Here is a 57671-nt window from a genome sequence, read left to right on the forward strand (position 1 = left end):
TTTCGGTGCCTTGCCGCTGTGGCTTCCGGCCGTACAGAAAACGGGGTCTGGAGAAAAACCGGGAAAGTCCAGCGGTAGCGATCATCGCTGCTGGCCACGCTGTTGGAAAAAGAATTCGGAGGGGTTCCAAGCTGAGCTGGAACGGCGTCGTGGCCTGCGTTGACGTGCACTCTGTCCCGGTTCTTGCGCCGATCTCGGAACTGGGCCGTGCGGGCGCGGGTGTCGAGGGTGACCTATTCGGAGCGCGGCGTTCACCCTGCCCCCGTTGGCGGGCGGTCCACCGTAGACGACCTCACCCGAGTTGCGGGCCGGGCTCTCCGGCACTGCGGGACGTGTTGCCGTCGTGCCGGGTCGCACCGCATGGGGCTGGACCCGGCACGGCGGCGATGCGGTCAGTGACCCCGGCGGATCCACTCCTGCACGTGGGGCTTCTCGTCCCCGACGGTGGTGGTGCCGCCGTGACCGGGGTGGACCGTGGTGTCCTCCGGCAGGGTCAGTAGTCGGGTGCGGATCGACTCGACGATGACGTTGAAGTCGGAGTAGGACCGTCCGGTGGCTCCGGGCCCGCCGGCGAAGAGGGTGTCGCCGGTGAGCACCGCGCCCAGCTCGGGTGTGTGGAAGCACACCGCTCCGGGGGCGTGGCCGGGGGTGTGCAGCACCCGCAGCGTGATCCCTGCGATCTCGATCTGCTGGCCGTCGGCCAGTTCGCCGTCCGGCTGGCGCTCGGGGTGGGTCATGCGCCAGAGCACCAGATCGTCCGGGTGCAGCCGGATCGGCGCGTCGAGCAGCTCGGCCAGCTTCGGCGCCATGCGCACGTGGTCGTCGTGGGCGTGGCTGGCCAAAATCGCCCGCACCCGACGGCCACCGACCAGGTCCGCGATCGCCTCGGCGTCGTGCGGGGCGTCGATGATCACGCACTCGTGCTCGTCGCCGACGACCCAGACGTTGTTGTCCACCTCGTGGGTCTGCCCGTCCAGGGAGAACGTGCCCGAGGTGGTGATGTGGTCGATGCGTGCCGTGCTCACACCACCACCACCGAACGCAGCACCTCGCCCTTGTCCATCCTGGAGAAGGCATGCTCGACCCCGTCGAGGGAGATCTCCTCGCTGACGAACTTCTCCAGCGGCAACCGCCCCTGCAGATAGAGGTCGACCAGCATCGGAAAGTCCCGGCTGGGCAGGCAGTCGCCGTACCAGCTCGACTTCAGCGCACCGCCCCGGGCGAAGACGTCCAGCAGAGGCAGTTCGAGCTGCATCTCCGGTGTGGGTACGCCCACCAGCACCACGGTGCCGGCCAGGTCCCGGGCGTAGAAGGCCTGGGTGTAGGTCTCCGGGCGCCCGACGGCCTCGACGACCACGTCCGCGCCGTTACCGCCGGTCAACTCCCGCACGGCCTCCACCGTGTCGGCCCGCGAGGCATCCACCGTGCGCGTGGCACCCAGCTCGGTGGCCCAGTCCAGCTTCGTCGCATCGGTGTCCACCGCAATGATCTCGGCCGCCCCGGCGAGGTTGGCACCGGCCACCGCGCCGGCTCCGACACCGCCGCAGCCGATCACCGCCACCGCATCGCCCCGGCCGACCTGGCCGGTGTTGATCGCCGAGCCGATTCCGGCCATCACCCCACAGCCGAGCAGGCCCGCCACCGCCGGGCGCGCCGCCGGATCGACCTTGGTGCACTGCCCGGAGTGCACCAGCGTGCGCTCGGCGAAGGCGCCGATGCCCAGCGCCGGCGACAACGGGGTGCCATCGGCCAGCGTCATGGGTTGGGCGGCGTTGTGCGTGTCGAAGCAGTACTGCGGCCTGCCACGGCGGCACGCCCGGCAACTCCCGCACACCGCACGCCAGTTCAGTACGACGAAGTCCCCCTCGGCCACATCCGTGACTCCGGCACCGACTGCCTCCACAACACCGGCGGCCTCGTGCCCGAGCAGGAACGGGAACTCGTCGTTGATCCCGCCCTCGCGGTAGTGCAGATCCGTGTGGCAGACCCCGCAGGCCTGCACCCGCACCACGGCCTCACCCGGCCCGGGATCCGGCACCACAATCGTTTCGACAGTGACTGGCTCGCCCTTGCCCCGAGCCACCACCGCACGCGAATTGGTCATCGTTCTCCTCTCGAGACCGGCGTCTCGATCGACACCCTAGCCGTTGATCACCACTCGGATCGATCGTTCAAGTCAAATCGGTCTCCTTGATGGACACGTCCCGGTGACCGGGGCGTCAGCGAAGGCCGAGGGTAACGGTGCTGGTCGTCGAGCTTGCCTCGGAGGGGCCGGTGGCACCCACCACCCGGGAGACGCAGGTGCACAGCTTGGTGGCGGTGGCCTTCTGCTGCTCGCTGTAGAACACGTCGCGGTGGTCGACCGTGCCGTCGACCGAGACGATGTCGACCTGGCACAGTCCGCACTCACCCTTGCGGCAGCTGAACATCATGTCCACATCGGCGCGATCGAGGGCATCGAGCGGTGATTCACCGGTGCCGACAGTGGTTTCGACACCGAGCCCGGGAACCCTGACGATGAACTCCTCGGCCTCGAACCAACCGCTGTTGCCGAAGGTTTCGTACCGCAGGTTCGACAGCGGCAGGTCCCGGCCGAGCCAGGTGCGACGGATTGCGTCCATCAGCCGGATCGGCCCGCACATGTACAGCTCGGTGTGCGCGTCGACACCGGCGACCAGTGCGGACACGTCGAGCCCGGTGCCCTCGTCATCGACGTGCGCCTCGAGTCGATCACCGTGCACTTCAGCGAGTTCGGGCATGAACGCCATCGCCGAGCGGCTGCGACCGACGTAGACGAACCGGTAGTCCGCGCCGAGTCGCCGCAGGACCGCGCCCATCGCGGCGACCGCGGTGATTCCGATGCCACCGGCGAGCAGGACATAGCGGGCGGCGCCGACACGCAGCGGAAAATCCTGCAGGGGGCGGTGATGTCGAGCTCGTCACCGTCACGCAGCGAGTGCATGAATGTCGAGCCCCCACGCGAGGTCGGGAACAGGTGTACGCCGAGGGTGACGGTGCGGCCGTCGGCACCGACAGAGACCACGGAGTAGGACCGCACGTCGCCGGTGTCGATACGCACGTCGATGTGGGCGCCGGGGTCGGGGCGTACGGGCGATTCAGGAGCAAGGACGATCTTCGCGATCGAGTCGACGGCCGGTTCCACGGCCACGACGCGGCCGCGCTGCCAGTGCCTCTGGTTCGTTGCGCTCATCTCAGCGCACCGCCTCGGAAACTGCGGTGCCTGCGGCGGCGCGTTCGGCCTCGACCATGCGTTGGATGAGGCGGCGCACCTCCATCCGCCGCGATACATCCATATTGGACATACCATCAGCGCAGACGAGCACGATCCGCGCCCGCAACGCGATCTCCTGCGCCGTCTTCCGACGACGCGCCCACCCCTCCAGCGTCCGCCGCTCGGTATCGGTAAGATCCAGATCAGGCAGGCGCGATCCTCGACGCCCCATCACACAAACATGCAACAAACTACTGACTCAGCACACTAGTCGGGCGGACGCCCGCGCAGTCCTTGCGAATCGGTCGGTGGAACGCGAATTCATCGCGGCGGCGGTTTTCGATCGCCGAACCGGGTAACCGCTCGTCCCGACAAACGCGCCTCTGGTCGGAGATCGGGTTCCGCTGGTTGCCGATGGGTTGTCACCGGAACCACCGATCGCGGAGGCTCGATGCCATCCCTTTGATCTAGGAGGATGACATGACCTGGGAAAAGCCCGAGTACACCGTGACCGAGATCTGCGCCGAGGTGACCGGCTACTTCCACCGTCGATAAGCCGTGCTGCTGCGTTGTCTCGGAGTCGCCGCGGGCGGCGGTTACCCGCAGTGGAACTGCGCCTGCGGCGGCTGCCGCGCGGCCCGCGAACGGCCCGAACGAGCCACAATGCACGCTGGCCTCGCGGTCTCCGGGAGGGGGGAGCGGTGGTTCCTGCTCAACGCCACCCCGGACGTGCACCACCAGCTCGCCACCGACCCGAACCTGCACCCCGGTCCCGGGCCGCGGGACACTCCGGTGGCCGGAGTGCTGCTCACCGACGCCGAGTTCGATCACACTATCGGGCTGCTGATACTGCGCGAGGGCTCCAGCCTCGTCGTGCACGGCACGCCCGAGGTGCTCGAGGCGCTCGAGACGCAGTTCCCCGTGCGGAACCTGCTCAGCGACTACGCCAAGATCGACTGGCAGCCGGTGGAACCGGGCGAGCCGATCGAGCTGGACGAGCGCCTGCGTGCCACCGCGTTCCGGACCGGTGGCAAGCCGCCGCGCTACGTGGGCTCCTCGGAGCGACCGAACTGGGAGCTGGGCTACCGCCTGGAGGACACCGCCACCGGCGGCACGGCGGTGTACGCGCCGACGGTGCCCCGCTGGGACGAGTCCTTCGCCGCTCAGGTCGCCGACGCGGACTGCGTGTTCTGCGACGGCACCTTCTACACCGACGAAGAGATGTCGCGCCAGGGCACCGGTTCCCAACCTGGGCTGTCCATGGGGCACATGCCGATCGACGGTCCCGACGGGTCCGCGCGGAGGCTGGCCGAGCTGCGCGGCCGCAAGATCTACGTCCACGTCAACAACACCAACCCGATCCTCGACGAGAACTCCGCGGAACGCCGCGGGCTGGAGCGGCAGGGCATCGAGATCGGGCACGCCGGCTTGGAGGTCGAGCTATGACGCCGTTGTCTGCTGCGGATTTCGAGGAGGAGCTGCGGGCGGTCGGTGCGCAGCGCTACCACCACCTGCACCCGTTCAACGAGCGGATGCACGCCGGCGACCTGACCGAAGAGGAGTTCCGCGGCTGGGTGCGCAACCGCTTCTACTACCAGCTCAACCTCCCTATCAAGGATGCCTACATCCTCACCAAGCTGCCGAGCTCGGAGCACCGCAAGCGGTGGATCAAGCGGATCACCGACCACGACGGCACGCCGGGTACCGAGGGCGGCATCGAGCGCTGGGTGCGGCTGGGCGAGGCGGTCGGGCTCACCCGCGAGGAGCTGCACGACACCCGCACGGTGCTGCCCGGGGTGCGCTTCGCGGTGGACGCCTACGTGGAGTTCTGCCGCGACCGGCCGTGGCTGGAGGCGGTGGCCTCGGCGCTGACCGAGCTGTTCGCCCCGGACCTGCTCAGCCGCCGCATCACCGACGTGCGCGAGCACTACCCGTGGATCGCCTCCGAGGGCCTGGAGTACTTCCGCACTCGGCTGACCCAGCAGCCTGCCGACATCGAGCACCTGCTGGAGCTGGTGCTCAACAACGCGACGACCCGCGAGCAGCAGGAGGCCTGCGTGCGGGCCCTGGAGTTCAAGTGCGACGTTCTGTGGACCCTGCTGGACACGGTGCAGCTGACGTTCGGCAAGGACTCGTGATGGACCCCGACGGCAACAAGCCGCGCCTGGTGCCCAAGGGCAGGCTGCGCTTCGACAAGGTCCGCGGCGGCGACATGCTGCTGCTGCCCGAGAGGGTGGTGCAGCTCAACACCTCCAGCGCGGCGATCCTGCGGCTGTGCGACGGCACCCGCACCGCCGCCGAGATCATCGCGAAGCTGGAAGCCGATTTCGAGGCCAACGGACTGTCCGATGACGTGCTGGGATTCCTGCGCGAAGCGCGCGAAAAGGGCTGGGTGATGACATGATCAACGCGCCTTACGGTCTGCTGGCCGAGCTCACCCACAAGTGCCCGCTGCACTGCCTGTACTGCTCCAACCCGCTGGCGCTGCGGCCGCGCGAGGAGGAACTGGGTACCGAGGACTGGCTGCGGGTGATCCGGGAGGCCGCCGAGCTCGGCGTGCTGCAGGTGCACTTCTCCGGCGGCGAGCCGCTGCTGCGCAACGACCTGGAGGAGCTGATCGCCGAGGCGGACCGCTGTGAGCTCTACACCAACCTGATCACCAGCGGGCTCGGGCTCACCGAGCGCCGGGCGAAGGGCCTGGTCGCCGCCGGGCTCAACAGCGCGCAGCTGAGCATCCAGGGCGACAATCCGGAGTCCACCGCGCTGATCGCGGACAGCAAGCGGTTCGACAAGAAGGCGGAGGCGGCGGGCATCATCCGCGAGAGCGGGCTGCCGCTGAACATGAACGTCGTGCTGCACCGGCTCAACCTCGACCGACTGGATGCGATCATCGACGTCTGCGACTCCTGGGGTGCCGAGCGCCTCGAACTGGCCAACACCCAGTACTACGGCTGGGGGCTGCGCAACCGCGAGGTGCTGATGCCCAGCCGGGAGCAGCTGGCCCGCGGCGAGGAGGTCTACCGGCGCCGCAAGGAGGAGCTGGCCGACCGCATGGAGCTGCTGTGGATCCTGCCGGACTACTACGAGCGGTACCCGAAGCCGTGCATGGGCGGGTGGGCGCACTCCAGCTTCACCGTGGCCCCGGACGGGATGGCCTACCCATGCCCGGTGGCCGCCGACATCGACAGCCTCAAGTTCCCCTCGGTGCGCACCGCCGCGCTGGAGTGGATCTGGATGGAATCGCCCGCGTTCCAGGCGTTCCGGGGCACCGACTGGATGCCCGATCCGTGCCGCAGCTGCTCGCGTAAGGAGATCGACTTCGGCGGTTGCCGCTGCCAGGCGTTCGCGCTGACCGGGGACGCCGCGCGCACCGATCCGGTGTGCGTGCACTCGCCGGACCACCACCTGATCTCCGATGCCGTGGAGCGCGCCAACAGCGACACCCCGGCACCGGAACCGGTCTTCCGGCGATAGGCCTTTTTGCGCGAAATGTCCCTGCACACTCTCTGAAGTGGACCTCGGGGGGTGTCTCTATCTGGTTGGTCAAGCGGGTCGGGGTGTGGGTGGCTGGTAGTGGGTTTTGTCTCCGAGCATGGCGAAGAGGACGTCGCAACGTCGTCGGGCGAGACAGACGAGGGCGGCGTTGTGGCGTTTGCCTTCGGCGCGTTTGAGGTGTTTGTTGCCGCCTTTGGGAGGTCGTTCGCCGCGGATGGAGCTGCCGGACCGTCGGGTGACCGGGGCCAGGCCGGCGTGGGCGGCCAGATGTCCTGGGGTGGCGAAGGCCGAACCATCACCGACTTCCAGCAGGATGCGGGCGGCGGTCGGAGACTCCGATGCCGGGCATCGAGGTCAGGACCCCGGAAAGAGGGTGGGCCTCCAGCAGTGTGTCGACCTCGTCGGCGGTGGTTTTGCGTTGGGACAGCACGGTTTTCAGGCTCTCGGCCAGTTTCGGGAGCACTGTTTCCGCAGTGCGGGTGCCGGCCACGGACACGGTCTGCTCGCCCAAGGCAGTCCAGATCTTGTCGGTGAGCTCGCCGCCGATGCGGGGTGCGTGTCGGGTGGTGATGCTGCGTAGCTTGCGCCGTCCGGCGGTGCGGATGCCCTCGGGTCCGCCCAGCCGTGTCAGGATCTCCAACACGGCGGTGTGCTGGGTTTTCGGCCCGAGCACGCGCTCCAAGCTTGGGTGGATCTGGATGAGCAGCCCGCGGATGCGGTTGGCCAGTCGGGTGGCCTCACCGGCCAGATCATCGTCGAAGCCGATCAAGACTTCCAGCTCGGCCAGCGTGTCGTCACCGACATCAACCCGGCGCAGGGTGTGCGGCATGCTACAGGCCGCTTCAGCGATCACGTGGGCATCCCGAGCGTCGGTCTTGGCCTGGCCCGGGTGCAGGTCGGCGATGCGGCGCATCGCCAGCCCCGACAGATAGGCCACCTCGTGACCACCAGCCCGTGCCACGGCCACCGGCAGCGCCCCGATCGAGGCAGGCTGACCCACCACGACCAGCACCCGACCATGCTGCACTAATCGATCGAAGACCTCCCGCAGGCCGGCTCACTCCCGCACCACCGCCCCAATCTGCCTGGCCAGGCGCGAAGTACGGCGCTGGTAGCGCTCCAGGACACCGGGCAACTGTTCCCGAAAGGTCTGGCGACAACCCGGGGTTGGGCACACCAGACGCCGCGCACGTATCCGCAGTACCACCCGGCGAACGTCCAAGGACACGTCCACGACCATCCGTTCGTGGTACCCGTGCACCCGCTCTGAACGGGCTGAAGCAATCAGGACACGCAGCCGCCTGGGATGGCGTCCGCGCCCACACCAGGGTCCGCTCGCCCTCGTCGCCCACGTCCTCGATGACCAATGGAGACAGACCCGCAAACACCGTGCTCACAAGCTCGTTGACATCACACACGCGATGTCAACGACATCAATCACTCTCCGTCACCAACGAATCTGCGACAGAGCCCCCGCCGACACGGTGCTTCCCCTGTTCAGCGCTCCCAGGACGCAGGGCTATCTCGACGCGTGCGGAGGCGACCCGACTGCCGCGCTGGAGTTGTACCGGTGGAACGCTGCAGTCAGCGGCGCGTTCTGGGAGATGTTGAGCCACCTGGAGATCGTACTGCGCAACGTGCTGGCGAACCGCCTCGCTGCCCAGCATGCTGCCGCAGGCCGAGCGGGGCCCTGGCTCGATGACACCGCAGGCGAGCTGGACATCCGCGCCAGGAAGGATATCGCCCAAGGCCCGCCGACGGGTCCGGGCGAAGGGCAAGACGGCAAGTGAGGGGCAGGCGCTGACCGAGCTGCCGTTCGGGTTCTGGCGTTTCCTGTTGGCCAAGTGCTACACGGTCCTGTGGCCCGGCCTGGCCGCTGGGTTTCCCGGCGCGCCCGATCGCGCCAGGGGCACCATCGAGCGGCCGGTCACCCGCCTGCACGAGTTCCGGAACAGGCTGGCGCATCACGAACGGATCTGGAATCAGCCCTTGAAGGACCGCTACAGCGACATCGTGTCCCTGCTGGGCTACATCGACGACGACCTCGTCGACTGGGTCACCGCGGGGTGCCGGGTTCCCGCGGTGCTGGCCGCGTGCCCGATCGAACGGCCTTACCCGTAGTCGACACGCAGGAGGGCACGCCCGCTCTTACTCACGGTCGGATCGAGCTCGACCGCGTAGTGGAGGTCGGATAACGCTACCGCGCGCGCCGCCGCCTCGTCCTGCGTCAGGTTGTCCGCGTCCGCGCGGTCTTCTCAGGACACCTCGTTGCTCACCATCATGGCCGAGGCCGCGCGCGATTCGCTCGCGCGGCGCCGACCCGAGGTGGAACAACCGATCTCCAACCACCGGAGAGCGATCGCGGACGAACGGGAGCACCGCCGCGACGAGTGGGTCAGAGGCCGAACAGCCGCCGGATCTCCGGTGCGTGCCGCCGCGAGACGGGCACCAGCTCATGCGAGCGGGGATCGGTGATCAGCACGAGTTCGCCCTTCACGCCGCGCTCCAGCTCGGCGACCCGGCGCAGGTTGGCCACGAAGCGCCGGTGCACCCGCCGGAAGCCGTGCGGGGTCAGCAGCTTCTCGACGTTGTCCAGACCGCGGGTGGCCGCCTGGATGCGGCCCCGGTCGGTGCCCAGCCACACGATGTTGCGATCGGCCTCGGCGTAGCGGATCTCCGAGGGAGCCAGCAGCACCAGCCGCTCGCTGCGGATGCCGATCACCCGCCGCGGCAGCGAAATTGCCGCCGACTGGGCGGTGTTCTCGTAATGCTCGCCCTCCTGCAGCCCGAACGCGCAGAACATGCCCACCACATGGTTGGCGTCCACGATCGGGCGCAGCGTGACCGGGATCGGGTTCTCGTCCGGGCACACCGCCAACCGGGCGTAGCCGCTCCAGTGCGGCCGCTCCACCGCCCGGCTGATCGCCCAGCGCACGACCTCGACGAACTCCGGGATATCCGGCTGCCAGCGGTTGGCCGGCTCAATCACGCCGGCGACCACCGGGCTGTCGTTGGTCAGTCGCAGCAGCGAGGCCGCCGCGTGGTTGGCCGCGACGACGTTGCCGCCGCGGTCGATGGCCATGACCGCGGCGCTGTCCTGGGCGGCCTCGGCGTTGAACTCGGTGAGCACGCTCCTCGACTCGGACAGCGCGCGCCGGTAGATCTCCTGCTCCACGCTCGCGGCCGCCTGCGTCAGCCACTCCGGGACGCGCTCGGACATCGGCGTGTTCCACCGGGAGATGTTGATCGCGGCGACCGGCAAACCGGTGACCACGTCGCGGATCGAGATGCCCGCGCAGGCCCACTGGTGGAAGCCCTCGCACCAGTGCTCCGGTCCGGTGACGGTCACCGGGCCCGAGATCTCGAAGGAGGTGCCCATCCCGTTGGTGCCGGTGCACTGCTCCGACCAGGACGACCAGGGGGCCATGTTGGCCGACTCGGCCCGCTTGCGGGCGCTCGGGTCGCCCCAGGAACCCAGGACCCGGCCGGCTCCGTCGGTCACCGCCACGACGCCGCCGTCGAACTCGATCTCGCGGCCAGCCAGCGCGCCCAGGCCGCCGAGCTTCGCGAAGATCACGTCGTTGTCCAACCGGTGGTCGTTGTAACCGGGAGCGTCGGGCGCGACGTGCAGGGTGGGATCGACTTCGTACTGGTCCCGACAGCGGTACCAGGAGGCGAGGATCTCCGGGCGCACGCCCTGCTCGATGTCCTCGCCCGTCGCGAAGCTCTCCCACGCGCGCGCGACCTGGCTGGAGGTGGCCGCCAGGGAATCGCCCCCGCTGCTGGGACGGCTCGAGACGATATCCAGAGATGGCACTCTCCCGGTCATCGCGACCTCCTCGTCGCCCTCGAAGGGCGGTACCCGTGCAGAAGCTTACAGTGACGACCGTCGCAAGATAGCCTTCGGAATGCGCCGCTTCAAGGCATAGAAGCTTCGCCCGGCCGATCCGCTGCACCGGCCGGGACGTGAACGATCTCCTTCTTATTGCGAAAAGCATGTTCTCGATCCCGATGTTGAACAGCAGGATGCCGCGCGTTTTTTACCACGCCAACGGATCGCCAACGAGCGGGAGCCGATCACGGACGAACGGTCGCTTTTGGCCGATGAGCGGGAAAAACGGCTTCGCGCAGAGCTTCGCAGGAGCGACGAACGGAGTCGTCGCCAAAACCGGCCGAAATTCCGAATATCAACCGATTACCGCCCGGCTCGCCGCGGATTTTCAAGGGTTTTCCACTCGGGGCGGGGAAACCTGAGCGGACCCGCTGTCCAGCCGTCTCCAGGAGCTTCCGTGCGTTGTGCTTGCCCTCCCGGCCCTCTTCCACAGGCCGTGGTCTTCGATGTCGACGGGACCCTCGTCGACAGCAAGCGGCACGGCCAACTGACGCTGGCTCGAACACCGCCATCCTGGAGTCGGTGGCCGCCGGGCTCGGCGTCACGCTGGTCTCCCGGGACGCGGTGGCACGCCAGCCGGCCGACGGCAGGATGGTCGAGGTGCCGGGGGCGGGCGCTCCGCTGCACCGGGACTGGCATCTTGTCACCAATCCTGGGCATCTTCCCGCCACGGCCTCGATGCTGGCCGCGCACGTCGTCGAGACCGGATGGTTCCGCCCAGCCGTCCGTTGATACGGCTACACGGACCGCTCGTTACATCATCACTACCGCTCGTTCGATATTGGAGCACGATCGTCCCGGCGAACTGGCACTCGCCTCGTCCGGCGGCTTAGCTTGTAATTTCGCGGTGGATGAAGCTCCAGCGCGGAATCCGGACGGTTACCGGTCGGCTTGGTGACAGACCAAAGGTGGTCTTGTATGGCAGATAGGCACCGGCTCGATTCGGTTCCTCGCAGTCCGGGGAAGGTGACGGTGTACGGGGCGTGGGAGCGCTTCGTGCGGGGTGAGGACGACGTCCGGGGTGTGCGGCCCGAGGTGGCGCTGTCTTGGCAGCGGTGCCGTGACCGGTACCGCGTCGACCCGTACCTGGCCGAGGCCCCGGTGGCCATTGCGGATGTGGACCACACGCTCGAGCATGACGTGGTCTTCGCCGAGCTCGGTTTCCGCGCGGCCTCGGTGGTCCAGGAGGTGACCGATCTCGGTGGCGTCGTGACCGTCACCGACGCCACCGGGCGGGTGCTGGCCGAGTGGGGCAACAAGGCCACGCGCAACTACGCGGCCAAGGCCAATCTGGCGCCGTGGTTCTCCTGGGCTGAGGGTTCCACCGGGACCAACGGCATGGGCACTGCGCTGGAGTCGCAATCGCCGGTGGTGATCCGGGGTGCGCTGGGACCCAAGGCTGCCGGAGCTGATCCGGACAGCCAAGTACGCGGCCACATTGATTGCTGGGATCTGGAGACCGGTGAGCAGCGCTGGCGCTGCTACACCATCCCGAGGCCGGGCGAGCCGGGCTCCGAGACCTGGCCGTCCGACGGCGAGGCCTGGACCCGCGGCGGTGCGAATCACTGGGTCACCGGTACCTATGACCCGGAGACCAACCTGTACTACGCGGGCACCGGGAACCCGGCGCCCGACTTCGACGGTGCGGTCCGCGAGGGCGACAACCTCTACTCCGACAGCGTCGTCGCAGTCGACGTCGACACCGGTGAGATCCAGTGGCACTACCAATTCACCCCGCACGACCTCTGGGACTACGACTCCACCATGGAGATGACCCTGTTCGAGCGGGACGGGAAGAAGCTGCTCGGCCACTTCGACAAGAACGGCTACTTCTTCGTGCTGGACCGCACCAACGGTGAGCTGCAGCACGTCACACCGTACGTCGACCGGATCGACTGGGGCACCATCACCCGCGACGGCAAGGTGACCCCGCGGAAGTACCCGGACAAGGAGGGCGAGCCCGTCCACTTCTACCCGGGTCCGGCCGGTGCCAAGGAATGGACCCACGCCGCGTTCAGCCCGCGCACCGAGATGTTCTACGTGCCGGTCGCCGACGTGGGCGCCACCGCCACCCGCCGTCGTCGCGAGTTCAAGGAGGGCATGCCCTACTGGGGCGCCGCCGTCCAGGTGGACATCGACAACATGGCGGGTTCGGTCAGCGCCTTCGACACCTACGGCGTCGAGAGGTGGCGTTGGCGCAACTCCCACCCGATGGCCGCCTCGGTGCTGGCTACCGCGGGTGACCTGGTCTTCGCAGGCACCCCGACGGGCGAGTTCCTCGCGCTGGACGCTCGCACCGGCGAGGAACTGTGGAAGTTCCAGTGCGGCAGCGGGCACCACGGCAGCGCGATGACCTACATGGTCGACGGCAAGCAGTACGTGGCCGTGCCGGTCGGCTGGGGTGGCTGGCTCGAGGGGATCATCCCCGGCATGCTCGGCGCGGGCCACGGCAGCGCGCTGATCGTGTTCGCCCTGCCGGACTGATCGACCGGCGATCGCGAGGTACATGACCGGGCGCCGCGCCGCAGCACGTTCCCGCCGCAACGCGTTCCCACTGCGGCGCGGCGCCCGGTGCGCGCGTGGAGCCGGCTCAGCGCGGGTGGCGCAGCTTGGCCAGGTCGATCCACACCACCGCGAGGACCGGCACCAGCACCGCCACGAGCCACTGACCGGCGGTCAAGGCGGTGAGGTTCAGTGCGTCGCGCACCGCGGGCACGGCCATGATCAGCGTCAGTGAGGCGGCGGTGACCAGGGTCCAGGGCGGCAGGAAGCCGTTGGAACGCATCCCCAGCCGCACCAGCGGGGTCCGCTCCGAACGCATCACCCAGGCCAGCGCCAGATAGCCGACCATCCAGCCGGTGAACGCGAGCGTCTGCGCGGTGGCGATCGGCGCGCCGCTCCAGACCGCCCCGAGGTAGATCGAGGTGACCGCGACGAACAGCGTGGCACCGCAGGTGAAGATCGCGATGATCAGCGGTCGGTCCAGGAAGGGGCGCCGCAGGTCGCGCGGCGAACGTCGCATGGCGTCGCTCTCGGCGGGTTCGGCGGCGAAGGTGGCGCTGCCCGCGATGTCCATGAACATCTCCAGCACCACGATCTGGATCGGGGTGAACGGCACTGGCAGCCCCAGCGCGACGCCGCCCACCGCGGTGGCGAGGAGCCCGACTTTGCAGGACAGGTAATAACGCACGCCCTTGCGCAGGTTGTCGAACAGCTGCCTGCCCTCGCGCACCGCGCGGGTGATGGTGGCGAAGTCGTCGTCAGCCAGCACCAGGTTGGCGGCCTCGCGGGCGACGTCCGTGCCGCTGGCGCCCATAGCGATGCCCACGTCGGCCTGGGCAAGGGCCGGGGTGTCGTTGACGCCGTCGCCGGTGACCGCGACGATCTCGCGGCGCGCGTGCAGCGCGCGCACCAGCCGGAGCTTGTGCTCCGGGGTGGTACGCGCGAACAGCGAGGTCGCCGAGGCGGCTTCGGCCAGCGCGTCGTCGTCGAGCTCATCGATCTGCGGTCCGGTGAGCAGCGAGCCGGTGCGCTCGAGGCCGATCTCCGCGGCGATGGCCCTGGCGGTGTTGGGGTGATCGCCGGTGATCATGACGACCCGGATCCCGGCCTGCCGCAGGTCGCGCACCGCGTCGGCGACCTCGGGGCGCGCCGGATCGGTCAGCCCGGCGAACCCGGCCAGGACCAGGTCGGTTTCGGCCTCGTCGCGGCCGAGCCTGCCACCGGGGAGTTCGCGGGTGGCCACCGCGATCACCCGTATCCCCTGCGCGGCCATTCGATCGGCCTGATCGCGCAGGTGGTGCCGGTCGTCCTCGCTGATCACCTCGGCGCGCCCCCCGACCAGTCGGCTCGAACACCGGCCGAGCATGGCTTCGGGAGCTCCCTTGGCGATCAGCAGCGGCCGGTCGTCACCGCGGTGCACCGCGGATATGATCTTGCGGCGGGCGTCGAAGGGGTACTCGGCCAGCAGCTCGCCGGAGAAGCCACCGAGCTGGCCGGGCAGCAGGCCGTGGCGGTGGGCGGCCTCCAGCAGCGCGACGTCGGTCGGGTCGCCGAGGACGTGCGCGGTGTCGTCCTGGTGCACCACCGTCGCGTCCGTGCAGCCTGCGGCGAGCGCGAGCAGCCCCCGCTGCGCGGCGTCGGGATCGCCGTCCAGCGCTTCGGACTCGCCGGTGACCAGGTGCGACAGACTCATCCGGTTCTCGGTGACGGTGCCGGTCTTGTCGGTTGCCACAACGGTGATGGTGCCGAGTGCTTCGGCGGCCCGGAGCCGCTTGATCACCACGTTGCGGCGGGACAGCCGGTAGGCGCCCAGCCCGAGGACCATGCTGATGATGATCGGGAGCTCTTCGGGGATGGTGGCGAAGGCCAGGGTGAGTCCGGTCAGGATCATCTCCCGCCAGGGCTGCCCGCCGAGCAGCCCGAGCAGCGGCACGAGCACGCTGAAACCCAACGCCAGCCAGGCCAGCCACCGGGCGAGGTCGCGCATGGTCTGCTGCAGCGCGGTGCGCGGCGGCTTCGCCTCGACGACCAGCCCGGTGATCCGCCCGAGCTCGGTGTCCATGGCGGTGCTCAGAACGACTGCGCGGGCGCGACCGGCGGCCACGGTCGTCCCGGCGAAGACCAGGTTGGAACGCTGCCCGAGCGGCGTGTCGGCAGTGAGCACGGCATCGGCGTCCTTGTCCGCGGGCATCGACTCCCCGGTGAGCACCGATTCGTCGACCCGCAGCCCGGCGGATTCGATCAGCCGGGCGTCGGCGGCCAGCCGCTCCCCCACGCGCAGCACGAGCACGTCACCGGGCACCAGGTTCTCGGTGGGCACCTCGCGCACCGCGCCCCCGCGTAGCGCGGGCGCGGTGCGCGAGGACAGCCTGCTCAGCGAGGCAATGGCGGCCTTGGCTCGGTACTCGGTGAACACCTCCACCAGTACGACCGCGGCGATGACCACCACGATCGCCACGGTGTCCTCGAGTGCTCCCCACACGCCGTAGAGCACGGCCACCGCGAGCAGCAGCAGGATCATCGGCTCGGTGCTCTCCTCGCGCAGCACCCGCCAGAAGGTTACCCGCCGCGGCCGGACCAGCCGGTTCGGACCGAAGCGCGCCAGCCGGCCCGCGGCCTCTTGTTCACCGAGGCCGTGAGCAGGATCGACCTCGAGCTGTTCGAGGACGTCTTCGGGGGAAGCCGCGTGCCCGTGCTCGACGACGGGTGACGGCGCGCTCACCAGCGCGCCTCGTTCAGCTGAGACATGCAGGCAAGTGTTACATCGCCGCGCCGCCTAGTCTCCACCAGACAGATCCGTCTTCTTCGCCGACTGCGCATCAGAGGCGATGCGGACAGCGGAGAATCAAGCTCCGTTTGCACGCGCAACAGCAGCGCCCTGTTCCGGTATCAGCACCGGCACCTGCACGCCCACCTCGCCGAGCACGCGCCGGGGCAGCACGACGCTGCCCGTACCGTCCCACGTCGGCGCAGCGCGCTGCGAAGCGCGCGGCCGTCCGGCGGACGCCACGGTGCGCCCCGGTAGGTGCGGGCGCGCCCCAGTCGATGTCACGCAAGGCCAACTGCCACGACAACGCCGTCATCGGAAGCTTCTTCGGCCACCTCAAAGAGGAGATGTTCCACCACACCCGTTACCCCAGCGTCGAGGCGTTCACGACCGCGCCGGCCGACTACATCACCTGGTTCAGCACCAGCCGGGCTCACACACACTGCCAGAGCCCAAGCCCGGTACAATACCCCACCCAGACCCTCGCCGCCTAGATTCTCAATTACCGAGTCCCAACCCCGGGACCCACTTCAGAGAGCGCGCAGGGACATTTCGCGCAAAAAGACCGGCTCACTCCCCCGGACTGGTCTGGATCAGAGCGTGGGAGCCCTTGGTCCGCCACGGCTCCCCCTCGGCGTCGAGGGCGGCGACGGTGTCGGGATCCAGGCCGACGACGGCCTCGGACTTCAGGACGCGCAGCGTTGCCAGCGCACCCGGGAAGTGCGACACCGAGTCGGTGAACGGCCGACTCGCCGGCCAGTGACGGTCCCCGACGAGCCTGCGGTAGTTGAGATCGCCCTTGAAGATCGTGACCGCCGCCGAGGTGAAGTCGGCGCGCAGGTCCTCCGGCATCTCCGCGAAATCCAGTGGTGCGCAGAAGAACGGGTGTGCGCGCACCTCGATCCTGCCTTCGCGCAGGTAGTCTTGGACGCGGCGTCCGACTTCGCCGGCCTCTCCCGGCAGGCCGCTGAGGTGGTGCAGCACTTCGAGCACGTCCTTCGGGGTGGCGTCGGAGACGTAGTACGGATGCGGCTTGACGTGCAGCACGACTTGCTCGGCGCGCCCGGTCGCGAGCAGCCGATCGACGAGCACCAGGTCCGCGGAGAGCTCACCGGCCGCGTTGTCGGCGACGAGGTGGACCGGGCCGGGTTCGCCGAACAGCGACCAGAACTCCTCGCTGGACCCACTGATCGGCCCCGCGCCCTCGGTGCCGGCACCGGCCGACAGCTGGAACGCCAGATCGGCCTGGTTGCCCCACACCGCGGCCCGGACCACAGCGGCATCCCGGTCCGCGGAGCTCAGCCCGGCGAGCTCGTCGAGGGCCTTCAGGGTCTCGACGGTGGCAGCGTTGGTCAGCTCCGCGCGCTTCATCGGCGCGAACGGGTCGACGCCCCGCCACGGTCCCGGCGCGAAGAACCCGGTCGCGGCGAGCAGCTTGCGGAAGAAGTAGCTCTCCGCCCACAGGAACGAGGATTCGGCCCACGGTCTGCCGATCCGCTCGGCCGTCCAGGCCGACCAGACGTCGTGGTCCAGCGCGTCGTCCTCGAGCGGCTTGACAACGCCTGCGGTCGTCTCGTGCAGCAGCGCGGTCAGCGCGTCCCGCACGTCGGGCCCGAAGGGGTGCGCGGCGCACAGCTGCGCGATCATCGCCGGGTGACGTTCGTGGAATACCCGCCACGCGAACGATCCCGGCTCCTCGATTGTGATCAGCGGAGCGTCCACCACGTTTCCATCCCTTCCTGGAACTCGCACTGCGGTTTCATGTTGGCCCATCCCCGACCGCCTGCGACGACCCGCTGGGACTGCGGGCACAGCCGGGCGTGCCGTCGAGCTCGGCGATGGTGGCGAGGGACGGCTGCTCGATGCGGCTGAGCTCAGCGGCCACACCCTCGGCGTCCCGCACCACGCGCACGGCGTTCGACCAGGTCAGCTTCGCCAGGTCGGACTCCGACCAGCCCCGGTCGAGGAGCTCGGCGATCAGGCGCGGATAGCCGGAGACGTCGTCGAGCCCCTCGGTCGTGGAGGAAACCCCGTCGAAGTCGCCGCCGAGGCCGATGTGGTCGGCACCTGCGAGCTCGCGCATGTGGTCCAGGTGGTCGGCGACGGTGGCCACCGTGGCACGCGGAGGCGGGTGGGCGGCCACGAACTCCTCCCACGCGGCCTTGGCCTCCGGCGTGGTGTCGCGGTGGTGCAGTCCGCGCTCGCTCATGTGCTCGCGCGCCGCCCGGTTCCACTCCCCCAGCTCGGAGAACACGAAATCGGGCACGAAGGTCGCCATCGCCACGCCTCCGTTGGCCGGCAGCGCGGCGAGCACGTCGTCGGGAATGTTGCGCGGGTGGTCGCACACGCCCCTGGCCGAGGAGTGCGAGAACAGCACCGGCGACCGGCTCACGCGCAACGCGTCGCGCATCGTGTCCGCAGAAGTGTGCGAGAGGTCGACCAGCATCCCGAGGCGGTTCATCTCCCGGACCACCTCCTCGCCGAAGGGCGTCAACCCACCTGCGGCGGGCTGGTCCGTGGCCGAGTCGGCCCACGGGACGTTGTCGTTGTGCGTCAGGGTCAGGTAGCGCACGCCCAGCCGGTGCAAGGCGCGCAGCGTCGCCAGCGAGCACGCGATGGAGTGGCCTCCCTCTGCCCCCATCAGCGAGGCGATCGCACCATCCGCCCGCGCGGCCTCCACCTCCTCCGCCGTGTGCGCGGCTCGCAGGTCCTTCGGGTAGCGGGCCAGGAGGGAACGCACGCAGTCGATCTGCTCCAGCGTCGCGCTGACCGCGCTGTCCCCTCCCAGCGACGGGCGCACGTAGACCGACCAGAACTGCGCGCCGACGCCTCCGGCCCGCAGCCGGTCAAGGTCGGTGTGCAGGTTTCCGGACTGGTCTGTGGCGATGTCGCGGCGGTCGAGGTCGTAGCCGACCTGCTCGCGCAGCGCCCACGGCAGGTCGTTGTGGCCGTCCGCGACCGGGTACCGCTCCAGCAGGGCGCGAGCGTGGCTCAGCGCCGCGTCGTCTGTGCTCATTCCGCGACCTCTCCCATGCGTGGTGACCTCCGGGACGCTCGACCGACCGGACCGGCGTCGCCGGTCCGGTCGGTGCTCGTCATGCGGCCCGCGCTCAGCGCGCGGCGGCGTTCGCGACCGCTCGCACCGAGAGCGCCCGTTGGGCAGCCTCCCAGTTGGCGGGGTTGCCCCGCCAGGTCTCGAGCGCCGGGCCGACCAGCGCTCGGCCGAACGAGTAGGTGAGCTCCCAGGGCAGCGAGCCGCAGTTCTGCATGGCCCCGAGGTGTCTGGTCGCGGTCTCCGGGTTCTGCCCGCCGGAGAGGAAGGCGATGCCCGGCACCGACGGCGGCACCGTCTCGCGCAGGGTGTCCACCGTGGTCTGAGCGGCCTCGTCCACGCTGGGCTGCTCCGGGCAGTCCTTGCCTGCGACCACCATGTTCGGCTTGAGGACCATACCGTCGAAGTCAGCCTGCATGAGGGCGAGCTCGTCAAACAGCGACCGCAGCACCACTCGGGTCACCTGTTGGCACCGGGCGAGCGAGTGGGAGCCGTCCATCAGCACCTCGGGCTCCACGATCGGCACCAGGCCGCCTTCCTGGCAGAGCCCGGCGTACCGTGCCAGCGCGTGCACGTTGGCGCGAACCGCGCGCTCCGAAGGGAGGTCGTCACCGATGTTGAACACCGCACGCCACTTGGCGAAGGTCGCCCCGCGGCTCACGTACTCCGCGACGCGTTCGCGCAGCCCGTCGAGCCCCTCGGTGACCTTCTCCCCTGGGGCGCCCGCCAGCGGCTTGGCACCGGTGTCGACCTTGATGCCGGGGTGGATGCCCATGGCCGCCAGCGCCTCGGGGAAGGTGCGCCCGTCGGACAGCTTCTGGCGAAGCGTGTCGTCGGCGAGGATGATCCCGCTGATCGAATCGACCAGATCGGGAGTGGTGACGATCAATTCGCGATAGGCGCGCCGATTCTCGTCCGTGGCCTCGACCCCGACGCTTTCCAGTCGGGAGGACATCGTTCCGATGCTCTCGTCGGCGGCGAGCACCCCTCGCCTGTTCGAAACGAGCGTGTTGGCGACTTCGGTCAAGCTGGACATTAGTCGTTACGCCTCCTAGCGTGCCGTATTTCAACCGGATGGCCGGTTCGGAATTGCGGACCACTAAATGATCAAGCAGAATTTTTCTTCATCGGTGGCTGGTGCTTCCAGTTGTCACAGCGAGATTTAGACGGTGCCCGCCGTTCGGGGTTCAGACCGAGCAGACAGGCTCCGGGGGAACCCCGAGACGACTCCTTTCTTCCATGCTGCCCTTTCTTACGCTGCGGTTTCATCCACAGCTAGGAAGCATACCGAGTTGCCAGGCTGCACGGATCTGTACGTCTAGTCAACGCATTCCGCACGAAGCGATACTCCTGCAGCACGAACGGTCCAGAAAAAGCGCCAAGTGGATTCGCGGCCCGCTCGCGCGCCCGGCGCGACGGCAACGTGGAATTCACGACTCGACATCGGTGCGACGTGGAACCCATTGCGCGGCCCCAGCAGTACGGGTATTCTGGGTGAACTTCAATAAAAGTAACAGCTTTTGACTCCGATCAGGGGTGCATCTGTGTCACCGATGGAGCACACTGAAACCAAGCGGGAACTCATTATCAAGGAAGCCTCGCGGATGATGTACGAGCGCGGCACCGGAGTGGGGGTGGATACGCTCGTCAGCGAGATCGGCGTGGCGAAGATGACGCTCTACAAGCATTTCCCGACCAAGACGGACCTCATCGTCGCGTGCTTGGAGCACATGGACGATTGCCACCGGGCGCGGCTGAGCGGGGAGATCGACTGGACCTCGTCGCCCAGGGATCGACTGCTGTCGGTCTTCGATTCCCTCCGCGTGTGGTTCGCCACGCCGTCGTTCCGCGGCTGCGCCTTCGTCAACGCGACCGTCGAGCTCGCTGACACCTCACGGCCGGTGCGAAACGCGGTGCACGAGCACAAGAACACCATGCGCGCGTGGGTGATCAAGCTCGTCGAGGAGTGCGGGTTGCCGAACACGCAGTTCGTCGCGAGTCAGATCGCTCAGCTCATGGAGGGGGCGACCACGACGGCCCTGCTCGAGCGGGACCCCGTGGCAGCCGACATCGCGCAGGCCACGGCCCTGCAGGTGCTTGACAAGGCCAAGGAGTCGAAGATGTCGGAGTCGAAGATGTCCTCCCGTTCGCCGTGAGGGCATCCAAGTGCCGCCCCGCGGCCGCGCGCCGGTTCATTCGACGAAACCAGCGCGCGAACTGGGGGTTTCGCGTTTCTCAGGTGTGCTGATCGAGGTTCCCGTTCCGCGGCCCCGCGAGCATTCGAGCCCAGGCCGGCGTGCGGACCGCTCGTCGTCTTCGGCGCACGTCGTCACGTCCTGAATCGGGTCCGGCATCGACGAGCAGGCCCGTCTTCGCGCGCACGAGCGCGCTCAGAGCCCTAGAGATTCCGTGACGAACTTCGCTCGGCGACGGGACACCGGAACGACTCCGCCGTAGTTCTCGACGGTGAGCTCAAGCTCTCCTCCGTCCTTGCGCTCCACTTCGCGCACGCGGCTCAGGTTCACCAGGTAGCTCCGGTGAACTCGTACGAAGCCGCACTCCGCGTACTTGTCATCGATGTTGTCGATCCCGTCGATGGCACACCGGAAGCGTCCGAGGTCGGTCCTCAGCCAAACGGTCCTTCCAACAGCCTCGGCCACGATTACCTCGGCGATGTCAAACAGGACCTGCCGCTCCCCTTTGATCCCGACAACACGTCGCGTCGACCCCAATGCATCCTCCCGTAGCACTGTTTTGGAAGCCATTCGGTCGCCTGACTCTGTCCAGGTAATACTGTCCGGGTCTGTCCGGTAAACGGCGTTCCCGTGCTGCCCGCCAGGTTTCAGCAGTCGGCCGGTGGTCACCGGTGATGCCGCCGGCTCTACCGCTGGCCCCGACTACGAGTGCGGCACCGGAATTCGGTGCCGCACTCGTAGTCGGGGCCAGCGAGGTAGGAGTCATGGCTAGGAGGGACACCTCCGGGCGGACGGTGCGGGCGTTGTACGCTCGCACCGCCGCCCGGAGGTTCCGCGGCTTCACGCCACCACGCCGTCGACGACGGTCGTGGCTGTTGCCTCTACTTCGTCGATCAGTCCGGCAGGGCGAACACGATCAGCGCGCTGCCGTGGCCCGCGCCGAGCATGCCGGGGATGATCCCCTCGAGCCAGCCACCCCAGCCGACCGGCACGGCCACGTACTGCTTGCCGTCGACCATGTAGGTCATCGCGCTGCCGTGGTGCCCGCTGCCGCACTGGAACTTCCACAGTTCCTCGCCGGTGCGAGCGTCCAGCGCGAGGAACTCGCCCGTCGGGGTGCCTGCGAAGACCAGGTCACCCGCGGTAGCCAGCACCGAGGCGGCCATCGGGTGGGAGTTGCGCCAACGCCACCTCTCGACGCCGTAGGTGTCGAAGGCGCTGACCGAACCCGCCATGTTGTCGATGTCCACCTGGACGGCGGCGCCCCAGTAGGGCATGCCCTCCTTGAACTCGCGACGACGGCGGGTGGCGGTGGCGCCCACGTCGGCGACCGGCACGTAGAACATCTCGGTGCGCGGGCTGAACGCGGCGTGGGTCCATTCCTTGGCACCGGCCGGACCCGGGTAGAAGTGGACGGGCTCGCCCTCCTTGTCCGGGTACTTCCGCGGGGTCACCTTGCCGTCGCGGGTGATGGTGCCCCAGTCGATCCGGTCGACGTACGGTGTGACGTGCTGCAGCTCACCGTTGGTGCGGTCCAGCACGAAGAAGTAGCCGTTCTTGTCGAAGTGGCCGAGCAGCTTCTTCCCGTCCCGCTCGAACAGGGTCATCTCCATGGTGGAGTCGTAGTCCCAGAGGTCGTGCGGGGTGAATTGGTAGTGCCACTGGATCTCACCGGTGTCGACGTCGACTGCGACGACGCTGTCGGAGTAGAGGTTGTCGCCCTCGCGGACCGCACCGTCGAAGTCGGGCGCCGGGTTCCCGGTGCCCGCGTAGTACAGGTTGGTCTCCGGGTCATAGGTACCGGTGACCCAGTGATTCGCACCGCCGCGGGTCCAGGCCTCGCCGTCGGACGGCCAGGTCTCGGAGCCCGGCTCGCCCGGCCTCGGGATGGTGTAGCAGCGCCAGCGCTGCTCACCGGTCTCCAGATCCCAGCAATCAATGTGGCCGCGTACGCCGAACTCGCCGCCGGCGCTACCGGTGATCAGCGTGTCCTTGACGACCAGCGGGGCCAGCGAGGCGCTCTCACCGGCGCGCACGTCGCCGATGGTCTTCTCCCAGACCTTCTTGCCGTTGGTGGCGTCCAGCGCCAGCAGGTGGGCGTTCGGGGTCACAAAGTAGACCTTGCCGTTGGCCACCGCGCAGCCGCGGTTGACGTTACCGCAGCACAGCGACACGTCGAAAGGAACCGCGTGCTTGTAGCGCCACAACTGCTCACCGGTCTTGGCGTCCAGCGCCCAGAACCAGCCGTCCCAGCCGGTGACGTACATGACGCCGTCGACGACCATCGGGGTAGCCTCGAAGGCGTAGGTCGACGCGCCCGCAATCTGACCGGAGGTACCCGCCTGGAAGATCCAGGCCGGACCGAGACGCTTGACGTTCTCGGTGTTGATCTGGTCCAGCAGGCTGTAGCGCTGGCCGTCGTAATCACCGTAGTAGGTGATCCAGTTGTGCGATTCCGAACGCGCGTTCTTGATGCGCTCGTAGTCGATGTTGTCGGTCACCGCGGGGGCGGTGCCGGAGACGGCACTCAGCGCGCCGTGGTCGATCGCCTCGCCGGCGTCAACGTATTCGACTGTCATATGTTCGTCCCTTTCTACTGGCGCGGCTGGTCGGGGCGGTCGAGACGGGCTTCCGGCGGCACCTCGCCGAGAACGACGATGGCGGCGGTCAGACCACGGCCCTCGTCGTTGCCGCCGGGCGAGCTGTACCAGTAGTAGCCCGGGCCATCGAGGTTGAGCTTGGCCTTGCCCTTGGAGTGGTTCAACAGCCAGAGGAACTTCTTGTCGCCGTTGCTCGGCAGCAGGCAGGCGTGCGTGTTCTTGTCGTCGTTGATGACGGTCAGCTCGACATCACCGCCGTGCGGCAGGACCAGGATCGCGGGGTCCCAGGCGATCTCGTCCTCTCGGATCCGGATGGTGGCCTCCATCGTGCCGTCCGCACGCTCGGTGGCCCGCTCGGTCCTGCCGGTTCCCAGCACACGACCGATCGCTGCGCTGTTCTGTGCGTCCAAGCCGAGCTCGCTCAGAAGGTCTTCGCGTTCCTGAGTCGTCGTCATTGGACTTCACCTCCTCATTTCGAATCCATGTGCGGATCGCTCATACCTGTCTGGAGTTGCTCGCAAATGGGTGTGCCTCTGGTGCAGGCCCATAGTTCCCCTTTGATCGATGCCTCTGCAGACGCTTCCGTTCGACGAGGGAAGCCTCCTCGGCGTGCGAAGCACACCAATTCGACCAGCACTTCCCTGGGTCGTCGCATAGAACGGGACGAAATCAGCTGAATCATCGAAGAAAGTGCGTGCTGAAGTACTGCTTCCTCCCACAGGAGTGTGCTCGCGCGATGAGCGGAGCCGCGAGGAATTGACCTCCCTCCTCAAGCTCCGGCCATTTAACCTGTGGTACTTGTGAATTTTACGGTGTCGGAGGCCACACCGAAAGGGTGAACCGCTAAGCTGTTCTGCCGCGCCGCTCGCACGGAATCAGCTACCGCCCAACCGGGTTCGTGATCGGGTTCCCAAGTTTTGGACCACTGCACCGACGCGTCCGACAACCGTCGACCAGTCGGAAATCCTTGCGCAGTCCGGCGATTCAGCTGTGCCGTCGAGGTTGGCGCCCCGGCCACAAGCCCGCACGAGCACGCCATCACCGATCCCCTTCCCAACATTCGGACAACAGGTGTGGCACGTCCGTGCCCATTCCGCCGATGCGTGCCCTTTTCAGCGCGACGACCGCCACCGGACGAGCGAGAGCGCGCGGACAACCGTGGTTCGCGCGGACTTTGCTGAAATTCCCGCCCAATTCACGCCGCAGCGGAATGCTTTCCGCCCAGCGGACGAATCGTCAGGTCAAGTCGAATCGGCCCAGGTTCATCACCTTATCCCAGGCCGCCACGAAGTCCTGGACGAATTTGTCCTGCTCGGCGGCGTAGAGCTCGGCGATCGCACGCAGCTCGGAGTGTGAACCGAAGATCAGATCAACCCGGCTGGCGGCCCACCGCGGCGCGGCGGTGTGCCGATCACGTCCTTGGAAAGTTCCGGGCAGTCCGTGTTTCGGCGTGTTCGGAACCCATTCGATTTCCATGTCGAGCAGGTTGGTGAAGAAGTCGTTGGTGAGTTGGCCGGGTCGGTCGGTGAGCACGCCGAGCTGGGAGTGGTGGTGGTTGGTGTCCAGGGCGCGCAGTCCGCCGACGAGGGCGGTCATCTCCGGGGCGGTGAGGGTGAGCAGGTTGGCCTTGTCGACGAGTTGGTACTCGGCGGGCAGCCGGTTTCCAGGCGAGTAGTAGTTGCGGAAGCCGTCGGCGCGGGGTTCGAGAGCGGCGAAGGATTCGACGTCGGTCCATTGCTGGGTGGCGTCGGTGCGCCCGGGAGTGAAGGGGACGTGCAGGTGGTGGCCGGCCAGGGCCGCGGCGTGCTCGATCGCGGCGCAGCTGGCCAGCACGATCAGATCGCCCAGCGAGATCGGCTCCGGGCTCTCGGCGTTGAACCAACGGCGGATCTGCTCCAGGGTGGCGAGCACCTTCTCCAGGGTGTCCGGGTCGTTGGCGTCCCAGCCGCGCTGGGGTGCCAGCTGGATGCGGGCTCCGTTGGCGCCGCCGCGCTTGTCGCTGTTCCGGTAGGTCGACGCCGAGGCCCAGGCCACGAACACCAGCTCGCGCACCGCGAGTCCGGAGGCCAGCACGCGCCGCTTGAGCTCGGCGATGCCCGCCGCCGTGACCAACTCGTGGTCGACCGGCGGAACCGGGTCCTGCCAGATCAGCCATTCCTCGGGCACCTGCGGGCCGAGGTAGCGCTGGATCGGACCCATGTCGATGTGGGTGAGCTTGAACCAGGCGCGCGCGAAGGCGTCCGCGAGCTGCTCCGGGTGCTCCAAGAAGCGCCGCGCGATGGGCTCGTAGACCGGATCCTCCTGCAGCGCGAGGTCGGTGGTCAGCATCGTCGGGGTGCGGCGGACGTTCGGGTCGTGCGGGTCGGGAACGGTGCCCTCACCTGCGCCGTCCCGGGGAACCCACTGCCACAGCCCGGCTGGGCTGAGCTCCACGTCCCACTTGTACGCGAACAGGGTCTCCAGGAAGCTGTTGTCCCACTGGGTGGGGGTGGGCGTCCAGATGCCCTCCAGGCCGCTGGAGATCGTGTCCGAGGACTTTCCGGTGCCGTGGCAGTTGCGCCAGCCCAGCCCCATGTCCTCCATCGGGGCGGATTCCGGCTCGTCGCCGAGGCTCTTCATGATGTCGGCGGCACCGTGGGTCTTGCCGAACGTGTGCCCGCCGACGATCAGCGCCACGGTCTCCTCGTCGTTCATCCCCATTCGCGCGAACGTGGTGCGGATGTCGCGCGCCGAGGTGACGGGGTCGGGCAGGGTGGCGGGGCCCTGCGGGTCGACGTAGATCAGGCCCATCTCGTCGGCGGCCAAGGGCTCCTCCAGGTCGCGCACCCCGCTGTGCCGCTCGTCGCCCAACCAGGAGCGTTCCGGACCCCAGTAGACGTCGGTTTCCGGCTCCCACACGTCGGCCCGGCCTCCGCCGAAGCCGAAGGTCTTGAACCCCATGGTCTCCAGCGCCCGGTTGCCGGCGAAGACCATCAGGTCGGCCCAGGAGATGCTGCGGCCGTACTTCTGCTTGATCGGCCACAGCAGTCGGCGGGCCTTGTCCAGGTTGCGGTTGTCCGGCCAGCTGTTGGTCGGGGCGAAGCGCTGCATGCCCGAGGACGCCCCGCCGCGTCCGTCGCCAGCGCGGTAGGTGCCGGCGCAGTGCCAGGCCATGCGCAGCACCAGTGGCCCGTAATGCCCGAAATCGGCCGGCCACCACTCCTGCGAGGTGGTCAGCACCTCGTCGATGTCGCGGGCCAGCGCGTCGAGGTCCAGCTTGGCGAACTCGGCGGCGTAGTCGAAATCCGTTCCCATGGGATCCCGCGCTGGGGGGTGCTTGGCCAAGATTCCGAGGTCGAGCCGGTGCGGCCACCAATCGCAGTTGTTCCCACCAGCGGCGGGGTGGCTGCGCATGCGCTTGGCCGGCTGGCTAACGCTCTGGTCGTAGGTACGGCTGATCGCCACGGCATCGGGATTTTCCGGCATGGGAACTCCTTCCAGGGTCGCGTGACACCCTCAGATGCCCAGTGCCCGGCGCACCGCAGGAGCGTTTCGCCGGGAGACCGGCACCATCGTCCGCGCCTCGTCGTCCATCACCAGGGCCAGTTCGCCCTTGAAGCCGCGTTCGACTTCGCGGATACGGCCGAGGTTGACCACGTACTGCCGGTGCACCCGCAGGCCGGTCCCGCCCAGCTCGCACTCGAGCTTGTCCAGAGCCGGTGAAGCGGCCCGCAGCCGACCTTGGTCGGTGGTCAGCCACACGTCGTTGCCCTCGGACTCGGCGAAGGAGACCTCCTGGTGACGCAGCAGCACCATCCGGTTCTCCCGCATCGCTACGATCCGGGAATCCTGCACCTGGTCGCAGCCGGTGCTGCCGCCGTCGGCGCGCGGCAGCTGGTCCCCTTCGGAAACCCCGAACTCGACGAGGTTGCCGACCAGGTGACCGGCCAGGAACACCGGGCGGAGGCTGATCGGCGTCGGCTCGTCAGCCAGGTGCGTGAAGATCTGCGTGGAACCGACCCAGTCCTGGTTGCGCGAAGCCTGCTTGGCCGCGTACTTGGCCGTCCGGACCAGTTCCGGCAGCCTTGGGTCCCAGCGCACTGCCGGATCGGGCGCGGGAGTCGACCCCGGCACGCCCAGCAGGACACTCGCCCAGTCGTCGGCGATCACCACCTGGCCCGCCGGATCCAGCGCCGCCAGCGACACCCCCGCGCGCGAGCGCGCGTGGTTGTAGGCGGCGATGAGCTCGGCGCAGCCGTCCTGGGCGCGCTTGCGCAGCGTGCGCTGGGTCATGCTGGCGGCGTTGGACAACCAGGCTCCCGCCGCGGTGGGGAGCTCGCTGCGCCAGCAGGAGATGTTCAGCGCCGCGACCGGGTCCCTGGTCACCACGTCGCGCACCGCCACACCCGCGCAGTTCCAGTCGTGGAGCGCCTGGCACCAGTGCTCCGCACCCCGGATCACCACCGGCGATTGCGACTCCAGCGCAGTGCCCATGCCGTTGGTCCCGGTGGAACCCTCAGCCCAGGAGAACCACGGCGCCAGATTGGCCTTGGCCGCGTAGTTGCGCGTGGCCTTGTTGCCCCACTCGGCCAGCACCCGCCCGGTGGCGTCGGTGACGGTCACGACGCCACCGAGATCGGTCACCTCCCGGACCACCGAGGCCGCGCGGAAACCGAGCTCGGCGAAGACCACGTCATGCTCGAGCGTGTGGTCCACATCCGCAATGGCCACCGGGGCCTCGGCCAGGTACGGGTCGACGCGGTACCGATCACGGCACCGCTGCCAAGACAGCGCCACCTCGGGCCGCACACCCCGGACGTCGTCCTCACCCCGCACGAAGCGCTCCCACGCCCCGTACACCGTCACCTTCCCCGGACTGCGAGGAACCGAATCGAGCCGGTGCCTATCTGCCATACAAGACCACCTTTGGTCTGTCACCAAGCCGGAACGCTCACGAGGCCGGTGCGTCCGCATACCACTTCGCGTTCCGAGCCAACCCGCGTCACTACTCCGATTGCACACGCGGACCACTGCCCTGCTGGAAACGCCAAGAAACCCGGGCCCGGCGAAATCAGCGCACAAAAACGCAAGTGATCGCCGACTCGTGACCAGGCACGCATCGGGCGATGAACCCGAACGCAAATCTGCGGTTTTTCCGAACTCCGGATTCCCGGACATGAAACGGAAAGTTACGTGGTTGAAGATTTGGCGGGCAAGGCTAGCGCGACGACCGCTGGCGAACAGCACACGAACGGCGGTCTCGCAACAACCAGCGGCGGTCATGATCATCCTCTCCCCACAACCTCCGACGAGCTTGCTCGCGGGCTCGCAAAGCCCCAACGCCCACTGGAACGGCCTAGGACTCCAGCGATAACTCGTGATGTCGTCGCTGGTAGTAGGCGTGGTGGGCTTGGGTTCGATGATGTTGTCGCCAGTGCGAGCAGGCTTTTGGCGTTCTGGAACGAGTCCTCGATGTGCCAGCGCATTCCGGCGATGCGCACCAGCTCGGCCAGGGGCACCGGCTGCGGGGCGTAGCAGCGGTAATAGGCATGCTCACCGCTGGTGCGGTTGCGACGGATGAGTACTGACTGCCGGTGTTGGCCGGGCAGAGAGATCCAGGCACAGTCGTAGTCACGGGGGCCTTTCGCGCCCGCCCCGGCACTGTGGGGATGCCACGCGGAGGTGGGCAACTCGGCGGCAATATCGGCCAGAGCGCGCTTCGTGCCATCACGACTCACGGTCAGGCGGTGATCGCAGGCCACCGCCAGGACATAGCCGATCCCGTGGCTTTCCGGCCAACTGCGGAAGTAGCTGCTTTGCCCGTAGACTTCGTCGGCGGCCACCCAGGCGAAGGGAATCCCGGCCCGCTGGCATCGCGAGACATCGGCGCACCAGGTCTGCTCAGGCAGATACAGCTCGCGATCCACGACCGCGTGCCCGGACTCGCCGGCGTAGGTGGCGAACAACCCCACCTGGCAGTTTTCAATCCGCCCAGCGGTGCCAGAATATTGCCGCTGCACTCCCGCTGAACAGGCCCCCTTCGTGAGAAACCCAGTTTCATCGACCACCGACACCCCCGCGGGGTCGGCGAAGCGTTGCCCGATGAAGGCATACACCTCGTCATGGACGGCATCGGCATCCCAGCAAGCGGTGTGCAGCAGCCGCTGCATCCGCTCGGGACGAGCATGCCCGGCATGCTCAGCCAGCTGCCAACAGGTCTTGCGCTCGATCGGCGCCAGCAGACCGGACACGAACGCTCGGGCCGCGCTCCGCATCTCTACCCGGCCAAACACCTGGCCACCCGATCCATCATCGACTCGAATACCGCACCACTTCGGCCAGGGGATACCGTGTGACCTGCGGCCACCACATGCTCATTTGTCGTCACACACTCATGATCACGTGGTGGCCGCCCGCATCTCATGCCCCTCCCACCAGCCCACAATCACAAAGTGACGCTGGAGTACTAGTCGCTGTCGAGGGGCACCCCGCCGAAAGCCGCCAGGCTGACGACGAAGTAGACGGCGTAGAGCGCGAGTAGCACTCCCCCGTGCCAGCGGCGCAGCCGCCCGGTGGCCAAGAAGATCGTCGACAGGACCGTCATGCCGAGCAGGACCGGCAGATGCCAGGACAGCACGTTCTCGCCGACCGTGATGCTCCCGCCCACGAGCAGGACGATCCCGAGCTTACCGGTCAGCGAGAACACGACGCTGCCGATGACGTTCGCGACTCCGATCTCCGGCGCGCCCCTGCGGGCAGGCTCCACGGTGAGGAAGATGTCCTCGAGAGAGAGCGCCAGCGTCGCGATCGTGACGCCGAAGACGGTGCCGTCGATGTCAAAGGTCTCGAGGATCCCCTCGGTGCCCTGCCCGGCGAGCGCAGCACCTCCGATCAGGCCGGCCAGTGCCAGCACCGCGAACAGCAGGCTGATCCACAGGGATCGCTGCCTCGCTCTCAGGAAGCCCTGGTCGAGCCGCAGGTCACCGGGCAGCTCGAAGCCATCGCCCGTCCCCGAGTCCGCCGCGGGTGGGCGAGCGGGGATCAGCTCACCGGTCGCGCTGGATTCCGAGGTGGTCACGACCCTGACCGCGCCGGCCTTCTCGACCTGCTCGTAGAACTCGGCGTTGCGGAACACCGGCCGTCGCGCGGCGTACTCGCGGTAGCCGATCCAGCCCACGAACGCCACGAACAGGGCCACCAGCACGACTCCCATGGCCTGCGTCAACCAGCCGGTCGAGGCGAAGAGCAACATCACCGCCGGCCCGGCCGCGAAGAGCACGAGGTAGTCATTGGGGACATCCACCGGGCACGGGGCGATGAGCGCCGCCAGTGCGAGCACGATTCCCATGATCGCGATCGTCGTGCCGATGACGGTGCCCAGTGCCGCGTGCTGCAGCTCCTCGACGTTGAGCACGATGCCGTACGCGAGGTCGTCAAACTCGATCCCGGTAAACAGCACGGCGACCAGGAACAGCGAGACGACCCACCTGCTGGACACGCCGACCAGGTTGCCGATCAGCTTCTCCGCGCTATACACCAGCAGCGCGATCCCCAGCGCGAACTCCAGCGAGGCCATCATCGGAAGCTCCTAACCGGGCCGGCGCCGGGGAGCTCGACGTCGCGCGGCTCACCCACCCCGCCGTCCCGATCGTGGGACAACTGGCAGATGCCCCGGTAGTCGTGCGGAACCGTCTTCACATCCGACCTGCCGTGCGACCCGCGCGTCGGCGCCGGATTGGCCTCGGCCAGGTACGGGTCGACGCGGTACCGATCACGGCACCGCTGCCAAGACAGCGCCACCTCGGGCCGCACACCCCGGACGTCGTCCTCACCCCGCACGAAGCGCTCCCACGCCCCGTACACCGTCACCTTCCCCGGACTGCGAGGAACCGAATCGAGCCGGTGCCTATCTGCCATACAAGACCACCTTTGGTCTGTCACCAAGCCGGAACGCTCACGAGGCCGGTGCGTCCGCATACCACTTCGCGTTCCGAGCCAACCCGCGTCACTACTCCGATTGCACACGCGGACCACTGCCCTGCTGGAAACGCCAAGAAACCCGGGCCCGGCGAAATCAGCGCACAAAAACGCAAGTGATCGCCGACTCGTGACCAGGCACGCATCGGGCGATGAACCCGAACGCAAATCTGCGGTTTTTCCGAACTCCGGATTCCCGGACATGAAACGGAAAGTTACGTGGTTGAAGATTTGGCGGGCAAGGCTAGCGCGACGACCGCTGGCGAACAGCACACGAACGGCGGTCTCGCAACAACCAGCGGCGGTCATGATCATCCTCTCCCCACAACCTCCGACGAGCTTGCTCGCGGGCTCGCAAAGCCCCAACGCCCACTGGAACGGCCTAGGACTCCAGCGATAACTCGTGATGTCGTCGCTGGTAGTAAGCGTGGTGGGCTTGGGTTCGATGATGTTGTCGCCAGTGCGAGCACGATTCCCATGATCGCGATCGTCGTGCCGATGACGGTGCCCAGTGCCGCGTGCTGCAGCTCCTCGACGTTGAGCACGATGCCGTACGCGAGGTCGTCAAACTCGATCCCGGTAAACAGCACGGCGACCAGGAACAGCGAGACGACCCACCTGCTGGACACGCCGACCAGGTTGCCGATCAGCTTCTCCGCGCTATACACCAGCAGCGCGATCCCCAGCGCGAACTCCAGCGAGGCCATCATCGGAAGCTCCTAACCGGGCCGGCGCCGGGGAGCTCGACGTCGCGCGGCTCACCCACCCCGCCGTCCCGATCGTGGGACAACTGGCAGATGCCCCGGTAGTCGTGCGGAACCGTCTTCACATCCGACCTGCCGTGCGACCCGCGCGTCGGCGCCAGGTAACCGGTCGCTTCGAGCACGGACATCCACAGATCTCCGTCGGGGTCGACCTCGTTGCGGTGGCTGATAATCAGCGGCATCGGCACATGCACGAAACGGCGCCGCCAGCGCACGACCGCGGTCTCGGTGCGCCCGGCCATGGCCGCGTGCACTGCGGCGTGGGCCAGGCGCAGGCAGTAGACGCTATCGTAGGCGTTGGCGGTCACGCTGCGCACGGCGTAGCTCGGGTCGATGTAGCGCACCGTGGGCGACAGGTCGGCCTCGGTCAAGTGTGCGGTGATGGTCTCCCGCAGCAGTGCACCGATGTCGCCGAGCTTGGCGTTGCCGGAGGGGTCGGTGGCGTCGGCGAGCAGACCGCGCTCCTCCAGCAGGTCCTGACCCGCTCCCTCGGCCACCACGATGACCACAAAGCCCTTCTCGCGCACGTGCCGCTCGACGCGAGCCAGCAGGCCGTCCGGCCCTTCGAGCGCGAACGGAACCTCCGGGATGAGCACGACGTCTGCAGCGTTCCGGGCCAGCGAGGCGTAGCAGGCGATGAACCCGGAGTGCCTGCCCATCAGCTTCACGATGCCGATGCCGTCCGGACTGGCCGCGGCCTCGGTGGCCACCGAGGCGATGAAGTTGGCCGCCTGCGCGAACGCGCTCTGGAACCCGAAGGACTGGTCGGTGTAAGGCAGGTCGTTGTCGATCGTCTTGGGAACCCCGATGACGGCGATTTCCAGACCGCGCCGGCGGATCGCCGCGGCCAGGTTCGTCGCGGCGCGCATCCCCCCGTCGCCGCCGATGACGAACAGCGCGTTGACCCCGCGCAGGACCAGGCTGTCGACCATCTCGTCGGGGTCCTGGCCGCCGCGCGAGCTGCCTAGGATGGTTCCGCCGGAGTTGTGTATCTCGCGGACGCGATCGGGCGTCAAGTCCTCGGCGTCGTGGCAGTTCTCGGCGGTCAGCCCGCGAAGCCCGTTGCGAAAGCCCAGGATCCGCTTCACCCCGTAGTGCACGGTGAGTTCCTGGACGATGCCGCGGATGACGTCGTTGAGGCCCGGGCACAGCCCGCCACAGGTCACCACACCCGCCGTGACGCGGGCGGGGTCGAAGTAGATCTTCCGGCGCGGCCCCGCCGCCTCGAAGCTCGGCAGCTCGGCCGGCGGGAGGTCGTGCTCGGTGAGCATCGAAACGGTGTCCTCGAGCAATACCCGGTCGCCCTCCGCGACGTAGTGCGGCGAAGTCCGCTTGGCCGCGAGCATCTCGGAGAAGGGTGAGTCGTAGTGGCACTCACCGAGGTGGCGAACGCGCAGGTCGTCCAGGTGCATTGTCACCGAAACTCCTCAAGAACGATGGCCGTACGACAGGGCAAGCAGACGGGTGCTGGGGAGGGACCGCGCTTCAAGGCGTCATCCGCGGCATGGAGCCGAAGGTGGTGTGCGAGACGCGGCGCACCTCACCGCTGGAGATGAGCAGGGATTCCGTGAGAATCGCGCCGTCGGAGTCCCGGGGCTCGCTCAGCAGCGCTCCACCGGTGACACCGGTGGCCGCGAACAGGGCGCCGCCGCCGACCAGCTCGTCGCAGGTGTAGATGCGCTCGAGGTCCATGCCGGCGGCACGGATTGCCTCGGCCTCCTCGTTGCGCTGTGGAGCGAGTCGACCGAGCATGTCACCGCCCAGGGCGCGGACCGCCGCAGCGGTCATCACGCCCTCCGGCGTGCCCCCGATTCCGAGGAGCAGGTCGGCGGGGCCGGTCGGCAGCAGCACCTCGAGGCTGCCGCCGACGTCGCCCTCCGCGGGCGCGTGCACGGCCGCGCCCGCCTTCAGTACCCGCTTGATCAGGTCCTGGTGCCGCGGTTTGTCCATGATGACCACGCGCAGCTCGCCGACCTGCTTGCCGAGGGCCTTGGCAACCTTGCCCAGGGTGCGCTCCGGGGCGTCGGCGAGATCGACGAGGCCCTTGGCCTGCGGCGGCACCACGATCTTGTCCATGTAGAACCCGGGCCCCGGCGACCACATGGTCCCGGATTCGGCGAAGCTGATGGTGGCCATCGAGCCCGGCAGGTTCTTCGCGCAGAACGAGGTGCCCTCGAGCGGGTCCACGGCGATGTCGAACTCGACGCCCTGGCCGTTGCCCACGGTCTCGCCGTTAAACAGCATCGGGGCCTCGTCCTTCTCGCCCTCCCCGATGACCACGGTGCCCCGGCCGGGGGCGTCGGCCAGCACCCGGCGCATGGCCTCGGTCGCCGCGGCGTCGGCGGCCTTCTTGTCATGCCGCCCGACCCAGCCGTGGCTGGCCACCGCCGCGCTGCTGGTGGCGGACAGGGCCACCGACTCCAGCGTGCGGATGTTGGTGCTCGGTGCGGTCTCGTTCTGGCGCTGCATCTCGGGCTCCTTGTCTCGTCGTCTGCCTCAGGGCGGCGGAGGGCCTGCGAAATCAGCGAGCCCTGCGATCAGCTCCGGACCTTGGCCAGCACCTGTCCACGCGTGATGTGCGAATCGAATGCGCTTCCCGCGAATTCCGCCGGCGACCGGTCACTCGAGATTCGCGTGCAGCCGCCACAGCTCGCGGGCCTGCGTGCCGCTGGAGCGCCACAGGGCGTGGAACAGCGCGTCGGTGAGCAGCAGGACCGACTGCTCGAACAGGCTGCCCGAGTACTGGGTGGAGGTCGTCCCGTCGAAGTCCTGCTTGTCGGCGGCCGGGATCACCAGAACCTCGGTCGCGATCTTGGCCAGCGCCGACTCGGGAGTGGTGGTCAGCGCCACCACGTTCGCGCCCTGAGCGCGCGCGGTCTCGGCCGCCTGCACCACGCGCTTCGTCGAACCGGAGCCCGAGGCGGCCACCAAGATGTCGCCGGAGCCGATCGCCGGTGCGGTCGTCTCGCCCACCACGTGGGTCTTGAGCCCGAGGTGCATGAAGCGCATCGCAGCCATCTGCAGGGCGAGTCCGCTGCGCCCGGTGCCGACGGTGAACACCGTGGGTGCCTTGAGCAGCAGCGCACCGGCCCGAGCCCACGCCGCGGGCTGGATGCCCTTGCGAATCTGGTCCATCTCGGTGCTGATGGCCATGGTCGCGTAATTGAAATGCGGTGGATTCAGCTTGTCGCCGAGATTCTCCTGAGCGGTGTCCGTCCCCGTCATCTGAGCACACTCCACTGGTCGATCGGATGTATTCGTCAGTTCAGCGCGCGACCGCCGAGTCGCGGCGCAGCGCTGTATTTCCCTGGACCCCTTCGGTTTACAGACCGCGGCCAGGACGAATGCCGTGATGAGAGACTGCACGGATCTGTACGTCTAGTCAACATAGCCATCACGAAGAGATACCAGGGTCGTACGAACGGTTTTGGGGGCGGATCAAACGGATCCGCGGAAATTCCAATTCGATCATCATCGCATTCGACCAGGGGCGATTCCGCTGTCCGCACGCCCCGAACCCGTTGGGAAGATGTTTCGCCACCCCGCCCAGGGCAGCAGGATTTCACAAGCGGTCCGCGGGGCGCGGAATCTCGCGGACGACCGTCCGGAATTCCGGATGTCCCGCGGTACGTCACCGAGACGCGCGTGCTTCGGCAACAGCACCGTGGTCGCGCTCCGGGGCGGGGTGACGCGCGCCGACGGCGCGGTGTGGTTGAGATCCGTGAAGGGCTCTTCGTCGGCGGAAAGCAGCGGCTCCGGTCGGCTTGGGTGGACCGTTCCGGACCCGCCGCCGCTCTGGGCTGCGGGCGGCCGGGGCGCGAAGCCGTTCGCCGGACCTCGCGGAAGAATCCATTGCGCGGTGGTGTTCACCGCTGGTTGCGCGGATGCGGGCGCGAGACCAGCTCGCCGACCACGGCCTCCTTGGTCTCGTTGACCGCGCGCACCACATCGTCGACGAGTCCGCGGCCCGGCGAGTGGTGGCAGACCGGGTCGGTGCGCGTGGCGTCCCCGGTCGTCCGGAAGGCCTGGCAGCGGCAGCCGCCGAAGTCCACGTCCCGGCGCGAGGAGCTGCGGCACGGGTCCGAGATCCACTCGGTCCCGCGGAAGGCATTGAACAGCTCGGATTCCCGCCAGCTCCAGGACAGGGAGGCTCGCGCACGCTCGCCCGGGGGAGAGGCAGCGACTGTGCGGCAGGCAGGGCGTCGCCGTCCGGCGCGACGGTGAGCTACCACTGCGCCCACCGCCCATGCAGGCCTTCGGGTGCTGGCTGTAGTAGTCCGGCAGCACGTGGATGATCTCCATGTGCTGCAAGCGTTCCCGCTGCTCGCGCAGATCGGCTCGGCTCGCTCGAACTGGGCGCGGGTGGGCAGCGGCGCGTCCCGGTTGCACCAGGCCCAGCCGTAGTACTGGGTGATCGCGAGCTCGACCTGGTCGGCTCGCAGCCGCTCGGTCAGCTCGATGATCTCGCCGATGCGGTCAACGTTCTGCCGGTGCAGCACCACGTTGACCGTCAGCGGCCAGCCGAGCTCCTTGACCTCCGCGCGAAAGGGGTCTGACCGGCTCGTCGGGCTGCACGCTGATCTACACGGGGCCCAGTCCGGCCCCGCGGAGTTCCTTGGCACGGCGACGCGAGAGCCCGAGCGCGCTGGTGATGAGGTTGGTGTATATCCGAGTTCGCTGCCGAAGCGCACGATCTCGACGATGTCGCGACGCTGCAGCGGCTCCCCGCCCGACAGGTGCAGCTGCAGCGCGCCCAGCTCGTGTGCCTCGCCGATCACGCACTTCCAGTCCTCGGTGGACAGCTCGTCTCGGTAGTCGGAGAGGTTGAGCGGGTTCGAGCAGTAAGCGCAGTGCAACGGGCACGCGCGTAGGTGAGCTCGACCAGCGGGCCGAACGGGCTGGGCGCCGAACTGGCGGCGTCAGTGCTGGTCATGGTCGATCTCCACGCATCGCTTGGCGGCGAGGCGGTGGGAATACCCGCATCTGGCGAGGGTCGGCGCCGGCTGCGAACGGCCGGGGATGGCATCTCGCGCCGGTTCGCGACACCGTGGGCACCGGAAGTCCGGTGCCCACGGTCACCGCGATACCGCTCGTCCGTCAACCGGCGGACGGGCTCAGTCCTCGACCTGGGCGACGTACATGGTCACCTCGGCCGCGCACCCGATCTCCTCGAACCGGGGCGTTTCCCACTGCGGGGCAACGGACTCCATGGATACACCTCCTTTCGAGAATCGGGGGGGCAAGACTCTGACAGGCCCCAGGGGTTTCTGAAACGGCCAGTGCTTCGGCGGACATGACGAACCGCCGGAGCCGAGGCCGAAAGTTGCTGCACCTCCCCGCTCGAGGCCGACCGGCTGCTTCCGGAGCAATGGGCCTCTTCGCGAAGAGCGGTGGTCGCCAGGCCACGCGGCTGGGCGGGGTCGAAATCCTGGACTCGCCAATTGCGCTCTTCGATCGGGTCGATATTCGACTGCTTCAGGAGAGTCAGGCCCGTCTTCCGAGAACACCCGGTCGATTAGGACGGAGCCATCATACGTCGGCGTCCATCCGGATCGCAACACCATTTTGCGGCTCCATTGAAAATGCCATTTGGAAGTGCGTTCTCACCGTCTGTGCTTTCTGGGCATCCGTTCGTTCAGCCGCGGTTGACTAGACGTACAGATCCGTGCAGTGTCACAGGCCGTTGCCCGTTCTCACCCCGACGCAAAACTGCGGAGCACCAGAACGAGCAGCCGGAAGGATTCGAGGAACGGTACTTGCTGAACGACATCGTGATCCACCAACCATTCTTCCCCGAATCCGGGAAAGCCGGATGCGGGTGACCGCATTGTGCGCCGCATTGTGGATCCCGGCGCAGGGCCACCCGCGCCCGAAAACCCGCAACGCCACCGAGTACCACTGACGAGGAGAACACCGTGAAGCTGCAGGTAGCATTGGACGTCGCCACCCTCGGCGACGCGCTTTCCCTGGCGTACCAGACCAAGGACTACGTGGACGTCCTCGAGCTGGGCACCCCGCTGATCAAGGCCGAGGGCCTGTCCGCGATCACGGCGATCAAGGCCGCGCACCCGGACAAGCTCGTTTTCGCCGACATGAAGACCGCCGACGCCGGTGAGCTGGAGGCCGACCTCGCGTTCTCCGCAGGCGCGGACCTGGTCACCGTCATGGGCGCGGCCGACGACGATACCGTGCGCGGGGCCGTCGCCGCCGGTAAGAAGCACGGCAAGGACGTCGTCGCCGACATGATCACCATCGTGGAGGGCCGAGTCGACCGGATCCGCGAGGTCTCGAAGATGGGCGTGTCCTTCGTCGAGATCCACGCCGGGCTTGACGAGCAGGCCAAGCCCGGCTACACGATCGAGACCCTGCTCGAGGACGGCCGCCAGGCCGGCGTTCCGTTCTCGATCGCCGGTGGCGTCACCGCCGAGACCATCGCCGCGGTGCAGGACGCCGAGGCGACCGTCGCGGTGGCCGGCGGTGCGATCCGCAGCGCCAAGGACCCGGCCGCGGCCGCCAAGGCCCTCAAGAGCCAGATCCGCTGACCGAAAGCACAGCACATTCGTGGGAGGTGGAAGGGGCCGGTTCGTTCTTCGCGACCCCTGACACCATTTCACCTCTCCGGTAGGGGTGACCGAAATTCGATTCGGGCAAGCGACGACGCAGTTCGCGGTCACCGCCGACAATGGTCGCCACCATTTGTCGAGCGGGACCGCGGCTGCGGAGTTGCCCTGCTTCGAATTGCGCTCTTGGAACCGTCCGAACTTCGAAGTAGCGACCTCAGGCGGGCTGGGTGGCTTCGCCCTCACCGATCTCCGCGGGACGCCGACTCGAGTAAACCGGACAAGTGATCGGGAGGATGGCTCGATGGTTGATCAGCCAGGAACGACCTTGCGTGCGGGCGCGCGGCATCCCGCCCCGGGCTGGTCGTCGGACGAACCGGTGATCGTGGGTTCGGTCCTCGGCGCCGACTACGCGCATCTCGGGAACGAGGTCGCGAGTCTCACCGCCGCGGGAGTCGGCCGTATCCAGTGGGACGTCATGGACCGGCGCTTCGTGCCCAACATGACGTTCGGCCCGGATGTGGTGGCGGCCTGCCGGAAGTACAGCAACATGCCGTTCGAGGCCCACCTCATGGTGCAGGATCCGGACCCAATGCTGGCCGACTTCGTCGCGGCCGGTTGCGAGACCATCATCGTGCACGCCGAGACCTGCCCGCACCTGCTGCGGACGCTCGCCACGATTCGCGAGCTCGGGGCGCAGGCCGGCGTGGCCGTCAACCCGTCCACCCCGCTCGACTTCGTCCGCTACGTGCTCGATCACCTCGACGAGATCGTGATCATGACCGTCAACCCGGGCTTCGGCGGGCAGAAGTACATCCCCGCGATGGAAGAGAAGGTCTCCGAGATGCGGGCGCTGGTGGGCCGCTCCGGGCGCGCGGTGAAGATCGAGGTGGACGGTGGGATCTCCACCGCCACCGCCAAGGCGGCCTGGTACGCGGGAGCCGAGCTCCTCGTCGCGGGCTCCGCCGTTCTCTCCCACCCGGGCGGGAAGAAAGCCGCGGTGGCCGAGCTGCACCGCGCCATGGCGCCTCCGCCGCCCGAACCGTGATCGCGAGCGGCGTCCACGGAAGACTTTCGTGAGAGGAAGGGAAAGTGTCATGGCGCTCAACGAAATAGCGCTGTACCAAGCGCAACGTTCCTTGCTGCTGGATGCCGCTGCGGTGTTGCGGCGGCGATATGTGCGCGGCGTCGGCCGCGGCGACGGCCTGCCCGCCGCCGCGGCGGAAGGGCTGTCCAACTTCCTCGAAGGAATCGCCCGCTCCGAGCCCGCGCTGCACAATGCCGACCTGAACGAGGCGATCGCCTTGGCGCACCGCCTGATCGACGACGACCACCCCGAGCACTCGCGGCTGTGGCCCGCGTAGCGCGCCGCCATCCCTGCAAGCCCTCACGAAGCACCGCGAGCAACCACGAGCATCAGGAGTGCGCGTCCATGACCGCGAACGAAGCCAACCGTCGCGTGAGCGACGACATCACCCGCTTGACGACCGCCGCCGCCCCCGCCGATTGGACCGATCTGGACGTGCGGGCGATCAACACCGCCCGCGTGCTGGCCGCCGACGCGGTGGAGCAGTGCGGAAGCGGCCACCCGGGCACCGCGATGAGCCTGGCACCGACCGCCTATGCGCTGTTCCAGCACGTCATGCGCCACGACCCGAATGACCCGAGCTGGCTCGGCCGTGACCGGTTCGTGCTCTCGGCCGGGCACTCGAGCCTGACCCTGTACCTGCAGCTGTTCCTGTCCGGCTACGGGCTGGAGATCGACGACATCAAGGCGCTGCGCACCTGGGGATCGCTGACCCCTGGGCACCCCGAGTACGGGCACACCAGCGGCGTGGAGACCACGACCGGCCCGCTGGGGCAGGGTCTGGCCACCGCGGTGGGCATGGCCATGACGGCCCGGCGCGAGCGCGGCCTGTTCGACCCCGAATCCGCGCCCGGTGAGAGCATCTTCGACCACCAGATCTACGTGATCGCCTCCGACGGCGACATCGAGGAGGGCGTGACCTCCGAGGCGTCCTCGCTGGCGGGCACCCAGCAGCTGGGCAACCTCACGGTGCTCTACGACGCCAACGAGATCTCCATCGAGGACGACACCCACATCGCGCTGTCCGAGGACACCGCCAAGCGCTACGAGGCCTACGGCTGGCACGTGATCACCGTCCACGGCGGCGAGCGCATCACCGACCTCCTCGACGCCCTCAAAGCCGCCCGGGCGGAGACCGAACGGCCGACCATGATCGTGCTGCGCACGGTCATCGGCTATCCCGCACCGACCAAGATGAACTCCGGCAAGGCGCACGGCGCCGCGCTCGGCGCCGAGGAGGTCGCCGAGGTCAAGAAGCTGCTCGGCTTCGATCCCAAGCGGTCGTTCCAGGTCGACGACGAGGTCCTGGACCACACCCGAGCGGTCGGCGAGCGCGGCCGAGCCCTCCGCGAGAAGTGGCAGGTCGCCTTCGACGCGTGGGCCGGGGCCAACCCGGAGCGCAAGGCGCTGCTGGACCGGATGCAGGCGCGCGAGCTGCCCACCGGGTGGGCCGACAAGCTGCCGAGCTGGGAACCCGACGACAAGGGAGTCGCGACCCGCAAGGCCTCGGCCGAGGTCCTGGCCCACCTGGCCGACGTGCTCCCGGAGCTGTGGGGCGGCTCCGCCGACCTGGCGGAGAGCAACAACACCACGATGAAGGGCGCGGATTCGTTCGGCCCGGAGAGCATCTCCACCAGCACCTGGAGCGCCAACCCCTACGGCCGCACGCTGCACTTCGGCATCCGTGAGCACGCGATGGGCTCGATCCTCAACGGCATCGCGCTGCACGGCGGGACCCGTCCCTACGGCGGTACGTTCATGGTCTTCAGCGACTACATGCGCCCCGCCGTGCGGCTCGCGGCGCTGATGCACCAACCGGTGATCTACGTCTGGACGCACGACTCGATCGGCCTGGGTGAGGACGGACCGACGCACCAGCCCGTCGAGCACCTGTCCAGCCTGCGCGCCATCCCGGGACTGGCGATCGCGCGCCCTGCCGACGCCAACGAAACCGCCGCGGCGTGGAAGACCGCGCTGGAGCACTCCGACGGCCCCACAGGGCTGGCGCTGACCCGCCAAGCGGTGCCGACGTTCAAGGGCACGGATCCGGAAGGCGTGTCCCGCGGTGGCTACGTGCTCGCCGAGGCCTCGTCCGGCGAGCCCGAGTTGGTGCTGATCGCGACCGGCTCCGAGGTGCAGCTGGCCGTGGCCGCCAGGAAGGTCCTGGAGTCCGAGAGCGTCGCCACCCGCGTGGTGTCCATGCCGTGCGTGGAGTGGTTCGACGCGCAGGACGAGTCCTACCGCCGCGCGGTGCTGCCCCCGGCGGTGCGCGCGCGGGTGGCCGTGGAAGCCGGTATCGCCCAGGGCTGGCACCGCTTCGTCGGTGACGCGGGTGAGATCGTCTCGCTGGAACACTTCGGTGCCTCGGCCGATTACCAGACGCTGTTCGCCGAGTTCGGCTTCACTCCCGAGAAGGTCGTCGAGGCCGCTCGGCGCTCGCTGAGCAACGCCCGGTCGAGCTGACGCTCCGGCCCCGCGCGAGCGGGGCTACCACCGTCATCCATCACTGCGGAGGAGCTTTCCGTGCACGTCTACCTAGGTTCCGATCACGCCGGACTCGAGCTCAAGAACCACTTCGTCAAACGACTGGCCGACCTCGGCCACAAGGTCACCGACGTCGGGCCAACCGCCTACGACGCCGAGGACGACTACCCGCCGTTCTGCGTCGAAGCGGCGCGGCGGGTCGTCGCGGACGAGGACAGCCTCGGCATCGTCATCGGGGGTTCCGGCAACGGCGAGCAGATCGCCGCGAACAAGGTTCCCGGTGCCCGGGCAGCGCTGACCTGGAGCGTTGAGATCGCCGAGCTCGCCCGCAAGCACAACGACGCGCTGCTGGCGGGCATCGGCGCCCGGATGCACCCGGTCGAGGAGGCCGATCGCATCGTGGACGCGTTCTTGAGCACCGAGTTCGAGGGCGGCCGCCACCAGCGCAGGATCGACCAGCTGGCGGCCTACGAGTGCTCCAGCGAGCCACCCGCACTGCCGAGCAGCTGACGTCCGGCTGGGCTCGCGGCCCTTCGGGGTCGTCGTCGGAGCCCTCGGAGACGTTCGAAGGCACCCTCGCCGCGATTCGCCGGCGAGGGTGCCTTCGAGCACGTGGAAAGGAGCGTTCGCAAGGATGGAAATGCGGCGAGGAGCTGCTGGCGGCGATGGTGGTGCTGCTATGACCGCCCGGATCGACCACACGACGACATCGGGCACGTTCTCCCTCGACGGCCAGACCCACGAGGTCGACAACAACGTCTGGATCGTCGGCGACGACCGCGAGTGCATCGTCATCGACGCTCCGCACGACGTCACCGCCATCCATCCTGGATATGGTCAGCGGGCGCACCGTGCAGGCGGTGCTGGCGACCCACGCCCACGACGATCACGTGCGCAGGGCGCCGGAACTGGCCGACGCGGTCGGCGCTCCGGTCTTTCTGCACCCCGACGACCTGCCGCTGTGGAACCTGGTCCACCCCGACCGCGGGCCGGACCGGTACTCCGCCGACGAGCAGGTCCTCGAGGTGGGCGGAGTCAGCCTGCAGGTGCTGCATACCCCCGGGCACGCACCGGGTTCGGTGTGCCTGCACTCGCGCGAGCTCGGGGTGGTGTTCACCGGTGACACTCTGTTCGCCGACGGGCCCGGCGCGACCGGGCGCTCGTTCTCCGACTTCGACGTGATCGTCGAGTCGATCTGGGACCGTCTGCTCACGCTGTCGGAGCACACGGTCGTGCACCCCGGCCACGGTCCGAGCGTAACTGTCGGTGAGGTGTCCCCGCACCTCACCGAGTGGATGGCCCGCAGCCACTGAGGAATCCCGCTCGTGCGGCGGAGATTCGACGGACGCGCAGAAGCGCGGAGGCGGCGTGAGGCCGCCTCCACGCTTCCCGGGCTCAGTCGCCCAGGACCGGACTGCCCAGCGGCAGTCCGCGCCCCCCGGTGGCCACCGACATCACGTGGAAGAACAGGTAGCAGCCCAGCGCGGCGAAGGTGAAGACCACGTATCCGCCGACGGCCTGCAATCCCGCGGATCCCTGCACCGTCGCGAGCAGGACGACGACGAGCGCGGTGGTGATCAGCCCGAACAGCAAGGGGTACGCGGCGGGCAGGCGCAGCGACGCCAGCGTCAGGAGCCCCACCATAATCGCCCACGAGGTCAGGAACAGGGCCTGGGTGGCTGTCGCGGCCTCCGCGGGAACCCCGAACCATTCGTGGGTCAACCCGAGCACGAGAAAGCCGTAGCTCAGCCAAAATCCGCTGAAGATTCCGAAAATGGACGCGACGGCGCTCTGGCCGAGCCCGGCCGCCCAGATCGCGGCGACGAGCTGGCCGATTCCAGTGGCAGCCAGGATGATCGCCACCGGCGCTCCGACCGCCTCGGCGGGCACGAATCCGACGAGGGTCATGCCGAGTGCGATCGAACCGACGATGAACGTGGGAACACCGATGAGTGCGGGGTCACCGGACAGCGGCCCCGAAACCGGCTCGGGTTCCTCATTCGCGTGTCTGGCGTACTCTGCCGTGGCAGCTTCCGATGTGGTCACAATCCGTTCCTTTGCGGTGTTCGGCGCATGCTTCGCGCCGTCGAGATCGAGACCGGCGTCATGCCGACTTCGAGTGGACGACGGTCTTGTGGCGGGGAGGAGTTGCCGGTGCGGAACCGAGGCGTTCCAAGCGGGCGCGGTAGGTTACAACATGCCACTCGTTTCTCGTAGGGGACAATGAGTTGCGAACGAGTGGACCCCAATCCTCTACGAAGGGCCAAACCCAGCCGCCGAACGGCTCCGTCAGGCGCCTTCTCAGCCGAAGTTCGCCTTTTCTAACAAAATGTCCCCCACGTGTGCCCTGAAGAACTGCTCCCCGGGTGGGACTGTCAGAGGAATGGCTCTGGCTCACATTCGGTGGTGAGGCTGGGTAGCATTAGCCGAGCAGTATGCGGTGGCGGAGGAGGGTGAAGGCTGCGCGTCCGTACATCTGACGTTTGATCTTGTGGCCGCAATTTCATCGGATGTAGAACTCCGACTGGTGAGCACATCGCAGGTCGGGAGGCGATGTCGCCTTGCCTGAGCTGGAGCTCAGTGACCGGGTGCGGAGTTGTGCCCGAGCTTGCCGGCCACCGGATTCAGCGTCGGCAGCAAGCCTGTGAACTGCTCGCTTGCCAGGGTGATTGCTTCTGGTGAAAGATCCCTCCGTCTGATGTAGGTGACGGAGGGTTGCGGTGGGATGGGCAAGACAGGCTGGCACCGGGGTCGGCAGGACTGCAGCTGGTTGATGGTCTTTCGCTACTGCGGCCCGAGGAGCAGGTGTTCACTGCGATGCGGGACGGTAGCGCAACCAGCAGTTGGCGCGGAACCTGGCGATCTCGACGATCAACGGGCGGGAGCAGGTCCTGGAAGCGTTCGCCCGCCACGCCGATGCGTTCCCGTGGCACTGGTCGGCGCAGATGGTCGACGAGTGGCTGGGTGACCTGCGGGCAGTGCGGAACCTCAAGCGCTCGACGCTGCGCAACTACCAGGAAGCGGTGCAGTCGTTCTGCGCCTACATCATCGACCCTGCCTATGGCTGGTCGGATGAGTGCGAGCAGCGGTTCGGCACCCATCCTGTCCAGGTCGTGCACGAGTGGAACACCGCCGTGCATGTCACCGAGGCCGAAGAGGACGCGGGCAAGCGGGCCCTCACGCGCAACGAGCTCATCGACTTCTTGACCATGCCGACGAGCAGGTGATCGGATTCGCAGCGTCGGCCGGAAGGGCTGGTTGCCGGCGTTCCGCGATGCGGTGATGTTCAAGACCGCGTATGCGTTTGGCCTGCGTCGCCACGAAACTCGGATGCTCGACACTGTCGACTTCGGACGCAACCCGCAGGGACGGGAGTTCGGCGGTGTGTGACCTCGGGAGGGAGGAGACGGTGCGCAGCAGGTTCCCGTCCAGGGTGATGTGGATGCTGCGCAGGTCAGCCCAGATGTTCACGGTCCGTCCGGCCAGGCTGTGGTGCGGGGAGAGCGTTTGTTTGCCCGAGATGAGGCTCGTTTCACCGCTGGGCGGGACCCGAAGGTCGAACTCCACCGCCGGCGGGCTGGGGGCCTGCGTAGGGGGCTCGATGACATCGACTACCAAGGGCGCGGGAGCCTCGGTTTCGGTCGGCCGGGGTTGGGGGGCTGTCGATGCGTGTGGGGCCGTTCGGGCGGAACAGGTTGGCCGGAGTTGCCATGTCCAGTGATCGGTGCGGGCGCTGATGGTTGTAGCCCTCGATCCAGACGTCGACTGCGGCTTGCGCGGCGTCGAGGGATTCGAACGGGGCGACGCGGTCGAGGAATTCGGCCCGGAGTGTCTTGTGGAACCGTTCGATCTTGCCGGTCGTGGTTGGTGAGCGAGGTTTGGTCAGGCGCTGGGTGATGGCCGTTGTGCCGACAGATCGTTTCGAACAGCACCTCGCACACCGCGCGATACCGAAACTCCACCAACGCCTGCTGATCCACCCTCGGACACGATCACGAACGTCCAAAACGGTCAAGCATCTCCCGAGAACGAACCGTCAAAGACCTCCTGAGCCCGTACGGATTCCCACCCACCTTGCCGAACCCTGAACACCGGCGAGCCATGCCGACCTCCACGGGAGTCGACGAATTGGCAGGCCAAGGCAGATTGCGCGTGGATGACGACACCGTGCCCGCACTCGGCGCCACAGCAAGCAGAGCCGGGCAAGCCTGGCACATCCATATGGCACGTAATGCACGTTAAGAACGTGTCCGTTGAGATGCCCGTCTCCTCCGCACGCACCGACATCGGCCCAGTCACCGACCGCGCCGAGTACACCGGCGAGATCACCTACCTGACCAAGCACGGCCGCCGCGCCGCCGCCGTCGTCTCCGCCCAAGCCGCCCAACTCCTCGAAGAGCTCGAAGACCTCGCCGACCTGGAAACAGCCCGCGAACGCCTCGCCACGATCGGCTCCCGCGAAGGGGTTTACGACCAGCTACGCCGCCGGCTCGGCGGGTAAGGAAACGCACGAAGGAACCTCCGGGAGATTCGGTCACTCCCGGAGGTTCCTTATTCGCCCGGTCACCCCACCAAGCGGCCCTGGTCGGCAACCCAAGCGCCATGGACATCCACGATCTCTTGGGTCAGCACAGCGCTGGAATTCTTGCCGACCACTGCGTTTTCCTTTCGCGCGCGGTTGCTCATCAGGCCCCCCAACCGGCCTGCACACCGCCGACACGTTGTTCGGCCAGGTACTTCTGGTGTCCGGAGTCGGCGTAGGCGCGCATCGGTTCGGCGGGTAGTCCGCGCGAGGCGCGCCATTCGGCGAGGGCCGGTCGCACGTCGGTGTGGAAGGCATCCATCAGCACGTCGTTCGCGCCGAGCACGTCGTGCTCGGACTGCGCCTTGACGAGCGCCGCGCGGTCGACCAGCAGCGCACGTGCGGTCATCTCCTGCACGTTGAGCACCGAGCGGATCTGGCCGGGGATCTTCTCTTCGACGTTGTGGCACTGGTCGAGCATGAAGCGCACCGGGGACCCCTCATCGAGCCCACCGCCTGTGGCGACTTCGTGCAGGATGCGGAACAGCTGGAACGGGTCGGCCGCGCCGACGATCAGGTCGTCGTCGGCGTAGAAGCGCGAGTTGAAGTCGAACGAGCCGAGTTTGCCCAGCCGCAGTAGCTGCATGACGATGAACTCGATGTTCGTGCCGGGCGCGTGGTGGCCGGTGTCCAGGCAGGTGAAGGCCCGGTCGCCGAGCGCGCTGACCTGCGCGTACGAGGTGCCCCAGTCGGGCACGTCGGTGTGGTAGAAGGCCGGTTCGAAGAACTTGTACTCGAGCACGAGCCGTTGGTGCTCGTCCAACCTGTCGTAGATCTCGGCCAGCGACTCGGCGAGCCGGTCCTGGCGCGCCCGCAGCGAGTCCTGCCCGGGGTAGTTGGTGCCGTCGGCCAGCCAGATCTTGAGGTCGGTCGAGCCGGTGGCGTGCATGATGTCGAGGCATCGGAAGTGATGGTCGATGGCCTTGCGCCGCACCGCCGGGTCGGAGTGGGTGAGGCTGCCGAACTTGTAGTCCTCGTCCTGGAACGTGTTCGAGTTGATCGTGCCCAGCTGCACGCCGAGCTTCTCCGCGTGTGCCTTGAGCGCGGCGAAGTCGTCGACGTCGTCCCACGGGATGTGCAGCGCCACGGTCGGTGCCAGGCCGGTGAGTTCGTGCACCTTGGCGGCGTCGGCGATCTTCTCGTGCGGTGTGCGCGGGGTGCCGGGCGTGCCGAACACCTTGAAACGGGTGCCGGAGTTGCCGAACGCCCAGCTGGGCAGCTCGATGGATTGGCGGGCGAGAGTGTCGGTGATCTCGGCGAAACGAGGTGGGGTGGTCATGCATCGTCTCCTTCGCTCGGGTTCCGCTCATCGGGTGTCTGCAGTGCACCGATGCCGGCAAGCTGGTCTTCGAGGTGGAATACCTCGTCGAGGACTGTGGCCGTCTGGTCCGCGCGCCCGCTCTGGGCGACGAAGAGGTCGGCCATGTGCTCCTCCCAGACCGCGGCCACCCGCGATGCCGCGAGATGGGCATCCGACCGGACGACCGAGTCCGTCTCGTAGTAGCCGATCAGCAGGCCGTCCGGGCGCAGGAACAGCGAGTAGTTGCGCCGTCCCGAGGCCTCGAGCTCGCGCAGCATTTCGGGCCACACGGCCGCGTGGCGGCGCCGGTACTCGTCGAGGCGGTCCGGGTCGATCCACAACTGGAAGCACACGCGGGTCATGAGGTCACCACCGCGCTGTCCGCGGTCGCGGTGGTCCCGTAGCGCTCCCGCTCGATCTGCTGCAGGCTCTTGCCCCGGGTGCGTGGTGTCCACACTGTACCGATGAGCAGGGAAGCGGCCAGCAGTCCGAGGATGAGCAGACCGAGTCCTGTCAATCCGATCTGTGCCAGCAGCACCGGGAACCAGACGCTGAGCAACCCGACGAGCACTCGGGCGGCCAGGAACAGCACTCCCTGCGCGCTGGCGCGATATCCGGTCGCGAACAGCTCACTGGTCCACAGCCCGTAGAACGCCTGCGCGCCGACACCCATGGATACACCCCAACCGATCGCGAAGAACAGCATGGTGGCGGTGCTCGGCGGGGCATAGATCAGTGCACTCCAGGCAAGGACGCCGAGCGCGGCACCGGAGCAGTACAACCACCGGCGGCTCATCCGGTCGGCGAGCAGCATGAACCCGAGGAACGTGGCCGCGCTGGTGCAGCCCCACATAAGAACCTGCAACAGGTACTGCTCGGTCACCGAGGTGACGCCTGCCGCTTCGTACACGCGCGGCTGGAAGATACCGGACTGCCCGGCCACGGTGTTCCACAGAGCGTAGACGCCGAACAGGAACAGCAGCGCGGTGAGGTTGGCCTTCGTGGTGAACAAGCCGCGCAGGCTGCCGAGGAAAGAGGGGCGCTCGTCCGGAGCGTCGTTCCTGCTGCGCCAGATTTCGGATTCCGGCAGACCCCGCCGCACCCACCATGTCACGGCGGCGACGACGAACAGGTGCGCAAAAATCAGCCGGCTGCCGACCAGCCCGAGCGGGGCGACGACGACCGCCAGCAAGTAGCCGATCATCGGCCCGATCGACCAAGCCAACTGGGCGGTACCGACGTGCGCTGCCCGTTGGTGCGGTGGAGCTTCCTCGGCGATGTAGGTCCACGACGCGGTCACTCCGGCACCGACGGCGATGCCGGTCAGCACGAAGGCGGTCAGCAACATCCCATAGGACGTGGCGAAAACCGCCAACAGCACGCCCAACATGTACAACAGCAGGTCGTAGGTGTAGATGAACTTCCTGCCGTAGCGGTCGCACAGCGGGCCGCCGATGGCCGCTCCCGCCGCGGCACCGAATGCGTTGGCGCTCAGTGAGGCGAGGAGTCCGACCGCCAGGTTGTCCAAGCCGAAGCGTTCCTGCCACAAGCTGAGGCTCGTGGCGATCGCGATGATCGACCCCGCCTCGATGTAGTTCGACATGGCCACGGCGATCGTTGCGCGCCACCCTGTCGTGCGTTTGTCAGTGAACCGGGCTCCCATCGGCCCTCCTGTCCATCGGCCTTGGTGCCGCGGGCTCCGGATGCTGGAGTCGCGGAAGTAAATCGTTTCAAAGTGGTGCACACCATAACGAGCGCCGCAGCTGTGAACAAGACCGTGCGCGACACTCGTGCGGCCAGAGCGGTTGCAACCATGTGCCGGTGGCGGCGTGCTCGAAGTCGCTGTCGACCTCACTGAGAACGCCCGCGGCACGGGCCCTTGGACGATAAATTCCCGTGGCGGAACCTCGCTGGCCCACGCATCAGGGACTTACCACTGCTGCGGGTACCCACCATTGCCGAAGCAAATAAAACGTTTTAGCCTGAGGAAGGATAGGCTGGGGTGTTCTCGAGTCAACACTCGAGTCAGGGGAGGCGGGGTGCCGGCTGCGGGCGGTAGCCGCAGCACCGGAGAGCTCAGTACCAAGGATGTGGCGCGTCGTGCTGATGTGCCGATCGGGACGGTCTCGAACGCCTTGGACCGACCGGACCGGGTCTCAGCGGACACGCGCGCCCGGATCCGGTCGGTCATCGACGAGCTCGGTTACGTGCGCAGCGAGTCGGTGCAGGCCAGTTGCCTTGGACGTGAGCTTCGTTCAACGCTGAAGCAACAGCAAAAACGAGTAAACACACTCCCGGCCGTCACCGCGCGAAGCCGGACGCAGCGAACGCCCTGCAGCGTGTTCTCCGGCATCGACGGCATTCCAGCGCCATAAGAAGGACCCCGGCCGCATACCGGAGCAGAGGCGGTTGCGGGGACTTCCTCACCAGCGGACACGGTGAGGAGGCTCGTTTCAAGGTGCCGTGGTGGTAGAACACCGGTAGTGGGATATCACCAGGCTGACTCGGTGGATGCTCTGGCGCCGTTGCTCAGCGCTGAACGGTTGCGAACCTACGAGCGCCACGCCCCGGCGTGGGGCTGTGGACCGGTGCAGCTCTACCTCGTGGGGTCGAACTGGCCGCCAGCATGCAAGCCGATCTCGCGCTGGTGGAAATCTGCCTGCGCAATCGGATCGCTCACCATGGGCCGATTATCTACGGAGTCCGCCGCCCTGGAGTGCCCCGCTCCGCACCGGAGGCCTACCGCCGGCCACGGGAGCTCCACGACGACGCCGTGCGCCTGGTGAGCATGACCTCTCCGGCACTCGGCGATTGGCTCGCCACCCACTCCCGAACTCCCGCGATCCTCGACCAGTACACGAGTCGCCGAGCAACCGAACTGATCGAGCGTCCCGGTGTGGCGCCGACACGCCATGATCGTTCCCGCGAAGCCTGGCGGGCACGTCCTTCCGTCGGCACCGGTGGCGGTCGAAGGTCGGATTCCGCTCGGGGTGGTCACGGTCGCTGCCTGTCCCGGCGGCGCGCGGGTCGCACCGGCGGAACATCCGTGTCGACGACACCTTCGACCACGGTGTTGGCGATGACGCCGATGCCCTCGACGGTCATCTCCACCACGTCTCCCGGCCGCAACGGTGGTGGTTGCTGAACACCGCGCCTGCCCCACAGCTCGGCCAGGCAACCGCCGTGTCCGCACGTGCCCGAACCGAGCACGTCGCCGGGGCGCACGCGGCTTCCGCGCGCGGCGTGGGCGAGCAGCTCCTCGAACGGCCACCCCATGTTGGACAGCAGGTCCCGGCCGACCTCGGTGGCGTTGACCGAGGCGGTCATGGCCAGGTGCAGGAATCCGTCGGCGTCCCGGTACGGCTCCAGTTCGTCGGCGGTGACCAGCACCGGTCCCAGGGTTCCGGCGAAGTCCTTGCCCTTGGCCGGGCCGAGCCCCACCCGCATCTCCCGGCTTTGCAGGTCGCGGGCGGACCAGTCGTTGAAGATCGTGTAACCCGCGATGTGCGAGCGCGCCTGTGCCGGGGTGAGATCCGCTCCCTCGCGGCCGATGATCGCGGCGACTTCGAGTTCGTAGTCCAGCACCGCACACCCCGGTGGTACCGCGACCTCGTCGTGCGCACCGATGAGCGAATGGGGATTGGTGAAGTAGAAGGCAGGTGCCTCGTACCACTCCGGCACCACTCCTGCCTCCCCCTCCACGCTGCGGCGTACGCCTTCGACGTGTTCCTCGAAAGCCACGAAGTCCCGCACGGTGGGCGCTTCCAGCGGCGGCAGCAGTCGGACCTCAGTCAACGAGACCGTGTCCCGCGCGGAAAGCGCACTGCGGCCGACCTCGAGCAGCGTGTCGGTCCGCAGCAGATCCAGAATCCTCGTACCGGGTGGCAGCCGGTGCAGCACGTCGTCCACGACGACGCCGCACCGCACGGCGCCGTCGGGTTCCTCCACGGTGGCAAAGCGCAAAGTCGGCCCCTCCTCGTCGTTTCCGTCGCGAGTCCGGCGGCGGGATCACACCGGTGGGGCCTGAAACAGGCCCCTGTCGGGGTCGTTGAACGACTTCCTGGCGACGAACTCGTCCATCGGATTGGCCGTGCCCCACTGGTCGGAGACCATCGGGTCGGTGAAGTCGTGCAGCCCGGGATGCCAGGTGTCCTCGTCCAGGCGCGCCAGCTCGGTGGTGTACTCGACGGTGTTGCCCTGCGGATCGAGGAAGTACGAGAAGGTGTTGTTACCCGCCTTGTGCCTGCCCGGTCCCCACACTTTCTCCACACCGGCACGCAGCAGACGGCCGGAGCCACGCATGTACTCGTCGAGACCGCGCATCTCGAAGCTGGCGTGGTGCAGCGAAGCGTGCGGACAGCGTGCGACGGCGAAACTGTGGTGCCAGTCGTTGCAGCGCAAAAACCACATCATGCGGCCGTTCTCCGGATGCATCAGCACGTCGGACAGCGCGAAGTCGAGGTGACGCCGGTAGAACTCGACGGTGGCCTCCGGCTCGGAGGAGTTGACCACGACGTGGGAGAGCCGGACCGGAACGGACTCGGTCTCCTCGATCTTGCGGTGAGGACGCAGCGCCACATCGGTGGAGACTTCGACGGTGCGGCCTTCGTTGTCGAAAAACCGGAAACCGTAGCCACCGCCCGGAGTGGCGACCGTTCCCGGTTCGGAGATCAACCGCACCCCGTCCCGGCTCAGACGGGCGGCCAGGGTGTCCACGTCCACCGTGTTGGCGGCGCCGAACGAAATGAGATCGATTCGCTTGTCGGCGGACTTGCGCAGCCGCACAACGTACTGCTCCGGCGAACCTTCCGCGGCCAAAAAGCTCAGCCCCGTGTCGGAGGCGACCTCGGTCAGTCCCCACAGGTTCCGGTAGAACTCCAGCTCCCGCTCGAAGTCGGGTACGGCCACTGCGATGTGCCGCAGGTGCGTGATCAGGCGGTTCATCATGAGATCTCTCCTCATAGGACTTTTTTCCCGGTTTACGGGGATGGTTCCGTGGCGGAACTTCTCACCGGCTGTTACTGCGAGTGCTCCCCTCGAGGAGCGGCGTGCGCCGTGCCGGCCGGTCCAGCGGGAACCAGGCCGAGCCCCTCGGCGTTGCCGGTTCGAATGGCGTACTGGTCCGGCACGGACAGATCGGCCGCGGCGAGCCGGTCGACGGGGTCGGGCACCCCCATGTCGAAGGGGTGGTCGGAACCGAGCAGGATCCGGTCGGCTCCGACCTCGGCGACCAGCGCTCGCAGCGCCGCGGGCGTGTGAACCAGCGAATCGAACCAGAGCCTGCGCAGGTAACTGCTCGGGCGCTGCGCACAGCCACGCGCGTCGGGGCGTACCTGCCAGGCGTGATCCGAACGGCCGAGGTAGGTGGGCAGGTAACCACCGCCGTGGGCGGCCAGCACATGCAGCCCGGGGTGCCGGTCCAGCACTCCTCCGAAGATCAGGTGCGAAAGCGCGACGGCATTCTCCGCCGGCTGCCCGACGGTGTTGGCCAGGTGGAAGCGGTCGAGGCGGGCGCCGAGCGTGCAGCCGAACGGGTGCAGGAGAATCACCGCCTCGCGCTGAGCCGCGCGTGCCCAGAACGGTTCCAGCCGCGGGTCGGACAGTTCGACGGTGCTGCCGTCGGGTTGCGGGGCGTGCGAGGAGATCTCCACACCGGCCAGTCCGCGGTCCAACGCGTCGTCCAAGGCCGCGACCGTCATGGCGGGATGTTGCAGTGGAACCATCCCGAGGCCGAGGAACCGCGCCGTGTCCTCGGCAACCGTGGCGGCGATTCCGCGGTTGGCGGCCAATGCCACCGTCCACGCCGGACCGGAATCCGCCCAGTAGTGGTACTGGGACGGGGACGGCGAGAGAAGCTGCACGTCCACCCCCGCGGCGTCCATGTCGGACCGTCGCGCGTCGATGTCGGTCAGCCGGGACATCCGGTCGGCGACCATGCGACCGGAGACGGCGCTCGACTCCGTGCCCTGACGAACCAGTTCCAGTTCCTGCTGGGCGTGCAGCCCGGGGTGACCGGCCACCTCGTCCTCGATCTCGCGGATGAGGACGTGCGCGTGCACGTCGACCACCGGGGCCTCCACTGCGCGGGTCATGCCGGTTCCCCCACGACTCGCGCCACCCGGTCCATCAGTTCGGGGACGTCACCCTGCTCGCCGTCAAGCAACCACTGCCCCAGCTGCACGGATACGTTCACCACGGTGCGGACTCGTTCGAGCCTGCGTGCGGTGAACGCCGCCCACAGGTTTTCGTCGACCCGGTCGGCGTCGGTCAGCAGTTCCGCGAGCACGGCCGCGTCCTCCAGAGCCAAGGCAGCGCCCTGGGCCAGCGTGGGTGGGCAGACGTGCACCGCATCGCCGATGAGCACGACCCGGCCGCGGTTCCACGGGCCGTCCAGCAAGTGCGTCTCGAACCACGTGTAGTGGATCCGGGACGGGTCGTGGAGGTGTGGACGGATCTCGTCCCACGGCCCGTGGTAGTGCTCGGCCATCTGCCGCATCACCGCGAGGCGTTCGTCCGGGGCGAGCTCGCTGCGGTACTGGGCGTCCTCGACCAGGTAGGCATAGAGGCCGGCCGTGTCCACCGGGCAGTATCCGGCGATGTAAGCGGCCCCGCCGTAGTAGAGGTCGGTGCGCGTGACGCTGTCCGGGCGCGGGGTGAACGCCCGCCAGATCCCCATGCCGGTGGGGCGGGTCCGCAGTGCGATCCCGAGCGTACGCCGGGTCGACGACCGCACCCCGTCCGCACCGACCGCGAGGTCGTAGCGCGCCGAGGTGCCGTCGTCGAAGCGGGCTCGGACGCTGTCGGTGTCCTGGTCGAGTCCGGTGCAGACGGTTCCGAACCGGACCTTCACCCCCAGGCTTACCGCCCGATCGGTGAGGATGCGGGCCAGTTCGGGGCGGTACATGCCGACCGTGGCGGGCAGGTCGGGCCCGCCGGTGCGGGCGTCGGAGATCTCGGCCAGCAGACTGCCCGTCGGGTCGGACGCACGCAGCCCCAGCGTGGAGAAAGAATATCCGCGGCGCTGGACCTCCTCCCACACGCCGAGTTGCCGCAGCACGCGCAGAGCGTTGCCCTGCAACGTGATTCCCGAGCCGAGCGCGGTGACGTCGGGGTTGGTCTCGACCAGGTCGACTGCGATGCCCTGCTCTGCGAGCAGGATGGCGGTGGCGGTGCCTGCGGAGCCACCGCCGATGACGAGTACGGAACGGACGGCGGACATCTGATGCTCCTACTTGACGGCCAGTGGGTTGACGGGGGCGCCGACGGCGCCGGTCACAGGCAGCGGCGCGGCGGTGAGCCAGAATTCGAAGCGGCCGTCGGCGGCGCAGTCGGCGGCCAGCTCGTCGAGGTCCCACATCTCGCCGATGAACAGCCCGATGTGCGGGATCGCCACTTGGTGCAGCGGTTGAAACGCCTCGTCGAATTCGTTGGGCCGCACCTCGAATCCCCACGTATCGGTGGCAATCGCGGCGATCTCCGTGCCGTGCAGCCAGTCGGCGGTGGTGAACGACAGCCCGGGTGCCTGCCCGCCTGCGTAGGTTCCCCACCCGTCGCGGCGAGCACGCGTGAGCCGTCCGGTTCGCACGCACAGCAGGTCGCCACGTCCGACGGTCACGCCGTGCGCGGCTGCGGTGGCCTCCAGGATTTCGGTGGTGACCGCGAACCCGTCGGGCAGTTCACCTTCGTCGCCGACGACCCGGCCCACGTCGAGCAGCACTCCCCGGCCCGCGATGTGGGCCGCCGCCGTCTCGATCCCGGTGACCTGATCACCTTCGCTGGTGACGACCTCGTCGGCACGGCGGCGGTTGTAGGCCGTCCCGTGATCGAAGATGTGCCCCAGCCCGTCCCACTGGGTGGAGCACTGCAACGGCATGAACACGACGTCGTCGGCACCGCCGAGGCCGTGCGGGAAGCCCTGCCCGCGCGCGGCGTCGAGGCCGGTGTCGAGCATGGTGTGGACCGGGTTGGTCCGACGCCGCCACCCGTTCTGCGGGCCGTGCGCGTCGAACCGCTGGGCCAGGGAGAACACCGTTCCGCGGCGCACCTGGCGGGCGCCCTCGGCGCGCTTGCCCTCGTCGAGGAAGTTCAGTGTGCCCAGCACATCGTCGGTTCCCCACCGCCCGGCATTCGAGCAACGTGCCGCCGCGGCGGCGATGGCGCCTTCGGGATCGGTCCGGTCCATCACGTCTCCTCGGCAACGCACCTGGTGCGCTGTGCGCCCAGTCCGGTGATCGTGGCCGTCATGACGTCTCCCGGACGCAGCAGGCGGCCGTGGTGCATCCCGTTTCCGGCCGGGCTCCCGCTGAGGACCAGGTCGCCCGGCAGCAGCTCGACCACCTGGGAGGCGGCGGACACGAGCGCGGCCACATCGAAGACCATGTCCTTTGTGGACTCATCCTGCATGACCTCGTCATTGAGCTTCAGCGTCAACCGCAGGTCACCCGGGTCCACGAACGACGACGGCACCAGCCACGGGCCGGTCGGCAGGAATCCGGGGGCGTTCTTGGCGCGCAGCCAGTCGGTGCCGATCTCGGGCATGTCCCGGCGGAACACCAGATCCCGCGTCGTCAGGTCGTTGACGATCGTGTAGCCGGCGACGTGGTCGGCGGCCGATTCGCGGTCGACGCGGAAGGCCCTGCGGCCGATGACGGCGGCCAGTTCCAATTCCCAGTCGTGCTGCTCGGAGTAGCCGGGCAGTACCACGTCGTCGTACGGCCCGGCGACCGCACCGGGTAGGCCGAGGAACAGATACGGCGTGCCTTCCGCCGCCCGGCGATCCATCATCGCCGCGGTCTCGGTCCGAACCTGCTCCTCCGTGCGCCCGGGACCGAGCTCCGCGTGCTGCACGGCCAGATCGATGACGTGGGTTCGGTAGTTGGCCCCGGCCTGCACGATCTGCCGAGGTCGCAGCGGTGCGCGCACCGACACGTCCGCCAGGTGCCACCAGTCGGCACGACTCGAATCCGCGGCCAGCGCTTCAAGCCGCGGCAACACCGCATCCCAGTCCTGCACGAGCGACAAGACGCTTCCCGGAATCCTCAGGACGTCCGACAGGTTCAAGGTCCGATCACCGACCACGAGCCCGGGAAACTCCTCGTTTCCGACGGCGAACGTGCCGAGCGCGAACGGACTGCTGGCCTTGGCCACGACGGCGTCCTTTCGTCTTCGTAACGACACGTTTACTCTGAACGGCCACCAGGCAT

Annotated in this window: 52 protein-coding genes and 5 pseudogenes; 21 read left to right on the forward strand and 36 right to left on the reverse strand. The window is 68.0% G+C overall.

What is annotated here, in order from left to right:
* Positions 1-392: 392 nt before the first annotated feature.
* From JOF55_RS23400 to JOF55_RS23415, 4 genes and pseudogenes are all read right to left on the reverse strand, one after another.
* A complete protein-coding gene (locus JOF55_RS23400) occupies positions 393-1025 on the reverse strand; it encodes an MBL fold metallo-hydrolase (RefSeq protein ID WP_310278774.1) in 633 nt (210 codons plus the stop codon).
* A complete protein-coding gene (locus JOF55_RS23405; RefSeq protein ID WP_310278777.1) occupies positions 1022-2104 on the reverse strand; it encodes an S-(hydroxymethyl)mycothiol dehydrogenase in 1083 nt (360 codons plus the stop codon). The genes JOF55_RS23400 and JOF55_RS23405 overlap by 4 nt, the downstream gene beginning before the upstream one ends.
* 115 nt (positions 2105-2219) lie before the next feature.
* Positions 2220-3211 (reverse strand): annotated as a pseudogene (locus JOF55_RS24630) (PDR/VanB family oxidoreductase).
* Position 3212: 1 nt separating this feature from the next.
* Positions 3213-3464: a hypothetical protein gene (locus JOF55_RS23415; RefSeq protein ID WP_310278785.1), complete on the reverse strand. Its 252-nt coding sequence runs from the start codon at positions 3462-3464 to the stop codon at positions 3213-3215.
* 248 nt (positions 3465-3712) lie between these two features.
* Here JOF55_RS23415 and pqqA (JOF55_RS24635) point away from each other — a divergent pair, with 248 nt between their 5' ends.
* The 5 genes from pqqA (JOF55_RS24635) to pqqE are packed head-to-tail and all read left to right on the forward strand — an operon-like array spanning position 3713 to position 6706.
* The gene (gene pqqA / locus JOF55_RS24635; protein WP_374727611.1) at positions 3713-3787 is read left to right on the forward strand and encodes a pyrroloquinoline quinone precursor peptide PqqA; all 75 of its coding nucleotides are present in this window, start codon (positions 3713-3715) and stop codon (positions 3785-3787) included.
* Between the two features lie 3 nt (positions 3788-3790).
* Positions 3791-4678: a pyrroloquinoline quinone biosynthesis protein PqqB gene (gene pqqB / locus JOF55_RS23420; RefSeq protein ID WP_310278788.1), complete on the forward strand. Its 888-nt coding sequence runs from the start codon at positions 3791-3793 to the stop codon at positions 4676-4678.
* The gene (pqqC, locus tag JOF55_RS23425) at positions 4675-5370 is read left to right on the forward strand and encodes a pyrroloquinoline-quinone synthase PqqC (protein WP_310278791.1); all 696 of its coding nucleotides are present in this window, start codon (positions 4675-4677) and stop codon (positions 5368-5370) included. Before pqqB ends, pqqC begins: the two co-directional genes overlap by 4 nt.
* A complete protein-coding gene (gene pqqD, locus JOF55_RS23430) occupies positions 5370-5636 on the forward strand; it encodes a pyrroloquinoline quinone biosynthesis peptide chaperone PqqD (protein WP_310278794.1) in 267 nt (88 codons plus the stop codon). The genes pqqC and pqqD overlap by 1 nt, the downstream gene beginning before the upstream one ends.
* A complete protein-coding gene (gene pqqE / locus JOF55_RS23435; RefSeq protein ID WP_374727612.1) occupies positions 5636-6706 on the forward strand; it encodes a pyrroloquinoline quinone biosynthesis protein PqqE in 1071 nt (356 codons plus the stop codon). Before pqqD ends, pqqE begins: the two co-directional genes overlap by 1 nt.
* A gap of 69 nt (positions 6707-6775) precedes the next feature.
* Here pqqE and JOF55_RS23440 read toward each other — a convergent pair.
* A pseudogene (locus JOF55_RS23440) lies at positions 6776-7778 on the reverse strand (IS110 family RNA-guided transposase); the annotation flags it as partial.
* 9 nt (positions 7779-7787) lie between these two features.
* A pseudogene (locus JOF55_RS24640) lies at positions 7788-8145 on the reverse strand (transposase family protein); the annotation flags it as partial.
* 3 nt (positions 8146-8148) lie between these two features.
* Between JOF55_RS24640 and JOF55_RS23450 the strand changes: the two are divergent.
* Entirely contained in the window at positions 8149-8517 is a 369-nt protein-coding gene (locus tag JOF55_RS23450; RefSeq protein WP_310278803.1) for a hypothetical protein, read from the forward strand.
* The gene (locus JOF55_RS23455) at positions 8426-8848 is read left to right on the forward strand and encodes a hypothetical protein (RefSeq protein WP_310278806.1); all 423 of its coding nucleotides are present in this window, start codon (positions 8426-8428) and stop codon (positions 8846-8848) included. The genes JOF55_RS23450 and JOF55_RS23455 overlap by 92 nt, the downstream gene beginning before the upstream one ends.
* Before the next feature lie 274 nt (positions 8849-9122).
* On the opposite strand, the gene JOF55_RS23460 is transcribed toward JOF55_RS23455, so the two are convergent.
* Positions 9123-10556 (reverse strand): DNA-binding protein, encoded by a 1434-nt coding sequence (locus tag JOF55_RS23460; RefSeq protein WP_310278808.1) that lies wholly within the window; start codon positions 10554-10556, stop codon positions 9123-9125.
* 137 nt (positions 10557-10693) lie between these two features.
* Between JOF55_RS23460 and JOF55_RS23465 the strand changes: the two genes are divergently transcribed.
* The 3 genes from JOF55_RS23465 (at position 10694) to JOF55_RS23475 (ending at position 13103) form a co-directional block, all read left to right on the forward strand.
* A complete protein-coding gene (locus JOF55_RS23465) occupies positions 10694-10981 on the forward strand; it encodes a hypothetical protein (protein WP_310278810.1) in 288 nt (95 codons plus the stop codon).
* A gap of 46 nt (positions 10982-11027) precedes the next feature.
* The gene (locus JOF55_RS23470; protein ID WP_310279083.1) at positions 11028-11351 is read left to right on the forward strand and encodes a LysR substrate-binding domain-containing protein; all 324 of its coding nucleotides are present in this window, start codon (positions 11028-11030) and stop codon (positions 11349-11351) included.
* A gap of 186 nt (positions 11352-11537) precedes the next feature.
* Complete coding sequence (locus tag JOF55_RS23475) at positions 11538-13103, forward strand: outer membrane protein assembly factor BamB family protein (protein ID WP_310278817.1); 1566 nt, start codon at positions 11538-11540, stop codon at positions 13101-13103.
* Positions 13104-13209: 106 nt separating this feature from the next.
* Here JOF55_RS23475 and JOF55_RS23480 read toward each other — a convergent pair whose 3' ends face one another.
* Complete coding sequence (locus JOF55_RS23480) at positions 13210-15843, reverse strand: cation-translocating P-type ATPase (protein ID WP_310278818.1); 2634 nt, start codon at positions 15841-15843, stop codon at positions 13210-13212.
* Between the two features lie 392 nt (positions 15844-16235).
* Here JOF55_RS23480 and JOF55_RS23485 point away from each other — a divergent pair, with 392 nt between their 5' ends.
* Positions 16236-16382 carry an IS3 family transposase gene (locus JOF55_RS23485; RefSeq protein WP_374727613.1) on the forward strand — a complete coding sequence of 49 codons (147 nt, stop codon included), beginning with the start codon at positions 16236-16238 and terminating at the stop codon, positions 16380-16382.
* Between the two features lie 76 nt (positions 16383-16458).
* Here the strand turns inward: JOF55_RS23485 and JOF55_RS23490 are convergent, their stop codons facing one another.
* The 3 genes from JOF55_RS23490 to JOF55_RS23500 form a co-directional block, all read right to left on the reverse strand.
* Positions 16459-17610, reverse strand: a complete 1152-nt coding sequence (locus JOF55_RS23490) for a damage-control phosphatase ARMT1 family protein (protein ID WP_310278820.1) — start codon at positions 17608-17610, stop codon at positions 16459-16461.
* 37 nt (positions 17611-17647) lie between these two features.
* A complete protein-coding gene (locus tag JOF55_RS23495) occupies positions 17648-18904 on the reverse strand; it encodes a dipeptidase (protein ID WP_310278822.1) in 1257 nt (418 codons plus the stop codon).
* A 94-nt stretch (positions 18905-18998) separates the two neighbouring features.
* Positions 18999-19976: a class I fructose-bisphosphate aldolase gene (locus tag JOF55_RS23500; protein WP_310278825.1), complete on the reverse strand. Its 978-nt coding sequence runs from the start codon at positions 19974-19976 to the stop codon at positions 18999-19001.
* Between the two features lie 517 nt (positions 19977-20493).
* Here JOF55_RS23500 and JOF55_RS23505 point away from each other — a divergent pair.
* The gene (locus JOF55_RS23505) at positions 20494-21096 is read left to right on the forward strand and encodes a TetR/AcrR family transcriptional regulator (protein WP_310278829.1); all 603 of its coding nucleotides are present in this window, start codon (positions 20494-20496) and stop codon (positions 21094-21096) included.
* A gap of 234 nt (positions 21097-21330) precedes the next feature.
* Here JOF55_RS23505 and JOF55_RS23510 read toward each other — a convergent pair whose 3' ends face one another.
* The 14 genes from JOF55_RS23510 to pqqA (JOF55_RS23575) form a co-directional block, all read right to left on the reverse strand.
* A complete protein-coding gene (locus JOF55_RS23510) occupies positions 21331-21672 on the reverse strand; it encodes a LytTR family DNA-binding domain-containing protein (RefSeq protein WP_310278830.1) in 342 nt (113 codons plus the stop codon).
* Between the two features lie 356 nt (positions 21673-22028).
* Positions 22029-23714, reverse strand: a complete 1686-nt coding sequence (locus JOF55_RS23515; protein ID WP_310278833.1) for a PQQ-dependent dehydrogenase, methanol/ethanol family — start codon at positions 23712-23714, stop codon at positions 22029-22031.
* A 14-nt stretch (positions 23715-23728) separates the two neighbouring features.
* Positions 23729-24190: an MSMEG_3727 family PQQ-associated protein gene (locus tag JOF55_RS23520; RefSeq protein ID WP_310278836.1), complete on the reverse strand. Its 462-nt coding sequence runs from the start codon at positions 24188-24190 to the stop codon at positions 23729-23731.
* A gap of 781 nt (positions 24191-24971) precedes the next feature.
* Positions 24972-27200 (reverse strand): catalase/peroxidase HPI, encoded by a 2229-nt coding sequence (gene katG / locus JOF55_RS23525; protein WP_310278839.1) that lies wholly within the window; start codon positions 27198-27200, stop codon positions 24972-24974.
* A gap of 30 nt (positions 27201-27230) precedes the next feature.
* Positions 27231-28628: a DNA-binding protein gene (locus JOF55_RS23530; RefSeq protein WP_310278842.1), complete on the reverse strand. Its 1398-nt coding sequence runs from the start codon at positions 28626-28628 to the stop codon at positions 27231-27233.
* A 371-nt stretch (positions 28629-28999) separates the two neighbouring features.
* Positions 29000-30007: an IS701 family transposase gene (locus JOF55_RS23535; RefSeq protein ID WP_310278845.1), complete on the reverse strand. Its 1008-nt coding sequence runs from the start codon at positions 30005-30007 to the stop codon at positions 29000-29002.
* A gap of 173 nt (positions 30008-30180) precedes the next feature.
* Positions 30181-31293 carry a sodium:calcium antiporter gene (locus tag JOF55_RS23540; RefSeq protein ID WP_310278848.1) on the reverse strand — a complete coding sequence of 371 codons (1113 nt, stop codon included), beginning with the start codon at positions 31291-31293 and terminating at the stop codon, positions 30181-30183.
* Positions 31290-31631 carry a hypothetical protein gene (locus JOF55_RS23545; protein WP_310278850.1) on the reverse strand — a complete coding sequence of 114 codons (342 nt, stop codon included), beginning with the start codon at positions 31629-31631 and terminating at the stop codon, positions 31290-31292. Before JOF55_RS23545 ends, JOF55_RS23540 begins: the two co-directional genes overlap by 4 nt.
* A 371-nt stretch (positions 31632-32002) precedes the next feature.
* Complete coding sequence (locus JOF55_RS23550; RefSeq protein WP_310278854.1) at positions 32003-32401, reverse strand: hypothetical protein; 399 nt, start codon at positions 32399-32401, stop codon at positions 32003-32005.
* Positions 32398-33873 (reverse strand): ATP-dependent 6-phosphofructokinase, encoded by a 1476-nt coding sequence (locus JOF55_RS23555; protein ID WP_374727600.1) that lies wholly within the window; start codon positions 33871-33873, stop codon positions 32398-32400. Before JOF55_RS23555 ends, JOF55_RS23550 begins: the two co-directional genes overlap by 4 nt.
* 67 nt (positions 33874-33940) lie before the next feature.
* Positions 33941-34924 carry a class II fructose-bisphosphatase gene (glpX, locus tag JOF55_RS23560; protein ID WP_310278858.1) on the reverse strand — a complete coding sequence of 328 codons (984 nt, stop codon included), beginning with the start codon at positions 34922-34924 and terminating at the stop codon, positions 33941-33943.
* A gap of 150 nt (positions 34925-35074) precedes the next feature.
* Complete coding sequence (gene hxlB, locus JOF55_RS23565) at positions 35075-35608, reverse strand: 6-phospho-3-hexuloisomerase (RefSeq protein WP_374727614.1); 534 nt, start codon at positions 35606-35608, stop codon at positions 35075-35077.
* A gap of 713 nt (positions 35609-36321) precedes the next feature.
* Entirely contained in the window at positions 36322-37311 is a 990-nt protein-coding gene (locus tag JOF55_RS23570) for a pyrroloquinoline quinone biosynthesis protein PqqE (protein ID WP_310278864.1), read from the reverse strand.
* 258 nt (positions 37312-37569) lie between these two features.
* Positions 37570-37665: a pyrroloquinoline quinone precursor peptide PqqA gene (pqqA, locus tag JOF55_RS23575; protein WP_310278867.1), complete on the reverse strand. Its 96-nt coding sequence runs from the start codon at positions 37663-37665 to the stop codon at positions 37570-37572.
* Between the two features lie 705 nt (positions 37666-38370).
* Between pqqA (JOF55_RS23575) and hxlA the strand changes: the two genes are divergently transcribed.
* The 6 genes and pseudogenes from hxlA to JOF55_RS23605 all read left to right on the forward strand — a co-directional run bounded on the left by hxlA (position 38371) and on the right by JOF55_RS23605 (position 43899).
* Complete coding sequence (hxlA, locus tag JOF55_RS23580) at positions 38371-38997, forward strand: 3-hexulose-6-phosphate synthase (protein WP_310278869.1); 627 nt, start codon at positions 38371-38373, stop codon at positions 38995-38997.
* 322 nt (positions 38998-39319) lie between these two features.
* Complete coding sequence (gene rpe, locus JOF55_RS23585; RefSeq protein ID WP_310278872.1) at positions 39320-40063, forward strand: ribulose-phosphate 3-epimerase; 744 nt, start codon at positions 39320-39322, stop codon at positions 40061-40063.
* Between the two features lie 49 nt (positions 40064-40112).
* Positions 40113-40379, forward strand: a complete 267-nt coding sequence (locus JOF55_RS23590) for a hypothetical protein (RefSeq protein WP_310278875.1) — start codon at positions 40113-40115, stop codon at positions 40377-40379.
* A 68-nt stretch (positions 40380-40447) separates the two neighbouring features.
* Complete coding sequence (gene tkt / locus JOF55_RS23595; protein WP_310278879.1) at positions 40448-42565, forward strand: transketolase; 2118 nt, start codon at positions 40448-40450, stop codon at positions 42563-42565.
* 60 nt (positions 42566-42625) lie between these two features.
* Complete coding sequence (locus tag JOF55_RS23600) at positions 42626-43096, forward strand: ribose-5-phosphate isomerase (RefSeq protein ID WP_310278881.1); 471 nt, start codon at positions 42626-42628, stop codon at positions 43094-43096.
* 169 nt (positions 43097-43265) lie between these two features.
* Positions 43266-43899: pseudogene (locus JOF55_RS23605) on the forward strand (MBL fold metallo-hydrolase).
* An 82-nt stretch (positions 43900-43981) separates the two neighbouring features.
* Here JOF55_RS23605 and JOF55_RS23610 read toward each other — a convergent pair.
* Positions 43982-44632 (reverse strand): GPR1/FUN34/YaaH family transporter, encoded by a 651-nt coding sequence (locus JOF55_RS23610; protein WP_310278886.1) that lies wholly within the window; start codon positions 44630-44632, stop codon positions 43982-43984.
* Between the two features lie 759 nt (positions 44633-45391).
* Between JOF55_RS23610 and JOF55_RS23615 the strand changes: the two are divergent.
* Positions 45392-45967 (forward strand): annotated as a pseudogene (locus JOF55_RS23615) (site-specific integrase); the annotation flags it as partial.
* Between the two features lie 151 nt (positions 45968-46118).
* On the opposite strand, the gene JOF55_RS24645 reads toward JOF55_RS23615, so the two are convergent.
* A complete protein-coding gene (locus JOF55_RS24645) occupies positions 46119-46601 on the reverse strand; it encodes an integrase core domain-containing protein (protein WP_374727601.1) in 483 nt (160 codons plus the stop codon).
* Between the two features lie 231 nt (positions 46602-46832).
* On the opposite strand from JOF55_RS24645, the gene JOF55_RS23630 reads away from it, so the two are divergent.
* Positions 46833-47087 carry a type II toxin-antitoxin system prevent-host-death family antitoxin gene (locus tag JOF55_RS23630; RefSeq protein WP_310278900.1) on the forward strand — a complete coding sequence of 85 codons (255 nt, stop codon included), beginning with the start codon at positions 46833-46835 and terminating at the stop codon, positions 47085-47087.
* 184 nt (positions 47088-47271) lie between these two features.
* Here JOF55_RS23630 and rhaI read toward each other — a convergent pair whose 3' ends face one another.
* The 3 genes from rhaI to JOF55_RS23645 are packed head-to-tail and all read right to left on the reverse strand — an operon-like array spanning position 47272 to position 50131.
* Complete coding sequence (rhaI, locus tag JOF55_RS23635; RefSeq protein ID WP_310278901.1) at positions 47272-48447, reverse strand: L-rhamnose isomerase; 1176 nt, start codon at positions 48445-48447, stop codon at positions 47272-47274.
* Positions 48444-48830, reverse strand: coding sequence for an L-rhamnose mutarotase (locus JOF55_RS23640; protein WP_310278902.1), 387 nt, complete (start codon positions 48828-48830; stop codon positions 48444-48446). The genes rhaI and JOF55_RS23640 overlap by 4 nt, the downstream gene beginning before the upstream one ends.
* A complete protein-coding gene (locus tag JOF55_RS23645) occupies positions 48827-50131 on the reverse strand; it encodes an MFS transporter (RefSeq protein WP_310278903.1) in 1305 nt (434 codons plus the stop codon). The genes JOF55_RS23640 and JOF55_RS23645 overlap by 4 nt, the downstream gene beginning before the upstream one ends.
* A 427-nt stretch (positions 50132-50558) precedes the next feature.
* On the opposite strand from JOF55_RS23645, the gene JOF55_RS23650 reads away from it, so the two are divergent.
* A complete protein-coding gene (locus JOF55_RS23650; RefSeq protein WP_310279088.1) occupies positions 50559-50843 on the forward strand; it encodes a helix-turn-helix domain-containing protein in 285 nt (94 codons plus the stop codon).
* A gap of 619 nt (positions 50844-51462) precedes the next feature.
* Here JOF55_RS23650 and JOF55_RS23655 read toward each other — a convergent pair.
* The 6 genes from JOF55_RS23655 to JOF55_RS23680 form a co-directional block, all read right to left on the reverse strand.
* Positions 51463-52431 carry a fumarylacetoacetate hydrolase family protein gene (locus JOF55_RS23655; RefSeq protein WP_310278904.1) on the reverse strand — a complete coding sequence of 323 codons (969 nt, stop codon included), beginning with the start codon at positions 52429-52431 and terminating at the stop codon, positions 51463-51465.
* A gap of 45 nt (positions 52432-52476) precedes the next feature.
* Positions 52477-53415 carry a VOC family protein gene (locus JOF55_RS23660; protein WP_310278906.1) on the reverse strand — a complete coding sequence of 313 codons (939 nt, stop codon included), beginning with the start codon at positions 53413-53415 and terminating at the stop codon, positions 52477-52479.
* Positions 53416-53486: 71 nt separating this feature from the next.
* Complete coding sequence (locus JOF55_RS23665; protein WP_310278907.1) at positions 53487-54560, reverse strand: amidohydrolase family protein; 1074 nt, start codon at positions 54558-54560, stop codon at positions 53487-53489.
* Complete coding sequence (locus tag JOF55_RS23670) at positions 54557-55687, reverse strand: FAD-dependent oxidoreductase (protein WP_310278908.1); 1131 nt, start codon at positions 55685-55687, stop codon at positions 54557-54559. Before JOF55_RS23670 ends, JOF55_RS23665 begins: the two co-directional genes overlap by 4 nt.
* A 9-nt stretch (positions 55688-55696) precedes the next feature.
* Positions 55697-56650, reverse strand: coding sequence for a cyclase family protein (locus JOF55_RS23675; RefSeq protein WP_310278909.1), 954 nt, complete (start codon positions 56648-56650; stop codon positions 55697-55699).
* Positions 56650-57615 (reverse strand): fumarylacetoacetate hydrolase family protein, encoded by a 966-nt coding sequence (locus JOF55_RS23680; protein ID WP_310278910.1) that lies wholly within the window; start codon positions 57613-57615, stop codon positions 56650-56652. The genes JOF55_RS23675 and JOF55_RS23680 overlap by 1 nt, the downstream gene beginning before the upstream one ends.
* Positions 57616-57671 lie beyond the last annotated feature (56 nt).

Source organism: Haloactinomyces albus, assembly GCF_031458135.1.
GTDB classification, from domain to species: domain Bacteria; phylum Actinomycetota; class Actinomycetes; order Mycobacteriales; family Pseudonocardiaceae; genus Haloactinomyces; species Haloactinomyces albus.

Coding starts and splice junctions, on each gene's coding strand:
- JOF55_RS23405 (WP_310278777.1), bottom strand. CDS start 2,104: ATGACCAATTCGCGTGCGGTGGTGGCTCGGGGCAAGGGCGAGCCAGTC.
- JOF55_RS23415 (WP_310278785.1), bottom strand. CDS start 3,464: ATGGGGCGTCGAGGATCGCGCCTGCCTGATCTGGATCTTACCGATACC.
- pqqC (WP_310278791.1), top strand. CDS start 4,675: ATGACGCCGTTGTCTGCTGCGGATTTCGAGGAGGAGCTGCGGGCGGTC.
- pqqD (WP_310278794.1), top strand. CDS start 5,370: ATGGACCCCGACGGCAACAAGCCGCGCCTGGTGCCCAAGGGCAGGCTG.
- JOF55_RS23450 (WP_310278803.1), top strand. CDS start 8,149: ATGTCAACGACATCAATCACTCTCCGTCACCAACGAATCTGCGACAGA.
- JOF55_RS23455 (WP_310278806.1), top strand. CDS start 8,426: ATGACACCGCAGGCGAGCTGGACATCCGCGCCAGGAAGGATATCGCCC.
- JOF55_RS23460 (WP_310278808.1), bottom strand. CDS start 10,556: ATGACCGGGAGAGTGCCATCTCTGGATATCGTCTCGAGCCGTCCCAGC.
- JOF55_RS23475 (WP_310278817.1), top strand. CDS start 11,538: ATGGCAGATAGGCACCGGCTCGATTCGGTTCCTCGCAGTCCGGGGAAG.
- JOF55_RS23485 (WP_374727613.1), top strand. CDS start 16,236: ATGTTCCACCACACCCGTTACCCCAGCGTCGAGGCGTTCACGACCGCG.
- JOF55_RS23495 (WP_310278822.1), bottom strand. CDS start 18,904: ATGAGCACAGACGACGCGGCGCTGAGCCACGCTCGCGCCCTGCTGGAG.
- JOF55_RS23500 (WP_310278825.1), bottom strand. CDS start 19,976: ATGTCCAGCTTGACCGAAGTCGCCAACACGCTCGTTTCGAACAGGCGA.
- JOF55_RS23505 (WP_310278829.1), top strand. CDS start 20,494: ATGGAGCACACTGAAACCAAGCGGGAACTCATTATCAAGGAAGCCTCG.
- JOF55_RS23515 (WP_310278833.1), bottom strand. CDS start 23,714: ATGACAGTCGAATACGTTGACGCCGGCGAGGCGATCGACCACGGCGCG.
- JOF55_RS23520 (WP_310278836.1), bottom strand. CDS start 24,190: ATGACGACGACTCAGGAACGCGAAGACCTTCTGAGCGAGCTCGGCTTG.
- katG (WP_310278839.1), bottom strand. CDS start 27,200: ATGCCGGAAAATCCCGATGCCGTGGCGATCAGCCGTACCTACGACCAG.
- JOF55_RS23530 (WP_310278842.1), bottom strand. CDS start 28,628: ATGGCAGATAGGCACCGGCTCGATTCGGTTCCTCGCAGTCCGGGGAAG.
- JOF55_RS23540 (WP_310278848.1), bottom strand. CDS start 31,293: ATGATGGCCTCGCTGGAGTTCGCGCTGGGGATCGCGCTGCTGGTGTAT.
- JOF55_RS23545 (WP_310278850.1), bottom strand. CDS start 31,631: ATGGCAGATAGGCACCGGCTCGATTCGGTTCCTCGCAGTCCGGGGAAG.
- JOF55_RS23550 (WP_310278854.1), bottom strand. CDS start 32,401: ATGATGGCCTCGCTGGAGTTCGCGCTGGGGATCGCGCTGCTGGTGTAT.
- glpX (WP_310278858.1), bottom strand. CDS start 34,924: ATGCAGCGCCAGAACGAGACCGCACCGAGCACCAACATCCGCACGCTG.
- hxlB (WP_374727614.1), bottom strand. CDS start 35,608: ATGGCCATCAGCACCGAGATGGACCAGATTCGCAAGGGCATCCAGCCC.
- pqqA (WP_310278867.1), bottom strand. CDS start 37,665: ATGGAGTCCGTTGCCCCGCAGTGGGAAACGCCCCGGTTCGAGGAGATC.
- rpe (WP_310278872.1), top strand. CDS start 39,320: ATGGTTGATCAGCCAGGAACGACCTTGCGTGCGGGCGCGCGGCATCCC.
- JOF55_RS23590 (WP_310278875.1), top strand. CDS start 40,113: ATGGCGCTCAACGAAATAGCGCTGTACCAAGCGCAACGTTCCTTGCTG.
- tkt (WP_310278879.1), top strand. CDS start 40,448: ATGACCGCGAACGAAGCCAACCGTCGCGTGAGCGACGACATCACCCGC.
- rhaI (WP_310278901.1), bottom strand. CDS start 48,447: ATGACCACCCCACCTCGTTTCGCCGAGATCACCGACACTCTCGCCCGC.
- JOF55_RS23640 (WP_310278902.1), bottom strand. CDS start 48,830: ATGACCCGCGTGTGCTTCCAGTTGTGGATCGACCCGGACCGCCTCGAC.
- JOF55_RS23645 (WP_310278903.1), bottom strand. CDS start 50,131: ATGGGAGCCCGGTTCACTGACAAACGCACGACAGGGTGGCGCGCAACG.
- JOF55_RS23660 (WP_310278906.1), bottom strand. CDS start 53,415: ATGATGAACCGCCTGATCACGCACCTGCGGCACATCGCAGTGGCCGTA.
- JOF55_RS23665 (WP_310278907.1), bottom strand. CDS start 54,560: ATGACCCGCGCAGTGGAGGCCCCGGTGGTCGACGTGCACGCGCACGTC.
- JOF55_RS23670 (WP_310278908.1), bottom strand. CDS start 55,687: ATGTCCGCCGTCCGTTCCGTACTCGTCATCGGCGGTGGCTCCGCAGGC.
- JOF55_RS23675 (WP_310278909.1), bottom strand. CDS start 56,650: ATGGACCGGACCGATCCCGAAGGCGCCATCGCCGCCGCGGCGGCACGT.